A 57,671-nucleotide genomic window follows, 5' to 3' on the forward strand; every position below is an offset into this window, starting at 1 on the left:
AGGGATTTCAGCATGTCGCGGAACTGGAATGCGGCAGCGCGAACCGTCTCGAAATCCAATCCCTCGTCCGGGTCCAGGTCAAAGACAAGGCGGTCGGCCTTCTCGACGTCTTCGATGCGCGCTCCCCATCCGTGGAACTCGATCGTTCCCATCTGGACACAGGTCACAAGCCCCTCGGCGTCGTCGACGTAAAGATAGGGCTCATCGTGACCATCCTTTTCGGTGATCCCGACGTGATGAACCTTGTCGCCGAAGCTGCCGGCGTCATGCTTTTGAAAAAAACATTTCTTTGCTCGGCCCTGCGGGCAGCGGACAAGACTGATCGGCCTGCTGCCGGCCCAGGGAAGCATGATCGCGGCGTCGGTGTAATGATCGGCAAGCTGACCCTTGGTGATGTTGGATTCAGGGTAGATCACGCGGCCGCGATTGCTAATCGCGATCGTTGTCGTTGTCGTTGTCGGCGGCGGCAGTGTCGCTGTGCGGTGTTCCGTCTCGAGCACGACCGCTTCCGGTTTCTTGTCCTCACGCAGGCCCACATAGCTTGGATGACGCAGTGTTCCTTCATTGGTCATCTCGGTGAAGGCGATCTCGGCGACAAGCCTGGGACGCAGCCAGTGCGCGCCGCGAACCTCCGCCCGCGGCGCTTCGACCGTGGCGGCCTTCTGCTCGAGTGGCGCCATGGTCTTCATCAGACGGGCCATCTCGGCAGCATCGAAACCGGTCCCGACCTTGCCGGCATAGCGCAGCTTTCCGCCATCATGGACCCCAAGGATCAGCGATCGAAAGGCGCGATCCTTGTCTGACGGGGTCCAGCCGACGAGCACGAATTCCTGAGTTGATGCACTTGATCTTCAGCCAGCTTCCATCGCGGGCGCCAACATAGTCCGAATCCGCCAGCTTCGAGATGACCCCCTCGAGGCCGGCGCCGCAGAAGCGGTTCAGCAATTCTTCCCCCCGGCCCTGGATATGATCGGAGTAGCGAAGGATGGGGCTCTTCGTCGGGAGGATTGTCTCCAGTTTCTCCTTGCGCTCCAGAAGCGGCAGCCTCGTTAGGTCTTCCCCGTCGAGTTGGAGCAGGTCGAAGGCATAAAAATCGATGCTCGCGGGAGAAGCCTTCAACGCGTTCTGCAGCGCCTGGAAACTGGATCGTCCCTCGGTGTCGATGACGACGGCCTCACCGTCGATGAGGGCGGAGCGAACGTTAAGCCTGCGTGCCTCGGCCAGGATCGAGGGAAAGCGGTCCGACCAGTCCAGACCGGAGCGCGTATAGGCGCGCGCCTCGCAGTCGCCCACAGCGACAAGAATACGGTAACCATCGTATTTCATTTCGTGGATCCAGCGGTCGCCGGAAGGAACCGTGTCCACCAGTTTTGCGAGCTGGACCGGCCGGAATGCCGGCGGCGCGAGTTTGGCTGCGCCGTCGGACGCCGGCTTCGCACCGGGAGATAGAGATCCTTTGATTGTGGGCCGACGCAAAGCTGACTTGCTCACTTGAGTTGACCTTGTTCAGACAGAACTGTGCGATGCGTCATTCCGAATACCCAGCTTATTTTCGGTTTCTCCGCCGCGCCATTAAGCATGTCGCGATCGTTGCCGACTCGCGTAATCAGGTCCTCGGCCTGCTCTCGGCTGATACGTACTTGCACGCGAAATAATCGCCCTCGTAGCCTTCACCGCTGGAGACCTGCCGACGGTCTGCGGCGCCTCGCTTCGAATTTGTTGTCTGCTATTATCGTCTCCCCTGTTCCAGCAGTTGCGTCGTCACGACCTTCCACCTGTAACGCTCTGGGACGGCTTGCGATCCTGAGCCGGGCAAGAAATTCGGCGTTTCACCTTATCGCGTCCTGACCTTGACGTTGCCGATATAAAGTCTGGATATGGATGTCACGGCTACGCAACCCCTTGGGCGGCAGCTCGGTGAATCGCTGATTATTTGAAGTGTCCGGAACTGCGGAGCTTAGCCAGCAGGATCATTGCGGTTCCGCGGTACTCAGCGCGCACATGCTCCCTCAGCGGAGAAGATTCCCAAGCAGCCAGTTCGGCGACGAAATGAGAAGCGTCACCATTTACTAACGCGCATCTGAGGCGGCCACCCTTCTCGAGCACGACTATCGCCGCATCCGCTTCACCGTACCCTATTGCGGCCATCCGCTGAATGTTGGCGTCCCCATCGATGCGGACGTCGAACAAGACAGATCCCGCCGTTTTATCCGCAGCATCGGCCACCCTGTCGGAAAACGGTCGCTGTAAGCCATCGCTATCGGCGATCGATTGCTCAAACAGGACCATTTCAACGTGTCCAGCCACCATGCTGGCGACTAGTGCGCGGTCCGCTAAAATTGGCAATGGCCACGGCTGAACATCCGCATACCGCAGTCATCTTTCACACAAGAATCACAGTATGGCCACGAGACGCGCGACAGCGTGCATCCTCCCCTATCGAATAGACGACGTGAACCTGGGATCAGGCTGAGGGGGATGCGTCCGGTCTGAGATCGTGGCGAGCACGAACAACGCGACAGCGAAAGCGAGAGGCGTCAGCAGAAGAGCGGCGCAATGGGGTTGATCTTCCACATGCGATGACAATCTGCGCTGCGATTTAAACAAACCCGAACAACCATTGTTAACGCGGCCGAATCGAGCCGCGTAAGGATCAACTATGATTTCATGCTGTTACGGCGACCCCCGGCGCGGCGGTAGCGCGCCGCAGTGATTCGCAGCTCATCGATCCAGCCATTCAACAGGGCTGTGGTGTTGCGAACCGCTGCCTATCCCAGACGCTAGGTTTTTTGCCCTCCTTCGTCATCGCCTTGCTCGTCACCATCCGGCGGCCTTCGCCTCGGCCTCGCTACAAAACCAGCGCTATTGCCTAGCCAGAGCGCCAGCCCGTGACAGGTGCGCGCAGCCGTACCCAGCGGCCAGCGCTGCTCATACTTCTGCATTGCTTCATTAGGCCAAGCCTTCCAGCCCGTGTAGGCAGGACGCCACTCGACTGCCGCGGTGGATCGATTTCAATCCAGTCCAGGAGGACACACCTGGGGATTTAAGACGCTGTTCCATGGCAGAACCAGATTATTGCCCTCGATGATTCCCTTTCAAGAGAAAAGTCGACGATATTGTCGTCATCGTCGCCGGGCAGATCCGCGAACGCAGCCTCCAGTTTTAAGGCGATCCCAGATCACAGGACTGTCGATTTTCTTTGGCTTTGGTATCCCCCGTCCAAGACCATCTGGTCGAATTCTGTTACGCCTACGCCGACGTAGCGGGCAGCTTCATCCCGCGACATGCCACGTGGAGGGTAGGAGAGTGTGTCGCTCTTCATCACCTTGATCCGCTAATCAGCTGTCCGAACGCGTGGCACTTTCTGTGAACGCGTTCGAAATAGCAGGCGCCCCATCAAGGGGAAAGCCTGATGTCCAGCTTTGACTGCAGAAGGGCTGCCCTGGCGTGCAAATAGGACGCTCCTGCCGCCTGTGAGCGATAATCGCAGCCCCTGGTCCATCGAGAACAATGTCTTGCCCGTAACGTAAATTGAAAGCAGGCCGGTGGCATATGGCCCTGCGTCAGGTTATTATATTAGTCGTGTCTAAGATTAAGCCGGAGACCCTGAAAATGCAGCAGGCGAAACAAATCTTGGTGACAGGCGGCGCAGGTTTCCTGGGATCATTTTTGTGCGAGCGGCTCCTTGCTGAGGGTCATCAGGTAGTTTGCGCAGATAACTTCTTCACAGGAAGCCGCAGAAACGTCTCTCATCTCCTCGAAGACCGATCGTTCGAGATTATTCGTCATGACGTGACATTTCCACTCTACGTAGAGGTTGACGAAATATACAATCTCGCCTGTCCGGCGAGCCCCGTCCACTATCAGTCCGACCCCGTCCAGACGACCAAGACCAGCGTCCATGGCGCGATCAATATGCTCGGCCTGGCCAAGCGGGTTCGCGCAAAGATTCTGCAGGCATCCACCTCCGAAGTCTACGGCGACCCCGAAGTTCATCCGCAGATAGAAGACTATTGGGGCAGAGTGAACCCGATTGGCCCTCGTTCCTGTTATGACGAAGGCAAGCGATGTGCCGAGACCCTGTTTTTTGACTATTTGCGACAGCACAAGCTGAGGATCAAGGTAGCCCGTATTTTCAATACCTACGGTCCAAGGATGCGTCCCGACGACGGTCGTGTCGTTTCCAATTTCATCGTGCAGGCGCTGCAAAACAAACCGATAACGGTCTACGGCACTGGCCAGCAGACGCGTTCATTCTGCTATGTCGAGGACCTCATCGACGGTCTGGTACGTCTTATGCAGACGGCCGACGATATCACCGGTCCTGTCAATCTCGGCAACCCGGCGGAATTCACGATGCTCGAGCTCGCGAATCTGGTGATCGAACTTATCGGAAGCCGATCGAAGATCAGGTTCTCGCCTCTACCCGTGGACGATCCAAAGCAGCGGCAGCCCGACATCCGATATGCTTCCCGCGAACTCAAATGGAAGCCAAGAACTGCATTGCGTGCTGGCCTTGCAAAGACCATTGCGTATTTCGAGGACGTGGTTTCATCTGGGCACATTCGGCCCGCCGCAGCCGAATGAAGACGGTCCTGGTCACTGGCGGAGCCGGCTATATCGGGTCGCACTGCTGCAAGGCGTTTGCGGAATCGGGATGGGCGGTTGTTGCCTTTGACAACCTTTCGCGCGGCTGGCGCGACGCGGTGAAATGGGGACCGTTGATCGAAGGCGATATTTCCGACGCGGCGGCTGTGGGGGCCGCCCTGGACCAGTATCGGCCGGACGCCGTGGCGCATTTCGCTGCCTACGCTTACGTTGGCGAGTCAGTCGAGCGGCCGGAGCTTTACTACCGAAACAACAGTTTCGGCACGTTGGTCCTGCTCGAGGAAATGCTGAAGGCCGGCCTGGACAAGCTGATCTTTTCGAGCACCTGCGCAACTTACGGGATTCCGACGCGGTCTCCGATAGACGAAACGCATCGGCAGTCGCCCATCAATCCCTACGGCTGGTCCAAATTCATCATAGAGAGAATGGTCGAGGATATCTCGCTTGCTCGTGGCCTCAATGCGGTCGTGCTTCGGTATTTCAATGCGGCCGGATGCGACCCCGACGGCGAAATCGGCGAAAAGCATGAACCGGAAACACATGTCATTCCGCTCGCCATAGAGGCGACAGTGAGGCCAGGCCGCACCTTCGTCATCAACGGAGCCGATTTCGATACCCGCGACGGAACCGCCGTGCGGGACTACGTCCACGTTGTCGATCTCGCGCGCGCCCACGTCCTGGCAGGGGAGAAGCTTCTCCGGAACAAGGGCGTCCACGTCTACAACCTCGGAACCGGAGCCGGTACAACGGTGGCCGAACTGGTCGACGCCGTCAGACGGACTTCGGGAATACCGCTTCCGGTGGCTTACGGGCCGCGCAGGCCAGGCGACCCGCCAGCGCTTGTTGCCGCGGCCGGCAAGGCCGAGCGGGAACTCGGTTGGGTGCCCGAACAATCGGGCATCGACAGGATCGTCGAAACAGCACTGGCTTGGTATCGCAGCCGATTGGAAAAAATATAGCGGATGTGGGCTACCGCGCGGTCAGCAAGCGATCAAGTGCGCCAGCAACCGCGCCGAGCGAAAAATTTCCCTCTATCCGCTTTCGCGCCGCCTGTCCGAGGCGCTCTCGCATAATCGGATCGTCGTTAAGTTTCTTCAGCGCCTGTGCAATGGCCGCCGGCTCGTCCCTTGGTACAATGAGGCCGCCGGATGCCTCGCCGTTTGCCAAGATGTCGGGTAGGCCCTGTGCGTCGGTGGCAACGATCGGAAGGCCGCAGGCCATCGCCTCCAACGGCGCAACGGGCATACCTTCGGTGCGGGACGCTGTGACATAGGCATCCGCCGCCGAAAGCCAACGCCGTATCAAAGCCCGGTCCGTGGTGTAGTCGCAAAGCCATCTCGCATTGGGTAGAGCGGCCTCGCTCAACAGCCTGGCAAAAACGTCTCGGTCCTGCCCCGAGCCGATGATAACCAGTTCGGACGAAGCATCGCCCGAAAAGAGGGACCATGCGTTCAGGAGCACATCGAGCCCCTTCCGGCGAACGTCGATGCGTCCGTGGTTGAGAACGATGAAATTCCCGCTCGCCAAACCGAGATCTTGCCGCGCCTGCCGACGCTCGATTGCTATCCACTCTCCGCAATCGATGGGGTTGGGGATATTTGCGATGTTGAGCGCCATGTGCGGGTAAGCTTTGGCGAGGCGTTCACGCTCCGCTGCCGATGCGACGATCAGGCCGCTGCAGGCACGGAGAGAAGCCTGCCTGGCGATCGCCTCTATCCACGAGAGCGTCCGGTCGCCGCCCTGGAACGTTGCATAGAGCGGAATCCGCATCCGGACTGCCAGCCAGGCAAGCGCATCGAACCGCGTATATTCATATTCCTGAACGAGAATTGCATCACATTGCGATCGGGCGAGCACCTTCCGGAACGCCGGGAGCGGCGTCGCGGACCAGCGCCGCAGACTGTGAGCCGCTGCGGAGTGACCTTGGCGCGCACGCGCGCCGGGAACGATCCAGATCGGCGCGCCCGTGCCGGCATGGTAGTGGCATTCTATCTGCGAAGCATTTTCGGAAGCGCACACGATGACCGGCCTATGCCCGGCCAATTGCAGAGCGGAGGCGTAACCGAAAAGCCAGCCGCCAGTCATCTGTTCGACGAAATCCTTAAGCCGCAATCCTATCGGATCGAGGAATTCCTCCACGACGTCGCCCCATGGGAAGAGGGCGATGACGAGGGAAGAGCGGCGGCCCATCAAATGCCCCAAAAATTCATTTGCGCCAGGAAAAAGCCGTCTCCGTGCCGCGTGTCGAGCGTTGGTGCAGCACGTATCCGACAGCCGTTATCGGCGCCGCTAGAGCGTAAAGTATCTTGCGGCGACGGCGTCCGAAACGAGAAAATGCGATGTCGTGAAACAGTGCCGTCACGGGGTTGATAAATGTGGCGCGGCGTTCCGGCACACGGTCGAAGAGCGCTGCGAGTTCGGGATCCCGGTAGCCGCGCCGAACGTGACCCCATTCCTGCATCAGTTCGCTTTCATGCGGGCAATAGGGCTTCATGAAGCGGAAATAAGGGTAATGCCACTCCGCATGTGGCGTCGAGACAAGAACATACCCGCCTGGGCGCACGACCCTCAAGGCCTCTTGTGCGGCACTACGGTCATCCTCGATGTGTTCAAGCACGTCGAAGAGCGTCGCCACGTCGAAACTGTCATTCGCGAAGGGGAGGTCACAGGCATCGCCGCAGACGAAGGTCGACCTCGCCCAATCTGGCTGGTAGTTGCCCAACTCGGGATCGAGATCGAGGTTAACGACTTCAGCGTTCGGATAGAGGATACTTGCCATCCCGCTGCGCCCGCCTCCAATTTCCAGTATCCGGCCGGGCCCGTCGATTGCCGCGGGCGCGACGCGGTGAATTGCGCGCATCTTCTCACGGTAGAAAAGCCCGTCCGTCAGAGCGTTTGGAAACGGATTTCGAGACAGGAATCGTCCGAGCGGCGCCTTGCGGATCATCGATTTTCTTCCTCAACCAATTTGATGTTCGCCGTTTTCGCCAGCCGAAACGGACGAGGAATTGAAGACCAGCCAGCCAGCCTTCGACTTCCGCCGCGAGGATACTGTTCCTGCCGGGGGGGCCTTCGAAAAGCGCCTTGACGAATGTTCTCAAGAAATATGCGGGCAACTGCTTCCAGATGCGATCGATGTTTCCGCGATCGCCAAAATTGTCATATTGCGTCACAAGAGCTGCGACGTGGCCCTTCATGTAGGCTCTTATTTGCCGCCTGAGGCCCGGCCAGTCGCGGCGATGATGATGGAAGACAACGGCGCGAGGTTCATACAGGCAAGTCCCTCCTGTGGCCAGCAGCCGGTACCATAGCTCCGAATCTTCGGAACATCCGGCAGCACCGGCGCCGAGGCGCTCGTCGAACGAGCCTACCCGATCGAAGGCCGATCGCCGGAAGGCCATGTTGGCTCCAGCGCCGATTTTCCAGACATGCGCTCCGCTTGGCCGAGTCTCTTCGAAGAAGCGGTGGTCGAAGAGAAGCGGCACGAAGGTGGTCCCAAAACCGCCCATGTCGAACTGGAAACGGCGTTGGGCGATCGTATCGAGCCGCGCTGGCAGCACCAGGCCCGTCAGTGCCTCGACGTCCCTTTCTTCAAAGGCGCGTGCGATTTCGGCAGTCCAGCCAGCATGAACCTCGACGTCGTCGTCCGTGAACGCAATGATGTCTTGACGGCTTTCCCGGATGCCGGCGGATCGGGCAACACTCAATCCGGGCCGCGGCTCATGAACGTAACGGACCTCAGGAAAGCCGACACATACCAGCCGAGCGTTGCCGTCGCGGGAGTTATCAACGACGATGACTTCGCCCGGGGCGCTGCGTTGCCTTGCAACGCTTTGAAGGCACTCCGCCAGGGCGGGGCCGCGGTCGCGCGTGCAAATTACGACTGAGATGTGCCGGGCCGACGCGGAAGACGCAGTTGCAAGTTCATCAAGGCGGCCGACAAGGTCCTTGGCCTCGAGCGCCGCCGTCAAACAGAGAGCGGACTTTGGCGATCCTTCATAGGTCGCCCGCAAGGGGGCGCCCAGCGGGGTGCTGCGGGCGGCCAATTGTGCTGCCGAAAATTCCGCCGCGAACTGCCGCAGACGTGCCTCGCTGTAGGGCAATTCGTCAGGCAAGGACGCTCGCATTCCCAGCGGCAAGTCCTTCCACCAGAAGACCGATAGGGAAGGGGTATCTCCCGCATCGGCGTCCGCACAGACGGAACCGAGATCGATTTGCCTGACACGGAAGGCGTCGCCATTCACCGGTTCTGCTCCCGGATTCTCTGCACGCGGATACGTGAGCGATCATATTCGCCTGCCAGGCCGTAGATTCCACCCCACAGCTCTGCAATGCCGAAACGAAAATCACGACCTTGAAGCTTGCGCCCGGCCCGCGCCAGCGCCTTCAGCCGATCGAAAAACCACCAGCAAACCATGCCACGGTGACGTGCCTTGAGCTCTCCGTCAGTCCGACGGCTTTTGACAAGAAAGGCCATCATACCAAGTCCCCATGTCCAATATTGCCGTCTCAATTGCTCGATAGTCTCGCGATGCTCGTGGTAAACGGCATACTCCGGTTCATAGATCATGGCCCTGCCCGAACGCAGCACGCGATAGAAAATGTCGAGATCGCCACCGCCAGGCAGCGGTGCTCCGGTATCGAGGGCTTCGTCGAAACCGCCCAGCGATACGAGCAGCGTGCGGTCGAAAGCCATGTTGCAGCCGGCGCCGAGAATACCAGACCCTACCGGGTGCAGCGCATTGTCGAAACGGGTGTTGTGGAATTCATTGCGCCTGAAGCCGCGGCCAAATCCGCCCCTTCGTTCGAAAAAGATCTGCGCCTCGGTGTCCAGGCGAAGTGGCAGCACCAAACCCGTAAAGCCGCCGGCACCGGGATTGTCCCGGCAGGCTTTGGCAAGCCCGTCAAGCCAGTTGCGGTCGACGATCACGTCATCGTCAAGATAGGCAATCAGGCCACCGGTGCCCGAGTGAAGAGCCGCGTTTCGTGCAAAATCAAGCCCGGGCCTCGGTTCGAATACATAGAGCACGTCCTTGAAGCGCCCGACTGCTTCGCGCGTGGACGAATCCACAGACGCATTGTCCACCACGACGACTTGGACGCTCGGAAAAGCGGTTCTGTGTCGGATGCTTTCGAGCGAACCCAGCAACCTCGAAAGACGTTCGGCGCGGTCTTTCGTACATATCGCGATGGAGAGGCTCGGCAGGGGCAATTGCCCAACCGGTCTTCGGCGCAGCAATTCCTGATCCATCTTCGCGACCAGGATGCGATCGGCGAAACGTTCATCGGCAATGGATTTCAGTCGCTCCGCCGACAGCATCGCTGCGGAGGCGAGCGCGATCATCTCAAAGCCGACAAGCCGGCCCTGCCAGCGGGCAATGAGACCAACGCCGTCGTGCTCTGGCGCAAGCTCAATCGGGGCCAGCGGACTTGACAGTTCGATTTCGACAATCTTGTAGCCCATCGCCTTAGTTCGCACCCATGGCAACACGACCGTTTTGAAACTCGTGAAGTTTTGAAAAATGGCCCGCTCGCTTCAGAAGTTGATCCGGCGAACCAATCTCGACCACCCGTCCCTTGGACATCACGATGATCTGGTCAGCGGCCTGGACGGTGGACAGGCGATGCGCAATGACAACCACGGTGCGATCGTGCGAGTATTGCTCGAGGGCGATCTGGAACGCCTGTTCCGTCTCGCCGTCGAGCGCATTGGTGGCTTCGTCCAAAAGGAGAATGTCGGGATTGCGAAGTATGGTCCGGGCCAGCGCGATCCGCTGCCTCTGGCCCCCCGACACGCGCATTCCCTGGTCGCCGATCTGCGTCTCGTAGCCCTCCGGAAGCGAGCGGATGAAATCGTCAGCCTTCGCAATGCGGGACGCTTGGCGCAGTTCGTGCTCACCGGCGTCGAAATCGCCGTAAGCGATGTTGGCCGCGATGGTGTCGTTGAACAGGTACACCTCCTGGGACATCAGCGACAGCCGCTTGCGCCAACTGCGCAACTCGAAACCTAAGAGCGGGATACCGTCGGCAAGGACTTCCCCCGACGTCGGGTCCATGAAGCGAAAGAGCAGGGCCATGACGGTCGACTTGCCGGCACCCGACTCGCCAACGATTGCCGTGGTCTTGCCGGCGGGGATACTGAAAGACACATCCTGCAGCGCCATAGGCTGATCGGGCGCATACCGAAAGCTGACATCGCGAAATTCGACGGCCGTCTTGAGTGCAGGCGCCGGCAGATAGCCTTGGCTGAGAAACGGCGTTTGCGTTGTGCGCAGGAACTCGTCCACATCGTCAATCGCGCCCGCAAGCCCGTCCAGCGCAATCTTCGACTGCAGCAATTCCCGTGTGGGCCCCTGGAGACGATAAAGCAGCGACAGGAAAGCGGCGAGAGCCGCGATTCCTATGCTTGCGGATTCGGCAATGAGAACCAGTGCACCGATCAGGATCGTGATCGAGATCTCCGAGACAGGCCCGGGGGTCGCCCAAAGCATGTCGAGCCTCAACAGACGACGCCTTACCCTGTCCGATGTATGAACGAACCGGTCATGCTCGTAGGATTCCTGTGCGAAGGCACGGATCAATTGCAATGAATTGATGCTTTCCCACATCCTGAGGCCGAACTGCTTGTTTTCCTCGACGACGGCCTTGCCGGTCTCGTCAGCGCGCCGCGTGGCCAGACGAATGGCCATTGCTCCGAAAAGCAGGAAAATCATCGAAAAAAAGGTCAATCGGACTGAGATCAATAGCATCAAGAGAACGAAGACGCCGAAGGTACAAAGGCAGACCATCAACCGGTAGGCCAGGCTCAGGCCTTGGCTAACCTTCCAGGTATTGTTGGCAATCGTCGTGATGATGTCCGTTCGTCTGTTCTCGACACGGTAGTCGATGCACGAACTTATCGTCTGATCGAAAACCCTGGATCGCAACCGGTGCGCGACGAGGCCGTCGATGTATCTGGTTACCCAGGTGTTGGCGAGATGGACCGCATTTTTTAGGACGATGCTGACGCAAAGCGCTCCGACCAGGAAGGCGGTTAGGTAATGATGCGGGATGGGCGACAGGAGCCTGTCAAAGACGGGCTGCCATCTGCCGGGCTGTGGCGGCGAGGCTCCCAGGCTCTGCAGCAGCGGAATGAACAGAACGAGACCCGTACCTTCCAGAACCGCTGCGACCAGTCCAAGCCCCACCACGGTCGGCCCAGCCCAGGCTGGCGCCGCCGCCAGGCGAAAGAGCCGCCGCAATCGCACGACCATTCTCACCAGATGCTCTCTGCGTAGTGGGGTTGGAACTCGGCGTTCTTGTTTCGCATCCCTTTCACTCGGATTTTGACCCACCGAGGGACCAGTCTGGCACGGCAATAAATGTCCATCATTCTTGGCAGGCGAGAAATCGCCGTCCCTGGCTCCATAAGGAAGAGTTTCTTCATCAGGCCATACGCTGCCGAAAGCCGCCCGGAGATCAAGGCTCTTACGGCGAGCCAATGCAGCATGTCGATCAGATGATCGTCGAGATCGTCCCCGAACTGCGGGTACTTCTGGCGAAACTCGGCAAGGACAATTTCACAAGAACGAAGCATCTGCATGACATCGCTCGACATGTTGGCGTTCGTCATCCGGTAACCCACCAGGTACTGAGGGACGACGCGAAACTCGTACCTTTCGGCTATTCTGAGGCACATCAGCAGATCCTCGCAGCCTTGTGCGTTCCTGGCCCTCAAGGAAGGGTCGAAGCCTCCCGCTCGCTCGAACGCGGCGCGTCGGACCAGCATTGAACTTCCGTTGCCAACAAAATTCGTCCTGCACATGCGTTGGAGCACGCGACCCTCGGCATCGGGCCGGTTATGCAATGAGAATACCCGGCCGTCGCCGTCTATATCGGCGAACCAGCAATATGCCAGGCCTGCCGAAGAGCCGCCTTGCTGTAAGGTGCACATCTGAAGCGCGATTTTGGATGGGGCCCAAAGATCGTCGGCGTCCACAAACGCCAGGAACTCCGCATCGGTGGAAGCAACTCCACGATTGCGCGCATTCGCAACGCCGCCGTTCGACTGCGTTATCAGGCGGATACGGCTATCCTGTTCAGCATAGGAGGCCACAATCGAGGCAGAAAGGTCCGTCGACCCGTCGTCGACGACGACAATGTCCAGCGCCTGGTATTGTTGCCCGCAGATGCTGTTCAGGGTCGCGCGAATCGTTCGTTCCGCATTGAACATCGGCACCACGACGCCCACCGTGGCATTGTCTTTGATCATGGGCCTCTGTTGTCTCCGCAAACAGTTGGCTAGCAGGCATTGTAACCGGGCGCCCGGCGAGCCTCTCCGCGACACGCACCCCCTAGGCTCGATGGCTCTGCCGACTACGCCGTCGTGCGGGAACCTGGAAGTGTGAGTCACGGCGGCATGCTGCACTGCAACACAAAATTACACCGCAATGCGCAATATTGCTAATTTAATCATCTCTAAAGTCCGGTTTGCAGGATCAGTTTTTCTTACGGCCCGAAACAGCGCTTGAACCGCCAGCGCGCGCCGTTACCGCGAACGCCGCCGTCCGGCGCGGCGTCCCGCCCACCGCTAAGCTGAGATTGGCTGTTCAAGAGGCGGGCGTCTTACTACGCAGCCTTTAACTGACCGGGATCCTGATGAGGTACTGGCGCGTCTTCACGAGCCAACCTCAGCGACCGACATAAAGCTCCGACCTGCCTTGCGACGCCAATGCGCGACGGAGAAGAGATCGGCAGGGCTGCAATGAGAGACAGGACTCACCCGCAGCCGCACTCAAGCCGCGACGGTTAGCCGAGAGAGGAGGAGAGGGCGCTACTGGTTGTCTGCCTATCCTGCGGGCGAAGGCGATCGCCATAGCATCGTGGCTGTGTGGACTGGCGTCATTCGAATAGACGAGTAGGGTTCGCCATGGCACCGCATCAAGCAAACCCGCCGCGTGGCCATCGTTTCTGCGCGAGAAACGCGTGCTCCAGGGGGCAGCGAGGTGCGGGGCCTGCACCTAGGAGAGAGAAGGCTCGAGCCGGCCAAGCTGTCCGCGTGGCTAGAAGCGCGGAGACATCTGAGAGCGCTGCGTTCGCCCGAACGAGCCGAACCATCGGATGGCGACCATCCACCCCCGGATGACGGTGATCCTGGCGTCGCCCTGCGTGACCCTATGCAGGACCGGCGTTGGTTCACATCGAGTTCCTGAGATCGTTCCGCGGACCTATGTTCACGCAATGTCATTCACGATTCCTATCCGGCGATAGATGAAAGCTTCGTCCCCTGCGGCATTGGCGACGTTGCGCCGGGTTTCATCGACCAGCGCTGCCATGCGCGCGTGTGCCTCCGACTTGATGCAGACCGGATCTGTCGCAGCGGCATCGCCGACAATCGCCAACGCCTGACATCTGCAGCCGCCCCAATCGATCTCACGCCGCTCGCAGCTTCGGCATGGCTCCTGCATCCATTCGGTGCCGCGAAAGGCATTGAATGCGGGTGAAGCGGCCCAGATGTCGGCCAGCGGTTTCGCTCCAAAACGTTCGAAGCGAAGCGAAGGAATCGTCTGCGCGGCGTGGCACGGCAATACAGTACCGTCCGGGGTAACCACTAACGCGTCGCGCGCCCAACCGCCCATGCATGGCTTGGGATATGTGGCGAAATAATCCGGCGTGACAAAATCGATGTTCATAATGCCGGCGAGCCTTTCGCGCGCGGCTGCGACGATGTCCGCCTGCCGGTCTATCGCGCCACATTCGGGCATCAGCATATCGCGATTGGCCAGCGCCCAGCCGGCATACTGCACGTTGGCGATCTCGAGCCGGTCGGCGCCCAAGGAAAGAGCCAGATCGATGAATTCGGGTACCTCCTCGATGTTGTGACGATGGATCGGTGCGTTGATGGTGAGTGGCAGCCCGGCCGCGCGGGCGCGGTGTGCCGTCTTCAGCTTCTTTTCGTGGCTGCCGCTGTGGTTGGCGACACGGTCGGTGGTCGGCTGACGGGCACCCTGAAAGCTCAGTTGCAGGTGGTCGAGACCGGCTTCGGCAAAGGCTTCAATACGGCCTTCGGCAATGCCAACACCAGCGGTGATGAGGTTGGTGTAGATACCGCGCGACGAAAGCGCGGCGATCAGTTGCTCAAGGTCGCGGCGAAGCGTCGGCTCGCCGCCGGACAGGTGCACCTGGAGAACGCCCAGATCGGCGGCCTGCGAGAACAGATCGAGCCAGGTCCGCGTGTCGAGCTCCCGATTGGCCTTCAGCAATTCGAGCGGATTGGAGCAGTAAGGGCATTGCAGCGGACAGCGATGCGTCAGTTCCGCCAACATGCCGATCGGAGGCAGGAGAGGCTCGCTCATAGTTTCACCAGAAGCTTGTCCGACCATTCCTGCAGGAAGGCGATGACGTCGGCCGCTACCGCATCCTGACCGGCGTCATAGTCGGCCGCAAGGTCGGCGATGATGTGGCCGACCGTGGATCTCCCGTCGCAGCGGCGCAAGATGTCGAGGCTGACCTCGTCCGGCCAGAAGACTTTCTCCGGCGAAAGCACGGCGAAGGCCCGCCGCACAGGGTCGTACTGGATGCGAACATGCTTCGGCAGTGACGGCGCCGATCGCAACGACACGATGGTTCTTTCGCGCAGTCCCGTCATGAGGCCGCCTCCGGGCGGAAGGCGCCGGGCGGTATGTTTCCAGGCGCGCCATAGGCATGCTGAAGTGCGTCGAGCATCGCCCACAATATGTCGCATTTGAACACCAGCGCATCGATCGCCTGCTGCTGACGTTCGGCCGTGTCGGCATGTTCTAGCACGTAGGCGAGCGCGAAGTCCGCGTCGCGTGATGCCTGTTCGGGCCGCCAGCTGAAATAGGCCAGCGTGTCTTGCGTAATGTAGTCGTATCTGGCCAGCATCGCCGGCACTCGTTCGCCGATGATGCGGGGCGAGAACATCTCCGTGAGTGACGATGCGACCGCCTCGAGCAGCGTACGGTTGGTGCAGAAGGAAAGGTAGGCGCCCACCGCGAAACGGGTCGCCGGCAGCGCCAGACGCTCGCTCCTGACCGCTTCGGCGTCGAGCCCCAGTGCGGTGGCCAGATGCAGCCAGCGCGCGATGCCGCCGCTCCAGCCGTCGTCGCCGTCATGATCCTCGATGCGTTTGCGCCACGCGGCGCGAAACGCCGGATCTTCGGCACGCGCCAGGATCATGGCGTCCTTGCGCGGAATGACGGCCTGGTAGCAATAACGGTTGAGCGCCCAGGCCTGCATTTCGGCTTTCGACAGAGCGCCACTGGTCATACTGTGATGGAAAGGATGTCGGTTGTGATAACGTTCTTCACCGACCTGCCGCAGCACGGCTTCGAACTCGCTCCTGGACAGGCCATCTTTCGCAGCCTCGTGGAACTCGCTCAAAATTCCATCTCCATCCCATCGCTGGCGACTTCCCAACCAGCCACTCTGACCGCCGCGTGTTCGGCGGAATTCTCGTCGAGAACAGGATTGGTGTTGTTGATATGGATGAAGATACGACGGCCGATTTTCACATCGGCTAAGCCGGCAATCGAGCCCTCCTCTCCAGACATTGCGATGTGCCCCATGCGCGCGCCGGTTTTCTGGCCGACGCGGGCAATAATCATCTCGTCGTCCGTGTAGACGGTGCCGTCGAACAGAAGGCAGGCGGCATCAGCAACACGAGTGCGCAGGGCGGCATCGATGCGCGCGCAGCCCGGAATGTAGAAGATGGCGCCGCACCTGCCGGTCGCAGTGATGCGGACTCCGATTGTGTCACCCCGGTCGGAACTGAAATCGGCGCTGGGACCGGCCTTTTGCTCGAGGTAGAGCGCGATCTTCCCAGGTACGGGAAAGCTGTCGACCACAACGCCAGTTTCGCGGCCATACGCGTCGCGGATCGCCAGTTCGCCCGTTGGCCCCAGCAGGCGCCGAGATACGATCGACGGATCGAGAACGTTGAAAATCGAATTCGCCTCCAGCGTCTCCAGCACCTGTGCTGTTCCATAGATTGCGAAAGGCTGTCGTTCACGCAGGCTGAGCAGGCCGGCGACATGGTCCACGTCGGCGTTGGTCAGCACCACGGCGCGGATAGGCGTCGAGCGCGGCGGCGCATCGGCTGGCGGCTGCAGTTCAGGCGTTTGCGCAATCTGTTGGCGAATGTCGGGCGACGCATTGAAGAGAACCCAGCCTGCCCCGTCACCCGACACGGCAATGGATGATTGGGTTCGTGGACGAACGCCGGGCATCCCGCTGCGAGCCGCGCGGCTCAAACGATAATTACAATTCCACTGCGGAAAGCCGCCTCCCGCCCCCGATCCGATGATCTTCACGAGCATACCATCGCTCCGAAGCCCTATGGAACTAGCAGGACGTTCTCAAAAGCAACCGCGTCCAATTTTCCTACGGACAAGGCATTGCATGCCGCCGTTGAAGGGCACATGCAATTTGCAGCCTACTTCTTGGGCGGATTTTCTGCGGGCAGGTATCGCGAAATCTCTAAACCGGCGGCGACCTGACACATGGTCGGTTTCTTCCAGGTCTTCTTCATCGCGTTCTCCTCTTGCGCCGGCCGAACGGGCCGGTCACGCTATCGATGCCATTACCTGACAATGGGCACTCTTGGAGGCTACAACGTGTTGCAGCTTCAGTTGTTCCTTCATCACCAGCCCGGTTTTCGAATGAACCAGCCTTAACTTTCCTCGAACAGGCGTGAAATGTCGAGCGCAACCGGTAATCCGATTGGAAAATATGAATGCGGTCACGCCTCGTGCGTTTCATAGTGATGCATGCCAAAGGCCCGAGCTAGTCGGGCGGCTGGCTTCGGTCCCTGCCAAAGAATCGCGCAATGCGCGTGTCAAAGCTTCACGCCGGGTGGCCAGATTTCAAGCGCGCCGTAATCGCGCGTTGCCACCGTGTCGTAGTGAACGGTCAAAAGCACCGTCGACCGACCGGTGCCGAGAAGGAGCATCGCCACGCTTCATGATCGTTCCTGATAGAATTGAAACGCTTGCAAAGCTAGACCAGCTGGGCGCAGGCCCGCCGGTAGCCGCAAGCGAGAAGCGGTGAGAGCAGGCGTGCCGCTCAGGGGACCGGCTGCGACTTGGGAAAGAGCGCGGCCAAGGAACAATCGGAATTTCCAGCAGTTGGGGTCGGGTCGGTCCTCCCTCTACCGGTCCAAGGCATGGAGAGCCCGCCCCAAATGCGGAAATGGGGCGGGCTCACTTTGTTGGAATCCAGGAACATTCCTTTGTCCAAAATATTAGGGTCGCTTCCATCCTGGAGCGCACATGCCGATTATTGACGTCCCACTTGGCTTGCCCGCCTTGGGCCGAATGAGGCTGGCGCTGACATTTCTCGTGCTGCTCGCTTTGGTCGCGCCCGGGCTTGGCGAGCCCCAGACGATGGTGATCGGCTATCTCGGCGAACAGCGCAAACCGCCTCTGCCGCTCGGGCCACTGGACGAGGTCGTCACCGACGACGGCCTGCAAGGTGCCCGGCTCGGCATCGCCGACAATGCCAGCACCGGCCGCTTTCTCGGTCAGCAATTCCGGTTGCAGGAAATCACCCTCAAGCCCGGCGAGATGCCAGCCGAAGCGGTCAAGGAATTCGCGGCCGCCGGCATCAGCTTCCTCATCGCCGATCTCGATGCCGCCCGTTTGCTGCAGGCGAGCGACGCTCCAGGCGCCGAGAGGATGACGCTGTTCAACAGTCGCGCTCCTGACGAGCGGCTCCGCCAGGAGGATTGCCGCAAGAACGTGCTGCACACCGTTCCGAGCCGCGCGATGCTCGCTGACGGGCTGGCGCAATATCTCGTCTGGAAGCGCTGGCAGCACTGGTTCCTGCTGGTCGGGGCGCATCCCGAAGACCAGGCGATGGCGGTTGCCTTTCGACGCGCGGCGACGCGTTTCGGAGCAGAGATCACCATCGACCAGCCCTGGACGTTCAGGCCCGCCAACGGGCGCGCCGATACCGGACATGTCACGCTGCAGACCGAGATTCCCGCTGCCACGCAGGTCAGCGACTATGATGTGCTCGTCGTTGCCGACGAGGCGGACGAGTTTGGCGCCTATCTCGAAGGCCGAACCGCATTTCCGCGGCCGGTCGCAGGGACGCAGGGTCTGGTCGCGACCGGCTGGAGCGCGGTCAACGAAGAGTGGGGTGCCACGCAACTCCAGGATCGCTTCCACAAGCAGGCCGGGCGCTGGATGCTGCCCAGCGACTACGCCGCCTGGCTCGCCGTGCGAAGCATCGGCGAGGCGGCAACGCGCCTGCACAGCCTCGATCCGATTGCGATCGGAAAGTATCTCCGCAGCAACGATTTCCTGCTCGCCGGATTCAAAGGACAGGGGCTGAGTTTCCGTCCCTGGAACGGCCAAATGCGCCAGCCTATCCTGATCGCGGGCCCTCGGCTGCTCGTCTCCAACTCGCCACAGCCGGGTTTCCTGCACCAGCGAACGCCACTCGATACTCTGGGGATCGATCTGGAGGAGAGTACATGCAAGTTCTGATCGATGTTATCCTTGCAATGTTGATTCTCGTTCCTCCCGCCTCGGCTGAGACGATCTACGTCTCCAATGAACAGGACAACACCGTCGCGGTCGTCGACGGGGCGGCCATGACCCTGCAGACAACCATCGATGTCGGGCGGCGTCCGCGCGGGATGGCGCTTTCGATCGACAAGAAGACGCTGTTCGTTGCCGAAGGCGACGACAACCGCATCGATGTGATCGATCTCGCCAAACGGCAGGTGGTTGGTCGGTTGCCTTCGGGCGCCGATCCGGAATTCTTCGTTGTCCATCCGGACGGCAAGCGGCTCTTCGTGGCCAATGAAAATGACAATCTGGTTTCGGTCGTCGATATTGCGGCAGGTAAGGTCACAGGCACCATCGACGTCGGCGTGGAACCAGAAGGCATGGCAGTCAGCGCCGATGGCCGCACGGTCGCCTGCACTTCGGAGACGACGAGCATGGTTCATCTCATCGATGCCGGCACACTTGAGCTCATCGACAATCTGCTGGTCGACACGCGGCCGCGCGCGGCGGCGTTTTCGCGGGACGACAAGCAATTGTGGGTGTCGTCCGAAATCCGGGGCACCGTCGCCGTCTTCGATACCGCTACACGCGCTGAAACTGGCAAGATCGAATTCGAGGTGCCGGGTATCCGGCGCGAGGGGGTGCAAGCGGTTGGCATTGAGATGTCGCGCGACGGCGCGACCGCCTATGTGGCGCTCGGCCCGGCCAACAGGGTTGCAGAGGTCGACACCAAGACGCTGGCGGTGCGGCGCCTCTATCTCGTCGGCCAGCGTCCGTGGCATGTAGCGCTATCGAACGACCAGAAGCGTCTGATCAGCGCCAACGGCAACTCGGGCGACATCTCCTTCATCGACCTTCACGATCAGGAGGTGGTGAAATCACTGCCGGTGGGGCGCGGTCCGTGGGGCGTCGTGATTGGCCCATGAACGCCCTGTCAGTCGAGGATCTAGGTCACAGTTTCGGAAGCCGGCGGGTTCTCCAGGGCGTCTCGTTCGCGGTGGCTGAAGGCAGGATGTGTATCCTGCTTGGACGCAACGGCGCCGGCAAGACGACCTTGTTCTCGCTGATCACCGGTCTCTACCACGCGCGCGTAGGATCAGTGCAGGTCTTCGGCCAAGCCATGAATGCCAATCCTTCCGCCGCGCTCGCGCAAATGGGCGTCGTCTTTCAATTGCCGACTCTCGACCTCGATCTGACGGCCGGCGAGAACCTGCGATACCATGCGGCCCTGCATGGGCTTCCCACGGAGCTGAGCAAGGAGCGCTCCAGGGAGGAACTCAGCCGCCTGGAGGTGCTGGACAGGATCGACGATCCCGCCCGCGCGCTGTCCGGCGGCCAGCGCCGGCGCGTGGAGATCGCACGGGCGCTGATGCATGGTCCGCGCCTGCTGCTGCTCGACGAGCCTACCACCGGGCTCGACGTGCCAGGACGGCGCGCGCTTGAACAGCATATGAGAAAGCTTTGCCGAGAGCGTGGCATTGCCGTTCTGTGGGCAACGCATTTCCTCGAAGAGGTGGCGGCCGACGATGATGTCGTGGTGCTGGATCAGGGCAGGGTATGCTGGGCCGGCGGCGCGGATCGCATCGCGCCCGAGCTTGATGTCGAAACCATCGCGGGGGCATTCGCCGTGCTGACGGGCTCGCCATGAAAGTCCACCACGCATTGCGCGCGCTCGACGGCATCTTGCGGCGGGAGATGTTGCGAACGCTTCGGCAGCGCGGCCGGCTGCTCTCGGCGATCATACGGCCTTTGGTCTGGCTCGCCATCTTCGCCGCCGGCTTCCGTTCGGTGCTTGGCCTGTCAATCACGCCGCCCTATCAGACCTACGTTCTCTACGAGGTCTATGTCGTCCCCGGGCTGGCGGCCATGATGCTGCTCTTCCATGCCATGGCAAGCTCGCTGGCGATGGTCTACGACCGTGAGATGGGCAGCATGCGCCTGTTGCTGACGGCGCCGCTTCCACGCTGGTATCTGCTTGCCGCGCGGCTGCTGGCGAGCGTCATCGTCGGTCTGCCGCTGGTCTATCTGTTCTTGCTGATCGCGCGTTATTGGGACGTGCGCCCGCCGTTTCTAGGCTACCTCGCCGTGTTTCCGGCGCTGGTCCTGTCAGGCCTGATGCTGGGCGCGTTCGGGTTGCTGGTATCGTCCGTTTCGACGCAGATGGAGAACTTCGCCGGCGTGATGAACTTCGTCATCTTCCCGACGTTCTTCGCCTCGACGGCGCTTTATCCGATATGGCGGCTTGCCGAGGCGGGGCCGGTGCTGGCTACGATCGCCGCATGGAACCCGTTCAGTTCGGCGGTCGAACTGATACGCTTCACGCTCTATCTGCGCTTTGATCCCGTTTCCGCCCTTGTCGTTCTCGCCTGCCTCGTCGTGTTTTTCCTGGCGGCAGTGGTCGGCTACGACCCCGGCCGCGGCCTGTGGTCCCGGGGCGGCGGCGAGGGCTGATCATTTCAGGGCGTAGAGGTAGGCAGCGATATCACGCGCCTGCTGCTCTGTGATCCCCGTCGATGGCATTGCCGTGTGCGGATTGATCTCCCTGGCCGCTCGTATCCAGCGGATCAGGTTCTCCGGATTGTTCGCCAGCATGCCGGCGATAAAGACCCGGTCGGCAAGGCTGGAATCGAGGCGCGGACCAACCTGGCCTTGTGCCCCCGGCACGCCGGGGATCGTATGGCATCCGGAGCAGCCGTTCGCGATCATGATCGGAATGGCGCGCGCTTCCAAGCCGCCGGTCGCCATGTCCGATTCGTGGCGAACACGATCGCGCCGGTCGGACCACAAGGTCGCTGCGGCGACTGCCGCGGTCAGCAGCAGGATCGCGGCGAGCGCGCCGCCCACCATCCTAGCCAGGCCGGAGCGCATGGCTTGCCTCCCTGATTCCGCTCTTGCTTATCCAAAGGCCGGCAAGCAGCAAGGCGGCTCCGCCATAGATCAGGCCAGCCGGAACCCACATCACCAGTCCGGCGAGCTGCTGGTCCTCGATCGGGGTTAGACCCCAGAGCGCCGCGCCGGCGGCATTCTGCGGGTACCAGAGTCTGGGCGACAACAGCAGCAGCACGCCGAGCAGACCAGTGTGCAGTGACGTGAAGAAGAGATGCATGACCGCGCTGCCATAGGCCTGCTGGCGGCCGGAACGCGGCAGAATCCCCCACCAGAACAGCAGGGCTGTGCCGAGGAAGCTCGCATGCTGGGCGTAGTGCAGCACGCCCTGCTGAAGCGCTGCCTCGAACAGGACGGGAACGTGCCAGATCCAGATCGCGATGCCGTGGATGGCGGTTGCGTTGAGGGGGCGGCTGGCAACGGTCCAGATCGCACGAAGAGTCCTGCCGTGCGTGAGCCTTCCCGTCCCTCGGCGAAGTCCGGTCGGCAATGCCCATATCAGGGCTGCGCCGGGGCAGGCGGCGACAAGGAGTGGCGCCGCTACCGCCATCAGCAGTTCATGCTCGATCATGTGGGCGGCAAACACCCGTTCGCCAAGCGCATGGATCGGGCTGACCAGCGCTCCGGTCAGCACGCCCCAGCCGGCGGTGAACAACAGAACTTGCCGCGTCCGCTCGGAGCGGCCCCGGCTGCTGCGGCGCCATAGCCGGCTCGCTCCGAGCGCATAGATGAGCGCGATTGCGGCCAAAGGGAGCGTGATGGGAAACGCAAGCGTCCATCCCGCTTCGGGCGCGCCGGCGCCATAGCAGATCGAGGTTGAGAAGAAGGCCTCGAAGCTCATCGCAGGCACTCGTCGAGAATGAGTGCGGCGCTGCCCTGCATGACGATGACGAGGGCAAAAAGCAAAGCCGCAAGAATGCCGAGATCGGCGACGAATTGCTCGGTGCCGCGCGTGCGCTCCGGCTTGAAAGCCGCGCCCCCTTGCCGCCGTGCCCGCCAAGAAAGCATGCCGCCGAGAAGCGAAAGCAAGGCGAGCAGCAATGCGATCGGAAGGACGACCGGCACCTGGCGATTGCACTGCCACGGAACAAGCGCGTAATTCAGCTGCGTCGAGATCGCCCAAGCATGGCTCAAAGCCAGGCCCCGACACGTTTCGACGGTAGGAATTCAGTGCTGTCTTCAATGCTCGGATGAAATCAGCATAGAAAGCGGCGTTTCATCAAGGGGCAAGATCGGCGCGCCTATTGCTATGCATCTTGAAGCGGCTGGTCGGCACGTTGGCGATCGACGACATAGCCAAGTCCTCTGATACATAGCATGTGATGGCGCTGCCCCGGGACTGGATGAGACGGCTGTTCCGACCGGCTTCCAGATCGTGGGAAGAACGTCCGACGAACTGACGGTGTTCCGGCCCGGATGGGCCACTGGCAGTGTTGGCGAGAAGGATGTCTGTGTCGAAAATTCGGATTCGCAAGGGCCAGAGTATTGGAAAGCTTCTATACTGGCAGACCGCGGCAGAGTGATTTCTCATCAGGAGAGTGGGCGAGATGCGGTTTCAAGACAAGGTCGTAGTCGTCACTGGGGGCAATTCCGGAATCGGACGTGGAATAGCGCGGTATTTTGCAAAGGAAGGCGCCAGGCTTGCTCTTGTCGGTCGCGACGATACCAAGGGCTCCGAAGTTGAACTAGAGATCGCGTCTGCCGGCGGAAGAGCTACTTTCTTTCAATGTGATCTGGCAAGCGAGGCGGCAGCAGCGGAATTGGTGGACAAGGTTGCGCAATGGGGCCGCGTGGACGTGGTCGTCAACAATGCCGGGGTCGGCTCGCGCCGGTCAGGCATCGAGGCTAATGAATCACCGGGCCAGCGCTGGTCAAAGTTGCGCGGCCCCAATCTCGATTCGACCTACTTCGTCTCCTCCTACGCGCTTCCGGTGATGCGCGACTGCGGCGGTGGGTCGATCGTAAACATCTCGTCGACTGCCACACTGCACGGAAACTGGGGATTGTACGGCGTTGCGAAGGCGGGAGTGGAGGCGCTCACACGCTCGCTGGCGATAGAAGGTGCGCCATTCGGAATCCGGGCCAATTGTGTCAGCCCCGGCTGGATTGCCACAGAGCTCGATGAAAAGGAACCTGCGTCGAGCATGAATTCCTCGGGCGAATGGGAAGTCCCGCCGGGGGTCTTCAACCGCATGGGAACTCCAAGCGAGATTGCTGCAGCGGTGGCCTTCCTTGCTAGTGAGGAAGCATCGTTCATCACCGGTCAGACGCTTGTGGTCGATGGCGGATTGTCGATACTCGATTACACGTCCTTGTCGCTGCTCAAGACGCGCGGCCCTGCGCTTTTTTCGGGAACGTTGGCAGATGCTCCCAGCGACCGGGAACCGAAGTGACACAAACAAAAGTGCTCATCCAGTTCCGATGCGAAAGATCGAATTGGTTGTGCCTGTGCCCCGCTACTGGCGGGGTTTTTCACGAAAAACCCGATGGGGCCGTGCACCTCAAGGGCGGGCTTACGATCGGGACCTGAGACGCGCGAATGCCATTATGGCCAGCGCCAATGATAGCCGCATCTACAGGTCGGATACATGGCCGCACGAATCAGAAAAGGCAAAGCTCAAAAGAAGCCCTTGCCAACGGAGAGCCGCATGGCTCGAAACGTTCCCTCATGTTCGAAGACATTGGCTAAAGAACGTCAACTGGAGGGTTCGCAGGCACCCTCCGGAAGGCTACGCAAAAGCGCCAAGCTCATCTTGGCGCTTTCACCTATACGGAATGGAAAAGCTCTGGACTCTCAGGATTATCTTGACCCTCAAGACATCGCGTTTTATCGCAGGCAATCGAAGTTGCTGCGACGCGATCGGCGTCCCGCGCGATGATCCTGAACCGGAAGCCGTGGCGCTCAGGGCGCTCAATTTCTTCAAGATGGAGTGCGCTGCCCCACCGAGCTGGCCACTCGCGCAGGCGCGAAGCCCGAAAGTTGCCGGAACCACCATCGGAAGCGCATCTGGTTGACACATCCGGTTTTGCAAAGCAACTTCGCCGCCGAGGTAAAGCGAGGAGCACACGCCAGAACTGAAGATGCGTGAGCGCCTCGACAGCATCGCAGCCCTGTTGGTCATCGTATCCGGCCCGAGCACGGTGTGATCTGCGCGATGAAGGATAGACTTTCAGCCTGTTCTGACCAAGCGTGAACGTTTGTCCACTGTTACGGCCGGAACCTCTTCGTCGATCACGGTCACCGGACCGACCGGCTCACTGAAAAGATATAATCGTGACCACCCGCCCGCTGCCTCCTTGGTGGCGGGCTTTTTTATTGACACTCGTTCCTCGACTCGAGCTGCTTAGTAGGGCAAGTCGGCGTACTGGTATATGGATACTCGCCCGCTCCGGTCATCTGTCACTTCAAGGAAATAATCCCCCCATCTGTGAAGCGTCAGCGGGCGCCCTGTAGCCTGCTCGGCGGCTCTGAAAGAGGTGCTGGCCTCTACGTGATACTCGGCAAGCATTCGCCCCGAAGATTTCTCGGACCTGATACGCCACGGCCGCCCAACATTCGATTCATCCATTAGGACAGTCTAACGTTTCTGTCGGTCGCCCGGCTTGTACTTTGGTACGGCTGGGTTCTTCCAACGACACTCCTGACATCGTCCGCTGACTCACGCGGCCGGCTTTTTTCCATGCGCTGGAAGTTTGGGCCAACGCAGCGCACTCCAACGTTCGCGCTGGTCAAGGGCACACTTGGTCGGCCCGCGCTTTTCTGCCGAGGGGCGCGGGCTTCAAGTTTGCAGGACGCGCTTGTTGGTTAAATCGAGCGCGGCATGCGATCCTGGACATAGATGGAGCGTGCCAGCACGTCTAGGCGCTTCAGGGCCTCACTCGGTTGATCTGAAACAACCATGTCCTGATCTCTTGCGGCTTTGACAAAGGCTGCGAAAGCGATGGATTGCCGGCAGGTTCCTGCCTGAGCCTCCTCCAGCAAACGCAGTGCCTGTCGATAGGAATGCAAGTGCTTGTTCTTCCATGCGGCCGCATCCATTGCCGCTCTGGCTTCGGCCACCGACGAGATGGCCGTCACCGCTTGGAGGTTCGTAAATTTCATCTTCACAGGCAGGAAAGCGCTCAAGGTCAGACCCTCCTTGACGGTGATAGGCCTTCCAAACTTTTCAGACTGAGATTGGTTGCAATCGCGGCGATTTTTGCGGCGAGAACGGATCTCGCCCGCCAGCTTTTTGCTGCGCCAGCAACCGAGTTTATCTACCCACTCCCCGGCGCACCTCGACACCTCCCCCGGACAAGAGGCGCCGGAGAGTTGTTCTGAACAGCTTTCGAACAAAGCCCGCCACTGTTTTCGCAGTGGCGGGCTTTGTTATCCTTGATAGAGATGTAGTCCGGCTCTGTGCGCAGGCGATTGACAAAGCCTACTGGCTCAGGGCAATTTTCCGCCTTGAGGGGCAACGGGGATTCCCATGAAGAAGACATACGAAAAGCCTGAACTGAAGAAGCGCGAGCGACTGGGCAGCATTGCAGCTCAGGTGATCATCATATCCGGCCCGATTGGCAAGGTCTGAGCGCGCGATGAAGAAAACTTATGAAAAGCCAGTCCTGACGAAGCGTGAACGTTTGTCCGCTGTTACGGCCGCTACTTCTTCGTCGATCACCGTCACAGGGCCGATCGATTAGCTGAAAAGATTTGTCGTGCCACAAGCCCGCTGCCTCACTGGTGGCGGGCTTTCTTTGGCTGCGGAACGACAGCGGTCGGGAGATGGCCGCCTTACTCCAGCGGCCTTCCCAAGTGGCTTGCCCGCTGGCTCCGGTCAGCGGGCTTTTTCATGCCCGCAACACTATTTGACCGCGAGGTTAACCATACTGCGGTGGACCCCGCCCGCAGCCGGAACAAGCGGGATTCACCTTTGTTGGGCCCGGGCTATGGACGAGAAAGAGCGATCCGAGGTAATTCCGGTGAGCATTTTGCTAGCTGCGATCAGGTTGCAGGTGGCGCTAGATACGCTCGCGCGCCACAGGCCAGGGAGCCGGATCACGCAGGCCGTTCATAAATGAGCCCTTTGTTTCTTCGGCGCCCCCTCAATTGAGATGCCGCGCCATGATCCCGCTCAGCCATCGGAAAAGGGTGATGTCTCTTGGCCGGTCGTCGGCTTCATTGATCGCCGCTTCCAGCGTCAGCACCATCAGCTCATCTGCTGCCTCGGCTGATTGCGCTCTATAGGAGCGGGTCAGCTGCCTCAACGCAGCGATCAGCCGAGGGTCGGTAGCCCTGGTCCAGTCGCGATCGGTATTCTGCTGAAATGTATGAAGCTGCTTGGGGTGTTCAGACATAGCTTTCCTCCCTGTTGGGCGAAAGCACCTAAATTGACTTCCAAGCATCCGTATGCCGGGGAACGGCGGACGACCGCCCAACGCTACGCTTCCCGCACGGCCTGGCGATAACATATGACGCAGGGGTTTTTGGATGACTGGTTGCCGACGCGTCGCCTGAGAGCTACCGCGCCGGCCAGACGAACCTCAGGTCCGCCGCGCTGGTCACAAGATAGGACGAGCGCTGCGCCGTCAATCTCAGTGATGGGACTTCAGTCGGACTCGATGCAGCCAGGATTCGCGGTATTATTCCGGCTTCTGTCCTGTTTGTAAGTGAGGGCTCCCGATGGGCAGTTTGAAGCGCATACTTCCGCCTGGCCTCACCACTCAAGAGCTTATACGGGCGGTACGTCCCGACCGTCGCCAAGGCGATGTGATCTCTATCGGGGAAACCATCCAGGAGCTTCGCGCGCGCGCGCCCGGTTGCGCCGATAGCGATGAGGCCATTACGGCCGCTATCCTGAAATTTGCAATTGGCCAGGCCTTGGCAGTCAGCTTCGATGGGCGAGAGCTTCCAACGCCGCATTGACGCGCCCTCCGCCGCGCGGGCTCCTCGCCGTCAAGATTCGCTATCTGCCCCGTAGAGCGTACGGTGTCTTGGTCGCCCCCGATTTACAGGCATCGGACGTTTGCAAGTGAACATCATGCTTCGCCCTAGCAGGGAGATGGAAGCATGGGTGCCGTTAAAGAGTTCCTTCGTGACGTCGTTGCCAATATGAGAGTGCCTTATCCATTCAAGGTCGGATATTGGAGCGGGAACGAGGAAGTGGGCGGTCGACAGAGCAAGACGAGCGGCTGGAACGCTTAGTCGAAAACCTCAAATCTGCGCAGGCTGCCCTTCGCAGGCTGGGTGAGCGTTAGCCATACTGCTCCCGGTCTTCTTTGCTCGTGCGTTTGAACGACGACGCTCAAAGACAACAATGGTAGCCTTACCCAAAGCTGGCCGCGGTTGCGCAGCAAGCCGGCTTCTGCCATTTAGGTTGGCGGTTTGCCCCTGCCGGATCAAACGCCGGGGCCGCTGCGGTGCACGACACATCCGGCCTTTTCTGGCCATCCACAGGGGCTCAGCGCGTGCGGGTTGAGACCAAGCGCTGTGCCAGCTTCGTGCACAATGAAAAGCCCGCCGCGGTAGCGACCGATGCCTGATGACACCACCGTGTCGCCTTCGATCTCCTCCAGCGGTACTTCGTCATGAGCGCTCAGCGACCCTTGAGATTTTTCGCCTCGCGTTCCAGCGTCTCGCGGTCGTTGCCGTGCTTCGCAATCAACTCCGCACCTGCGTATTTCACGAGCAAATTCGACCTATCTATCCAGCCTACCTCGCATTCCTGATCGCCGCTCACGCGGCTTCGATCATGATATCCAAGCTTGTTCTTGTCGTCAGTCATGGTTGTTCCTCCACTCCGATTGGTGGCAACGTGGTGCGGTTAGCTTTGTTGCATCGCGCCTGCCATTTGGCGTTTTCGGAACCATTTTAGCTAAAGCTAATTAAAATCAATCGGGATATTGGGAGTGAGTTGATGCGTCTGACTTTCGTTAAGCCGATGGAGCCCGAACTGGTCGACACCCCGCCCCAAGGCGATGAGTGGATCCATGAGATGAAATTCGATGGGTACAGGACCCAGGTCATCAAGGATGACGACGGGATTCGGTTGATCACCAAAAACGGCTATGACTGGACAGGCCGCTACATCCAGCTTGCTGGCGAAGCCGCGGCGATCGAAGCGAAAGACTTCATCATCGACGGTGAGGCGATCACCATCAATGAAGCTGGGCTGTCTGACTTCCATGCACTGCAATCAGCCGTCACGAGCCGCAAGCCGTCGCGCGACCTCTACCTGGTGGCGTTCGACCTCCTGCACCTCAATGGTCATGATTTGCGCGACATGCCGGTGGAAGACCGCCGCGACATTCTTCAGGCATTGATCCCGACTGGCGGTCGCATCCAGTTCAGCGAAGCAATGCCTGGGGCCGGCGATGCCGTCTATCACCTTGTCGACCAAGCCGGCCTGGAGGGTATGGTTTCAAAGCGCAAGGACAGCACCTATCGCAGCGGGCCGACGATGAACTGGCGCAAGATCAAGTGCTATGCCGAAAAGGAAATGGACATCATTGGCGTGCAGCGTGAGGTGGGCAAACCCGCGATGGTCCTCATGGCCGACAAAGGTCGCTATGCCGGCGGTGCCTCTATCACGTTCAAGGCTGCCAAGCGACAAGCGCTATGGGACCGCGTGCAAGGGAAGGTCGGCGGACCTGTTCCGCTAGGCTTGGCCAAGGCAAAGGCAGAATGGCTAAAACCCGGTCTGGTCGGCCGCGTGCGGTTCCTGAAGGGTGAGGAGAAGCTACGTCACGCCAAGCTGCTCGATTTCCGGCATAAGCAATAGCCGTGATGCTGCCCCTCGCAAGACAAGCGGAACCTAATATGCGGCGGCTACTTATGGAAAAATGAGCGCACGCGGAGCCAATTTCCTCGCCAGGTGGATGGCAGAGCATCTGCCGAATGCAGTGACCGACGATCCGGCCGCAATAAACGATCTAGCGGACCAGTTGATGGAAGCTGCGGACCGAGAGGGCATCGCGGTAAGCGAGATCTATGAAGAAGTCGGCAGCGTCTTCGAAGTGATCGCGAAGGCGATGCAGCATCGCGACGGCAGCTTAGCCGATTAACGATAAGGCTTGCCAACCGTATCGCGACGAGGAATATAATCCTCCCTGTTGCGGCGACCCCTCTCTCAAATATCGGAGATCGCCAATGGCCAGGTCCAAACCATCCAAACAGCTTTCCCAGGCTGAAATCGAGCGCTTTCTCGCGGCGGCGGAAGCGCTGCACAGGTGCATCGTGAAGCCGTTTATATCCCCACACTGCGAGCATTACCGCGCCACGCGGACCCTCCATGAGGCGCTGTTGAAGTCTGTGCGGGAAGTGACGGGGAAGGAAGTCGAGTTCATTCAGTGGAATACCACCGGGCCGGTGCGGCCGGCGCCTTCGTCAAGCATTTGATGTGGGCGGCCCGGTTGCCGGGGGTGTGCTTAGGCTTGGGGGCCGGCGACCGGGCCATGCCGGAGTTCCTCCCGGCAGAAGGGATCATGGACTAATATTAGCATTCGTGCAAATACGAGCAGCGCCAGGACTGAAATTAACCCGCTATAGCGTCACCTATGGCGGCCCCGGATCGCGAAGCCCAAGAGCAAAGTTCGTGCTGCACCTTCGGGGCAAACGCGCCGTAGCGGCTCCGCTGGTAGCTGATACCGGGAAGCAACCCAAAGTTGGCGATGGCTATTGAGCTGCAGGTGCTTCTACCGCCGTGGCCACGACTTGCCAGCGGCGCGCTCTTTCCAGGGCCTGGAGCCGTCACGCCTCTTTGCATCAGGGCCTGCGCCGCGCGCAGGACGGCTGGCGGGGGCGAGACCGACCACATAATCGGCAAGAGAGCCGTCAACGCTTGGCCGAACAACATATGCACTTGTAAGGACCTGACTGTTGGGTATTGGGTCTTCGGACAGGACCTCGCCGGGCGTCAGTCATTGGTAGCTGTCGCCGCCGGCGGCATACTTGCAAAGGAAAGATGGAGGCTTCAATGGCCGTGAGCGTTCGCTACATCGTTGACGACGTTGATTCAGCGATCTCCTTTTATGTGAATTCGCTAGGGTTCAGCCTTTGTAATGCACCTCGCTCCAGGGTTTGCTGCACTGTCGAAAGGAGAACTGCGGCTCCTTTTGAACAAGCCCGGCGCTGGCGGTGCTGGGCAATCCATGGCGGACGGCTCCAGCCCGGCCCCAGGTGGTTGGAACCGCATTCTGGTCGAATATGAGGATTTGGCGTCTGCCGTTGCAAAACTGAAAGAAATGGGGTGCATTTTTCGAAGCGACATCATTGCAGGCAACGGCGGAAAACAGGTTCTCGTTGACGACCCAAGTGGCAATCCTGTTAAGCTTTTCGAGCCGGCCCCAAGGGAACTCGATAGGATATATGCCACAAAGTGGCTCCCGCTACCTAGGCAATGGGCGCGGTGGCGTTGATAAGGACGCTGCCTCGACGGGTACAAGAATCAGCCGGTACGCGAGCGACGCCAGCTCGGTCTTCTACAGACACAAGGCTCGAACAATCAAGACTCACGTTTGTGGAGAGCATAGACAAGGCCGAGCCTCTCGAACCGACACCGAACAGCATTCCCCTGGCCGCCGCAAGGCTGCGGCTCTCCAAAAGCTATCCATCACCGGGAAGTAATAGCCGCCGCACCGCCTCGAGCTATCGCGCCGGAAGGGATGCTGTGCGCTGACACTCGGCCCGGCTCGCAACCGAAGCTAGTTCATCGGATGCGCAGGACGGAGATGGAGGCGGATGCGCCGGTCGATCCGCAAGCTTGCGTCGCAGTCGACCAAGCGTTTCGACGTGGCTTCCGATCAGTTGGGCGACTATTTCGCGTTATCGGTAGAGAAGCGGTCGAGTCCGGCGGCGCGCAAGATCCTACGCGACGCCCGCATCTCAGTTGCATTCAGGATGACGGATGCAATGCGCGACTTGGTCGACGCCACGGTCTACGCCAACGTTCGCAGTATTTCGACCTGGTCGACAGCGCCGTCATGAGATCGGTCCAGACCGGCCGCGACCTTGCCGGCCTCGTCGAGGAGCTGAGTCGGTCGCTCCCAGTTCACCATGTGTGGTCGATTCCCTCCGGGGTCCAGCCACTTCCATAAAAGCAGGCCCGTAGCGGAAGACCACGCGGCGGGCTTTTTGTTGACCGCTGTTTCACTGCGGCACAGCGACGGCGGCTCCTGGTCAAGGTGTTGCTAATATACAGCACCCCGGCTGCTTCTCAAGCGGCCTCGCGCGGACCGGCTTCCATCGGGAACCCGTTAGCGTCAAAATGACAGCGAACAATGCGAGACGGCGAAGATGGACAAGCGGCAAGATACGAGAACCATCGAGATGTGCTGTCTTCTAGCTGTGCCAGTGTCACTGCTCCTCACTGTAGTGTTCGCTGGAATGGTCCTTGGCTAAACTGATACGCTCCAACGCGGCGTCGGCTTGCGCGGCCTTGTCCTTCACGGCTGAGGTGACCGCTTCGGCAACGATAGCGGGGCACTTCGTATTGCGGGGCCGGTTCGGTGGCAAGTGAACCTTAAGGGGCAGGGACGGCGCGCTGGTTTCAGCAGCGCGTCCATCGATGCCGTCATCGTCGCCGGTCAGACAATCATTGAAGCGAAGGTCGCTAGTAGGATGATGTTGGCGATAGAGAGACCGGCGCGCCGTCGCGGTCGTAGCTTTGGCGTGTGAGTCGCTGCTTCGGTATTCTGGGGAGCTTCGGCTTCGCTATTCGGGGCGGGTCCGTTCGGCTGCGACAGGGAGTAGGATTAGGATCAGGGAAGCTGCGATCGATCGCACGCTGCTTCCGACGCGTTTCCTAGTCAAATTGATATTTGCGCGCACCGCGCCAACTTGGAACTCTTCTTTGGCCATCGTCTCATTTAGCCGCCGCTGGCTAGGCGGGCAGGAGCCCGCCGACCACTTTGATGGTCCGGTCTGAGGGAAGCGCATCCTCAACACCAGCAGTCGCGTAGCTGCGAACGGTGCCACGACGATAAACGCCATGGCGATGTTGAATAGAAAATAACTGGGGACGTAACAAACGGATTCCATGGTTTAGCCCTTCAACCACCTTGTTTGGTGGCCTCCTCCCGACCGCCCCATCAGCATGATCCTGCTTCGCCTGAAATGCAAGCAACCGCTAATATGGTGGGATTTCGGCCTCAGGAGGTGGCCTTCCTTCGGCAAGTCGTTGTGTCGATGGGCATTAAGAATTCGAACTCATCGAGACTGCGCTCAAAATCCCCATTGAAGTCCTGGACGGACCCTCCTTTGTCGACCAGAACAATCTGATGACCCTCGTCAGGATCGAGCGCCCACCAATAGCCCTCGCGGACTGTCTCTGGGTCGACGGCACCTTTCTGCGGCCATGCGCTGGTGTCAACATGTTGAAGCAATTCGAACTCGACCAGATCAAACAGGTCGGAATCACCAATGCGAATTGCCACTTGGCCCAATGAATAGGACCCTACATTGATGATCTCTGGCCGGTCGTGATCTTGCCGAACACTGATTGCCCACCAATAGCCGTTCTGCTTCTGCATGACTTCTCCAATCCTCTTTGAGGGCCGTAACACGTGAGCGGGAGGCGAGCCGGACGCTCGTTAGGGAGTGTTGTCGGGCAGTCGTGCTGCCTTTGCTTCGGTGTAAGCTCGTCGGCCTTCACGCGGCGATGGCACCCACGCCGATCGCGGGGCCCGTGCCCAGGCTTTCGGCCGGGCGCAGCACAAAGGCCAGCATAGCCGTGCCGCAAACGCCCTGGCGGGGCCTTCAGGGTGAGCGAGATCGTCAACGCGTGTTCCATCCTCATGCCGGCCCGGCATCCAAGAAGGAGAGTTGTTGGAGGACGCCGAGCCTAACCGGCAATACTAGTGGAGGGTGAGCCGCTAGGCTCGCCGGCTGCCGGAATATGAACCTTTTAGAGCACTAGCGAAGCGTTCGAACGAACGACGTCGCTCGCCGCCGATTTGCTACAGTTCCCCGCAATGAGACGGGGGTGGCATGAGGATCATTCTATTTGCAATTGTGGTGCTGCTGTTCATGGGGAGCGGCTTTTGGCTCGTGGCGGAGCTGGTGATCGCAGGCGGTTGACAAGACTAGATCGCCGCCGACGCCAGATTTGGGCAGCTCGGCATGGGTTCAATCGTTGCCGTCAAGCTGGCCTCGGAGTTCGACAAGCGCTTTGCGATCGGATCTCGCCGCGGTGGTTCGTCGCTTTCCCCTCCATAGCAAGCTTGGCGACCTTGCCGTCGAGCGCGATGTCGCGGCGCTGATGTCTTCGAGGCCGGCGATCATCCTTAGCAAGGTCGACTTCCCGCAACGGGACGGCCCGACCAGGATGCGGATTCACCCGACGCGACATCCACCGACACGCGGTAGATGACCGCGCCTTGCCATAGGCCTTCTCGACACCCTTTATGGTGACCGCGCTCATTGGTGTTTTTCAGAAAGAGACTTTGTCGCCGCCCTTGAGCTGCAGGATTTGCCGCGCCTCGTCAGGGGTGGCGACCGAGGCACCGAGCCCCTCGATAATCTGGCGCACTTTCTTCACCTGCTCGGCGTTGGATTTTGCCAGCTGGCCCTTGCCGATCCACAGCGAGTCCTCAAGCCCGACGCGCACATTGCCGCCCAGCGCGATGGCCTGAGTCGCGATCGGCAACTGGCTGCGGCCGGCGCCCAGCACGGACCAATGATAGTCATTGCCGAACAGGCGGTCGGCGGTGCGCTTCATATGCGCGACGTCCTCCGGATGGGTGCCGATGCCGCCCAGTATGCCGAACACGCTCTGGACGAAGAACGGTGCCTTGACCAGGCCGCGCTCCACGAAGTGGGCAAGCGTATAGAGATGGCCGATGTCGTAACACTCGATTTCAAAACGCGTGCCGTTTTCCGCGCAGGTGCGCAGGATGTGCTCGATGTCACCAAAGGTGTTGCGGAAGATGCGGTCGCGTGAGCCTTCGAGATAGGGGCGCTCCCAATCATACTCGAAAGTCTTGAAGCGCTCCAGCATCGGATAGAGGCCGAAATTCATCGAGCCCATGTTCAGTGAGGCGACTTCCGGCGCGAAGATCGCGGCCGGTTTGACCCGCTCCTCGACGCTCATCGTCGCGGCGCCGCCGGTGGTGATGTTGATGACGCAGTTGGAGCGCTGCTTGATCACCTTCAAGAAGGGTGCAAAAGCCTCGGTCGACTGGTCGGGCCGGCCGTCGGCGGGATTGCGCGCATGCAGATGGACGATCGCTGCACCAGCCTCGGCCGCGCCGATCGCGGCGTCGGCGATCTCTTCCGCGCTCACCGGAAGATGCGGCGACATTGACGGCGTATGGATCGAGCCGGTGACCGCGCAGGTGATGATGATCGTGTTCTGGTTCGCCACTTGAAAATATCCTCGTCCTTTGATGGCGCTTATTTCACCGCGCTCTATTTCACCGCACCTTGAGTGATGCCTGAGATGAACTGCTTCGACAGCATGATATATAGCAAGGTGATCGGCAGGGCCGCCAGCGTCAGACCAGTGAACAGCACGCCCCAGTCGGTGGTGAATTCGCCGACGAAGACCGTGAGGCCCTGCGGCAGCGTCTTGCGATTGTCCGACGTGATCAGCACCAGCGGAAAGAAAAAATCGTTCCAGATCGGCACCGCATTCTGGATCGCGACGATGACCAGGGCCGGGCGCGCCAACGGCAGCATGATTGAGCGCATGATCCGAAATTCGCTGGCACCGTCCATACGCGCCGACTCCTCCAGTTCGCGCGGCAAGGTCCTGAGAAAGCCCGTCATGATGAACACCGCTGAGGGAATGCCCATGGCGACATAGACCAGCACCAGGCCGCCATAGCTGTCTACCAGTCCAAGCGAATCCAGCTGGATGAACAATGGAATGATCGCCAGTTTCAGCGGCACGGTCATGCCGCTCAGGAAGAACATCAGCACCAGGGTGCTCAGCCTGAACTGATAGCGGGCGATGGCATAGGCGGCCATGGTGCTGAACAGAAGGATTAAGGCCACCGCGGCCATGGTGATGCCGAGCGAATTGGCGAGGTAGCGGACGAAATTGGTTTCTCTCCACACACGCTCGGCATTGGCCAGCGAAAAGTGCGCCGGCAGGGCGAAGGGCGACGAGAAGATCTCGGCATTGGTCTTGAAGGACGACATCACCATGACGAACAGCGGATAGATCATAATGATGGCATTGATCGCCAGCATCAGCTGGATGGCGCCGTTCTTCACCAGCTCGCCGGGTTCCCTGGTGCCGACCGCAGCGCTCACAATTCGATCTCGCGACGGCGCAGGTACCGAAGCGCAATTGCGGTAACGCCGGCAACGATGATGAACATCATCACCGCCAGCGCGCTACCCTGCCCGAAATCCTGGATGCCTGTCGTCGTCGAGCCAAAGGCGGTGCGGTAGAAATAGAGGCCGAGCACATCCGTCGCGCCGCCGGGCGACCCGGTTAGGCCGGCCATGACATAGGGGATTTCGAACCAGTTGAAGCTGCCGATGAAGGTCAGGATGGTGACGATGGTGACGCTCGGCGCAATCAGCGGCCAGATGATGCGCGTCATCAGCATATAGTCGCCGGCGCCATCGAGACGGGCGGCCTCGATCACCTCCTTGCCGATGCGCTGCATGCCGGCGAGCAACACCAGCGTCGGGAAGCCGAGCCAATGCCAGACATTGGCGAACAGGATGCTGCCCAACGCGGTGTTTTCATTGCCGAGCCACGGGATGGCACCGATGCCGACAAGCGCCAGCGTCTGGTTCACAAGACCAAACAGTGGATGCAGGAACAGTTTCCACAGGAAGCCGACGATGACAGCTGACAAGACGACAGGCAGAAAGACGATGACCTGGTGGATGCGATGGCCGGGCAGCGCCTTCAGCAATGCGTAGGCAAGCAGGAAGGCGGTGCCGTTCTCGAACACCATCAGCGCCACGAAGGCGATGACGTTGTGTTTCAGGGCATTGTAGGTCCAGCCGCTATAAGGCTGTTCGAACAGCACCTTGCGGAAGTTTTCGAAGCCGATGAATCCAGTCGGCTGCAGGCCGTTGAACTCATAGAAGGCAAGCCGGAAGGCCGAGAGCAGCGGCCACAGCACGAACAACACCATGACCACCAAGGCCGGTGTCAGCAGCGACGCGATCCAGAGTGACCGGCGCCACGGAAAAGCCTTTGTGGTGTGGCGCCGGCCGCTGCTCATCTCACTTGCCCTGGAAAGGCTTGTACCATTTGGCGAGGCCGTCGGTCAGGTCGGCGGCCAGTTGGTCCGGGGTGATCGAACCCGACATCATCTTGGTGATGTCGCCCTGCAGCAGCTCCGACCCCGTCGGCTTCTGGAAACGGAAGTAGACGACATTGATATGCGGCATGGCGGTCTCGTTCAACTTGGCGACGTGGGCCAGCAGCGCGTCCTTAATGACTACGCCCTTGATCGGCGAGATGTTTCCGAGCAACGCCGAGAACTTGTCGCCGAACTCCTTGGTGCCCATCCAGTTGACCAGCTTGAGCGCGGCCTCCTTGTTGGCCGACTTGGCGTTGACGGCGTAACCGCCGTCAAAGAACTTGGTTACCTGTGGCACATCGCCGGCCTTGGCCATTGGCGGGGCGACGAAGTCCATATTGATGGCGGGGTTCTGGGCCCGGTAGCTGGCGATGTCGAAGCTGCCGCCGGCCAGCATAGCCGCCTTGCCGCTGATGAACAGCTGGCCAGCGGTGTCGTAGTCGATGCCTTCAAAACCGGGAGGCATGTAGTCACGCAATTCGAGCAGCTTGCCGAGTGCCGCGATGTAGCGTGGGTCCTTGAAGGTGGTCTTGCCCGAGGTCAGATCTGTGACAAAGTCCTGGCCGAGGAACGGGTTGGTGAAGATGGCGACGAACATCTCGTTGAACCAGCTTGTCCCCATGCCGTTGGCCAGGGGATAGATACCCTTGTCCTTCAGCGCCTTGCTGACGGTTATGAATTCGGCCCATGTGGTCGGCGGGGTCAGTCCGGCCTTGGCGAAGACGTCCTTGTTGATGAACAGACCGAGCGTCTGCGAGGCGAAGGGCAGGGAATAGATCTTCTTGTCGGCGCGGTAGGTGCCGGCCACCAGCGCATCGGCGGCCTGGTTGGCGAGTGAAGGAACCGTGGTCAGATCCTGGGGCTCGAAATAGCCTGCTTTCACGAACTGCTCGAGCCAGCCATACGCGTGGGTATGGATGACGTCGCCACCCTTGCCGGCTGCCAGCGCCGTGGAGACGATGGTCGGATAATTCTCGTCCGGGAACGACTCGAACTTCACATGGATGTCCGGGTTCTCCTTGGTGAAATCGGTGAAAAGCTCGTTGTAGGCGGCCTTGTCTTCCTGACGCCAGGTCCAGAACGAGAGGTCGGTAGCGTGAGCCACGCTTGCCGTGAGTCCCCATGCGAAAGACGCGCCCGCGAGGGCCAGACCAATCCTTCTCCTGCTCATGTTGCAATCTCCCAATCGCGCTTGATGCGCTTTTTACGACGACTACCAAATCATAGTTCTTGCCGTCTGGAAAGATAGTTTGTAAAGTTTCCTAACTAACATGAGATCGGACGCGGCAACCCGCTTTGTCCGGCATGCGCGGTGGATGTCGTGACCCAGGAAATCATTGCAGGCGTGGATATAGGCGGCACGAAGACGCGCATCATGGCATGCCGGGGCGAGCGCACGATCGCCGACGAGGTGCTGGTCACGGAGAGTTGGCGCATTCGGCAGATGGAAACCGATGCCACGAGACTAGCCGACATCGTCGCCGCCTTGTGCGGCGGCGTGGCGCCCGTTGCGCTGGCAGTCGGCGCGCACGGCTGCGACACGGGTGAACAATGCCTACGCTTCCAGGCGCTGCTGGCGAGCAGGACCGGCGGCTCGGTGCAGGTGGTCAACGACGCCGAACTGATGGTGGCCGCCGCCGGCCATAGCGATGGCATCGGCGTCGTCGCTGGCACAGGTTCCATCGCGGTGGCGCGCACGGCCCAAGGCAAGATGCTAGCGGCCGGCGGCTGGGGCTGGATCCTCGGCGATGAGGGCAGTGCGCCGGCTTTGGTCCGCGAAGCCGCCAAGGCGGTCCGCCACAGCCTCGACAGGGGCGAGGATGGTGACCCGCTGATTGCCGCACTGATGCACGAACTCGATACCGATGACCAGACCAAGCTCGGCATCCTGCTCAACGAAACGCGCGGTGCCGCGGTCTGGGGGCGCTATGCCAATGCCGTGTTCGCCGCGGCCATCGCAGGATCGGCTCTGGCCGTCCGCGTTATCAGGGAAGGCGGGGCAGGACTTGCCGCGCTTGTCGAACTGTTGATCCAACGCGGCGCCAATCCTGCTCTGGTCGTGGCTGGCGGCGGTGTCATCTCGGAGCAGCCGATGCTCATGAAGGCATTCGTCGAGGCCATGGCGGAAGTGTCGCCGGCGAGCCAGATTGTGCTGCTGCGCGAGCCGCCGGTGCTCGGCGGCGTCGCCATGGCCCGGCGGCTGCTCGTCCGCCAGGGCTATCCTCCCACATTGGAGCTGTTTGAATGATGAAGCGTATTGGCTATCGCCCGGCAGTGACGCGCCAGACGGAAAGTCTCGAGATCGGCAGGCGCTCAGTGGCCGCGGCACTCGACGGCCTCGATCTGCGAGGCTTTGCCGGCAAGATGATCGGGCTTGCCGGCATCGGTGCCAGCTATCAGGCGGCGCTGGCCGGCGCGCTTTATCTGCGCGCCTCCGGCATCAGGGCCTTCGCCTATACGCCGACAGATCTCTATGGCCGCACGGATGCTGCCGCCGATGCCTTTATCGCATTGTCGGCCTCCGGGCAGAGCCGAGAAATCTTCGATGTCATGCGCGAGGCATCCGCGTCGCCACGCGTGGCAGTCTGCCGTGGCAGCGACAATCCGCTGGCTGATTTGACCGGCGCTGTTGTTGCCACGGAGTCGGGCGACGACAATGGCGCCAGCTCGACCGGCTATACCGGGACCTTGCTGGCGCTTGGCATGCTGATCGACAGCCTTGCCGGCAACAGCTTCGACTGGACGCTTTTGCCCGGCGCGGTCGCGACCGTCCTCTCCGATGCAGAACATGCTGCCGGGCAGGCGGCGCGGCTGCTGCAGGGCAGAACATCCATCGACATCGTCGGCGCCGGTGTTAGCTTCGCCAATGCGGGCGAGGCGGCGATGCTGATCCGCGAGGCTGTTCGCGTGCCGGCATCCGGATGGGATACGCTTAACTATCTGCATGGACCGATGGAATCGCAGGATGCGGCGACCGGATTGATCGCCATCGGCGATGGTCGTGAGGTGAAGATCGCGCAGGATGTCGCCGGCTTCGGCTGCCCATCGGTGCTGGTCACGCGGCGCATGGACGTCGTTTCGGCCGCCAAGCTGGTGGTGATTTCCATCCCGGCCCTTGGCAATACCATCGCCGATGCCATTCTGGAGATCGTAGCCATCCAGCTTGTCGTCGGTGACATGCAGGACGCCGCCGGCCTGACCGACATCGTTTTCCGTTACCGGCAGACCGATACCAAGCTGAAGCCGTGGTCGCCGACGGAAGTCTGACATCTTGTGCGGACGTCGTGTAAATTGCCAAACCGGTCACCAATGGGGCATTGAGGGCGGGATGCGACTTTGAGTCGTGGCGGCGTTTTCGCTGCACCGACCGGAGACAGGATTTCAGGGCAAAGGTCGAACGGCTGAGATGACGGCTGCGGAAATCCCCAATCTGACCGACAGCGCCCGAGCCGTGCTGCGCGTGCTCGCCGCGCATGGGCCGGTCACGCGGCCGAAGCTCGGTGCCATGCTCGACCTGTCGAAGCCGACGATGTCGGCAGCCGTGTCGGAGCTGAGCGCGCTCGGTCTCGTCGCCTCACGCGGCCTGGAACGCGGCGCCATTGGCCGCACCGCGACCATCTACGGCATCGGCTCGGGAGCGGGCTATGCGATTGGCATCGATGTCGGCGCCGCCCAGGTGCGCGCGGTTGCCTATTCGATGGACACACAGAAGCTGGCGTCTGCGGAAGAACCGATCCCGGAAGCCAACGCCGGCGATGCCGACGAGGTCGGCGCCATCGTCCTGTCGGTGGCGCGTGCCACGATGGCCAAGGTCGGCAAGAGTTTTCGCGCGCTGCGGGCCATCGCCGTGGCGGTGCCGCGCATTGTCTCCAATGATCGTTTCGACCGCCCTGGTGGGCCGTCCGCCGTGCTTGGCCTGCTGCGCCGTAGCATCGAGGTGCCGATCATCCTGGAAAACAACGTAAACTGCGCGGCTATCGGCGAAATGCATTTTGGCGCTGCGCAGGGCCACCGGACCTTCGGCTTCCTGCAGGTTGGCGTACGGGTCGGGCTGGGCTTCATCACCGAAGGACGGTTGTTTCGCGGCGCCGGCGGTGCGGCCGGCGAAATTGGCCGCATGCCGTTTCCGTGGTCAGCCAGCGAAACGCCCTATCGTGAGGGGCTCGAACATTATCTCGGCTCACGGGCGTTGATCGAGCGCTGCCGTGCCGACTGGCCCCCCGGAGAGGGCGCGCCGCCAGATTCGGCCAAGGGTCTGTTCGCGCGCGCGCTTGGAGGGTCACGCCCGGCCATGCTGGCCGTCGAGCGCCATGCCGCCGATATCGGCAGGCTGGCGGCCGGCTGCATCGGCATGCTTGATCCCGGGTTGATTGTGCTTGGCGGCGGTGTCGGCAGAAACCCGCTGATGACGGAAAGCGTTGAAAACGTGGCGGCGGAACTTGCGTGGCCCACACGGATCGCCGTCAGTTCGCTTGAAGATGGCGGCACCGCGCTGGGGGCGGTGAAACTGGCCATCGACTACAGCCTCGGACTGCTGCTGCGCGAAGGCCGGCATCCGGCTGTCGTGCTGCCGCCGCTGTCCGAGTTGCAGGCGGACGCAAGCGACACTTGGTAAAAGAGAAAGGCAGGCGGGGGGCGCGTGGCTTCGCCGCGGGACGGCGCCGTGCCCTGCGCAGCCGCAGCGACTTCGCGCGTCGCGTCGGCATCCGGTCATGCCGACAAACCGAGCACGCCTGTGCAGGTAGGCGCGCGCTGCCAGGGAACGGCGTGATCCAACTGCACGGCCGCACCTTCGGAATAGATCTACGCGGCGGGGTGCTGCTAAGAAGCCAAATAGCAACAGGCGGCGCCGAGCGTCTGGGTGAAGAAGAAGGGCAGCGCCGACACGATGCTGTTCATCGTCGGCACGGGAGCGCCATCCTCCTGCTGCTCGATTTGGAACCGGCTCAGGTCGTCGGCGGTCGCCGTGTCGGGTGAACGCCCAAGGAATGTCGCCAGGCGTCCAATGTCGCGGAGACAGTTGCGCTGCATCTCCCGGAGAAACGTCGCATGTTCATGTCGTCGATCAGCCGCTGGCGCAGTGCGCTGATCGGTGCATCAACAGCGGAGTGGGTCATCGTCAGGGTCCTTGTTGAAGAAGCCCGTCATGCTCTGCACCCGCAGGACGACGCTCAACGCAGGCGCGGCGGCGGGCTCGGACAGCTCTACCTCACCGCAGGCGTACTCCGAAGCGGGGCTCGTCCAGCGGCCCCGTTCATGGCAACGCGCCCCCATTCGGCCATCAACTTACGCCGTGATATTTCTAAAAGCGGACATCGATGGCTGCGACGGTTTTCTGAGCGAACCTGACTGTGGCCATTTTGGCTCTATCGTCTACCTCTCGCGTTTCAGGTGCGCGAAAGATTCGTACTAAGTCTTCGTTAATGGAAGCGAATCTCTTAGCTTCCTGCAGATGGATTCCCTGCAGCCAGCCCAAATCTCCGCCGCTCGACCCCAAGCTGGATCGGTTATTGACATTTTGCGGTTCGCAGGCTGCCTCTCGATTCTTTTCTTGGCCAGCTGCGCCAATCCACCACCCCTGAACAATTCGACCGGCACCAGCCTAATATCGCCCGAAACCGCCTTTGCCTATCCGCCTCCCGGCGGGCCAGCCGTGACGGCGGTGCTGGAGCAGCGCTTCGCCAACGCTACGCAACAGGACATCCTCCTTTCGACTTCAGCACGCACGCCCGGGCAGAACATGCTGCGAGTGCAGATGTTCGGGCCAGTCGATGCTTCAATGGCTGGCGAGAGCAGGCTTCGCGACGGCTACCTGCCCATCGGCGATGTCGGCACGGAGGTGCGTCAGGCGCTGCCGGGTATCCGCATGCAGCGCTCACCTTTCTACGTTCAGAATAAATATGGTCCGTTCGGCTACGCAGTCGGCCGCAGCGCCTCAGGCGACACCTGCCTCTATGGCTGGCAGCGCATCACCTCGACCGGTTCGACCCAGACCTTGATCGGCAACAAGGGCTCGGTCCAGGTGCGGCTACGGCTCTGCGACCAGAATGCGTCCGAGCAGCACTTGCTCGACGTCATGTATGGCTACACGATCTCCGCATCTTTCAAGACGCGCAACTGGAATCCCTACGGCCAGGCGCCGGCGCCGGATGAAGCGATCGGCAAATCAGGACATCCGATCTATCCGCTCGGAGCCACCCAGTTCGGAACTGTCACCACGCCGCGGCCGTCGCCCGCGAAATTGGTGCGGCACGCCTCGCGACCACGCGTCATGGCCTCGCAGGCTCCCGCGACGCCGGATTCGGAACAACCGATCGGCCCGCTCGTGCCGGCTCCGCCGGGCGGACAGACAGCAGACTCGCGGACGCCCAGGCCTGCTCCAACCGTCCCCAATTCGGGGGCGTCCAGTGCCCCGGCGATAGTCGTTCCGCCGCCGCCTTGCGCGCAATCCGACGCGTCCAATTGCAATCAGTAGGTGAAGGAAACAGACCGTTAACCATCCCTAAGGCAAAACAGGCCAGAAGTGGAAATCCGGGCAAGCGTTGCGGGTTGTATCGCCAACCGGAACACGGCAGCGACGAGGCGAGGGAGAGTTCGCTTTAGAGTGCGCGTATGACACGCGGCGGCGATAGTTGCCGATGCCGATTGCAGGGGCACTTGAATGCGGAAGTTCCTGATCGTTTTGCAATGGGCTTTGGCGTCAGTCTGCGTACTGACGATGGTGTCGTTGCCCATCAGCCTTGAGACCCAGCTCGTCGCCTCGATGAGCGTGCTTGTCGCCATGGTGGTCCTGAAGCTGGTGCGTCCGGATGGCATCTGGCGGCTGGTCGCGCTGGCTTTCGGTACCGCGATCGTCATGCGTTACGTCTACTGGCGCACCACCTCGACGCTGCCTCCGGTGAACCAGCTCGAGAACTTCATCCCGGGCGTCCTACTCTATCTGGCCGAACTCTACAGCGTCATGATGCTGGCGCTGAGCCTCTTCGTGGTCGCATTGCCGTTACCGTCGCGGCCGTCTCGCTCCAATTCGAATGACCGCCTGCCCACCGTCGACGTCTTTATCCCGACCTACAACGAAGACCCTGAGCTGCTTGCCAATACGATGGCAGCGGCGAGGGGGATGGATTATCCGCCGGACAGGTTCACCGTTTGGCTGCTCGACGACGGCGGCACCCTGCAAAAGCGCAATTCCGAGCGGATCGTCGATGCCAACAATGCCGAGCGCCGCAATGAGCTACTGCAGAAGCTCGCGACCGATCTCGGCGTCAATTACCTGACACGCGACCGCAACGAGCATGCCAAGGCCGGTAATCTCAACAACGGACTGTCGCAATCGAGCGGCGAATTGGTGGCCGTCTTCGACGCCGACCATGCCCCGGCGCGCGATTTCCTGAAGGAGACCGTCGGCTATTTCGACGAGGACCCGCGCCTGTTCCTCGTGCAGACGCCGCATTTTTTTCTCAACCCGGACCCGATCGAGCGCAATCTCAGAACCTTCGAGCAGATGCCGTCGGAAAACGAGATGTTCTACGGCATCATCCAGCGCGGCCTCGACAAGTGGAACGCCTCCTTCTTCTGCGGTTCGGCCGCGGTGCTGCGCCGCTCGGCGCTGGTCGAGACCAACGGCTTCAGCGGCGTCAGCATCACCGAGGACTGCGAGACCGCCATCGAGTTGCATGCGCGCGGCTGGCACAGCGTCTATGTCGACAAACCGCTGATCGCCGGCCTGCAGCCGGCCACGTTTGCCTCTTTCATCGGCCAGCGCAGCCGCTGGGCGCAAGGCATGATGCAGATCTTGCGTTTCCGGTTTCCGCCGTTGAAGCGCGGCCTCTCCATCCCGCAGCGCCTCTGCTACATGTCATCGACACTGTTCTGGCTGTTCCCGTTTCCGCGCGCCATCTTCCTAGTTGCGCCGCTGTTCTACCTGTTCTTCGACCTGCAGATCTTCACCGCCTCCGGCGGCGAGTTCATGGCTTACACGCTGAGCTACATGATCGTGAACCTGATGATGCAGAACTACCTCTATGGCGCCTTCCGCTGGCCGTGGATATCGGAACTCTATGAGTATGTGCAAACCGTGCATCTGTTGCCGGCCGTCATTTCGGTGATCCTCAATCCGCGCAAGCCGACCTTCAAGGTGACCGCCAAGGACGAGTCGATCGCGACCAGCCGTCTGTCTGAAATCGCCATGCCGTTCTTCGTCATCTTCGGCGTTCTTCTAATCGGCGTGGCGATGACTGCCTACAAGGTCTATGCCGAGCCCTATAAAGCCGACGTCACGCTGGTCGTGGGCGGCTGGAATTTGCTCAACCTGATCATGGCCGGCTGTGCGCTCGGAGTCGTCTCTGAACGCGGCGAGCGCGCCGCGACCAGGCGCGTCAATGTCAGCCGCCGCGCCGATTTCGAGATCAACGGCAAATGGCACAAAGGGACAATCGAAAACGTCTCGGCCTTCGGTGCTCGCGTCACGGTGCTGGGCGCGGAGCTCGAGGACCTGGCGAGGGATGCCAAGGCCGGCATTCGCTTCAAGTTGTTCGCCGACGGCACCGAGGCTGTGTTGCCGGTTACCGTCCGCAACTTCGAGCGCACTGCCGATGGCATCGCTGTCGGCTGCCTCTACCAGCCAAGCGAGGCGGTGCACCACCGGCTGGTCGCCGACTTGATCTTCGCCAATTCCAAGCAATGGGAGCAGTTCCAGCTTTCGCGCCGAGGCAATCCCGGCCTGCTGCGCGGCACGGCCTGGTTCTTGCGCCTGGCGATCTACCAGACCTATCGCGGCTTGGTCTATTTCTGGCGCGACCTAAGCGGCCGTAAGGCCACGGGGCCGGCCGGACAGCTCGCCGAGAAGCGGCCATGAGAAGCGCCTGGCTGCTTCTTTTGCTGCTTTCGGCGTCGCCCGCGGTGGCGCAGACGCCGTTCGATATGTCAGGCGAAAGACCGGCCGTTTCGCCAGAGCCGCCAGCATCAACGCCTCCAGTCGTCCGGCAAACGGTGGCGCCCGCCGCAACGCCGCCTGGCGCGAGCAATCCGGCGCCGATCGGGCCCGAGGTTCAACAGACCGCGGCCGAGCCATCGAAGCGCTATCTTGTGCCGTTCAGCGAACTCGTGTTGGCCGGCGAATATTCGCAGCGATCGTGGTCGGTATTCCTCACGCCCGAACAGGCAGCCTCGGCAAGCGAAATCCACCTTGGTTATCAGAACGCGATCGTCGTCGCGCCTGAGGCTTCGCGCATCACCGTATCGATCAACGGCACGACCATCGTCGATCAGCCGATCGCGGCCGCGGAAAATGCCGCCGACATCGTGACGGCCCTTCCACCGCGTGTGCTGCACGCCGGGTTGAACGACATTGTCATCTCGGCGGTACAGCGCCATCGCACCGACTGCAGTGTCCAGTCGACCTACGAATTATGGACGCAAATCGACCTTGCGCGCACATTCCTCTCCTTCGACGCGGGGGATGCCAGCCACTGGAAGCGGGTTGAGGATTTGCGCGCCATCGGCGTCGACGAAAGCGGCGCCACGACTTTCAACCTGATCGTGCCATCCATGGCGCAGGCGGTCTCGACGTCGCCGACCATGCGGCTTGGCGAGGCGCTGGCGCTGATGGCCAACATGCCGAACCAGGCCTTCGAAGTGAGCGAGGACAATTCACCAGAGACTGGCCCCGGCGTCGCCAAGGTCGTGCTCGGCCCGGCGGCGGATGTTGCCAAGGTGCTCTCCACGCTGCCCCAGGGCGCTGAAGCAGGGCCGGTCGCGACCGTCGTCGACGATCCGAAACTTGGCCCCTCGACCCTGGTGATTAGCGGACCTAATTGGCAGGCCGTCGACATGGCGATCGACGACATTGCCCGGCAGGTCGATCGTCCAGCTGGCAGCCTGCGCACCAGCCTTGGCACACGCAACTGGCGCACGCCGGATGTGCCGATGCTGCTTGGCGCGGGCAATCTCAAATTCTCCGATCTCGGGGTGAATACGCTTGAATTCTCCGGGCGCCGGGTGCGCACCGACTTCGCCGTCGGCGTGCCGTCCGATTTCTATGCCGGCGCCTATGGCCACGCCACGATCCTGCTTGACGCGGCCTATTCTCAGGACGTGCTGCCGGGCAGCCACATCGATATCTATGTCAACGACAACATTGCGGCCACCGTGCCGATCACCACGGCGGGTGGCGAGATCCTGCGCCACCTGCCGATTAAGGTGACGATGCGGCACTTCCGTCCGGGCGACAACAATGTCGCCATCGAGGCAGTGCTGCTTACCCAGGCCGACACGGTCTGCGCGCCTGGCGCCTCCTCTTCGGGCGGGCAGCGCTTCGTTGTTTTCGATACCTCCGAATTCGTCATGCCGGATTTCGCCCGGGTGGCGCGGACGCCCGAGCTTGCAGGCACCAGCGGCACCGGCTTTCCTTACGGCAGGGCAGACTATGCGGTGCCGCTGATCATGGACCACGCCCAGTCCGAGACGGTGTCGGCGGGCGTTACCCTGCTGGCCCGCATGTCTGTCGCCGCCGGCCGTCTGATCGCGGTCGATGCTTCGACTGCGGCTTCGGCTGTCGCCGACCGCAATGCGATTTTCCTGAGCACACTGTCGCAGGTCCCGCCCACGGTTCTGGCGCAGGTCGATGTCTCCGGCAATAGCTCCTCGGGTTGGGGCGAGGCGGTGGCGTCGATCAAGCCCAACACGGAGACTACCTTTGACGAATGGCGTCAGAAGCTGCGCGGCAGCGGTTGGCGCGGGCAGGTAAGCTCCTTCGAGGACTGGATGACGCGTACGTTCAACATCTCGATGGACTCTTTCAGCATTTTCCCCGGCAGGCCGGCCGAATACACGCCGCAAGGCAGCGCCTCCCTGCTTGTCGCACAAGAGGCCAGCCCTACCGCCGGCGGCACCTGGACGTTGATCACCGCGCCGAGCGCCGCGGCGTTGCGCGAAGGGGTTCGCACCCTGACGCAGCAGCGCATGTGGCGGCAGCTGGGGGGGCATCTAACGACCGTCGATTCCGGCGACGACAAGGTCGTCACGCTCCCGGTCACCCATTTCAGTTTCGTCGAGACACAGCCATTCTCGCTCGCCAACTATCGGCTGATCGTCGCCAACTGGCTGTCCGCGAACGCGCTCTCCTACGCTGTCGTGCTGACCGTGTTGTCGATCCTGCTGGGGCTGGCGACGGCCGGCTTGCTCGGATCGTTGGGGCGCGGCAAGTGAGCATGTCGCATCACACATTTTTTCTCGCCTTTGCCATGCTCTTCCCGGTGCTAGCGCCGGTAAGGCCCGCCATGGCGGCGTCGGCAATCACTGCGAAGGAGTGGTCGGCCTACAAGGAAAGGTTCCTCGACCCGTCGGGACGAATAGTCGACAATGCCAATGGCGGGATCAGTCACAGCGAAGGTCAGGGGTACGGACTGGTTTTATCCTATCTTGCCGGCAACAGGGGGGATTTCGACCGCATCTGGGCGTTCACGCGCATGGAGATGATGGTGCGTGACGACGGCTTGGCGGCCTGGAAATGGGATCCCGCCGTTAGTCCGCATATCAGCGATACAAACAATGCCACCGATGGCGACCTGCTGATCGCTTATGGCCTGTCGCTCGCAGGCGATGCCTGGCATCGGCCGGATCTGATGCAGGCGGCGGCTGGCATGGCGACGGCGCTTGCCGCCGGCAGCCTGGAAACGGTTGGTGATCTTGTACTGCTGAAACCCGGCAATTCCGGATTCGCCGCCGGTGATCGCGCCGACGGTCCGGTCGTCAATCCGTCCTACTGGGTGTTCGAGGCACTTCCGGCGATGGCGGAGCTCGCGCCCAAGGGGCCATGGAGCGAGCTCGCCGCCAATGGCAAGGTGTTGCTGACCGGTGCAATGAAAATTGGGCCCTCGGACTTGCCGCCCGACTGGGTATCGCTGAAGACCAAGCCGGAAGCCGCTGACGGCTTCCCGCAGGAATTCAGCTACAACGCCGTGCGCATCCCGCTCTATCTGGTGCGCGCCGGTATCCACGATCGTGACCTGCTTGCACCCTTGATGGCGGGCATGACGGATGAGCAGGGCCGTGTCCGCATCGTCGACATCGCCACCGGCCAGACCAGGCAATTGCTGGCCGACAGTGGCTACCGCATCATTCCGGCGCTGGTCTCCTGCGTGCTCGACGGCAAGCGGCTGGCCGACGACCTGAAAACCTTCCAGCCGACGGATTATTATCCCTCGACCCTGCAATTGCTGGCGCTAGCGTATGCGCGCCGCCACCATCCGGAGTGCCTATGAAGCCGACGGTCTTCATAGCTGCCGGCACGGCACTGCTCGGCGCGGTGGTGCTGCATCAGGGTGGCTATTTCTCGAGCCATGTGACCTTGCCGAATGTCGCGCAGCCGGCCGGCACCCAGGCCCAGCAGGACGGCCATTCCAAACCGCTCGCGGTGGCCGATCAGAGTGATCAGCCGGCGAAGGCGGATGCTACGCCCGTTGCGGCTTCACTGGCGCAATCCGCCGCGCCGGCCCCGTCGCAGAAAGTCGACGAAACGGCACTGCGCTATTTCGCCTCCAAGGGTGACACCAAGCGGCTGAACGCCGAGATCGCGCGCCTGAAGGCGCTCTATCCGGACTGGACGCCGCCCGACAACCCGTTGGCGGCGCGCAAGGAAGGCGATCCGCAACTCGACCAGATGTGGAAGCTCTATTCCGATGGCAAGCTCGCCGAGCTCCGCAAGGCGATCGCCGATCGGCAAACCGCCCAGGCAGGCTGGCAACCGCCTACGGACCTGATGCAGCGGCTCGCCGTCGCCGAAGCGCGCGAGCAACTGGTCAACGCGTCCAATTTGAAGCAATACGACGCTGTGATCCGCGTCGGCTCCGCCAATCCGAGCTTGCTGACCTGCGGCGATGTCGACGTGCTGTGGCGCGTTGCCGAGGCTTTTGCCAGCACCAAGCGCGAGGACCGCGCCAAAGACGCCTATCTTTACGTCCTTAGCAACTGCAAGAAACCCGAGGAGCGTTACGCCACCATCCAGAAAGCGCTGCCGCTGTTGTCGAGGCAGAACCTCGATCTGCTGCTGGCGACCGAACAGAAGACCCCCGATCGCAAGGGTGAATTCGCGGCGCTCCGGGGCGATATCGCACGGCAAAGCCTTGCCAATGCCGACGCCGATCCGAAGCTTGTCATCCCCGCCGTGGACGTCACCACGGTCGAAGCACTGGCCAGGGATGGCGGTCTGACCTCCGATGACCTGCTGCTCGGCTGGTACTATGTAAGGCGCGACAATCCCCAAGCCGCCGAGACCTGGTTCCGCAAGGCGCGCGACAAGGAAAACACCGCCAAATCCTCGCAAGGTTTGGCGCTCGCCCTGATCAACCAGAACCGCCCGGCCGAAGCCGAGGATATCCTCTATCAATGGCGTAGCACCGACGATGACACGCGCAAGGTTTACCTGGCCGCTGTCGCCAATCTGCTTGCCGTGACGCCGCCTGCGCCACTCAAGCCGGAAGTGCTACAGCGCATGGTGCAGGAGGTTTATGCCAACAAGGATGCCGCTTCTGCCCAGCAACTCGGCTGGTACGCGGAGTCCCTCAACCAGGCGCAGACGGCGGCGCAGTGGTTCAAGCTGGCGCTCGACTGGAAGCCGGACGATGAGCCTTCGGCCTATGGTCTGGCGCTGACGCGCTGGAAGATCGGCGACAAGGCCGGCGTCAAGGAAATTCAGACCGCTTGGGCGGGGCGCTCGGAGCGCATCCCCACGGTAGGCCAGCGCAGCATTGAAACGGCGGCGCTGGGCGGGCGCAGGGTCCGCGCTGTTGCGCCGGACGAGGCGACCACGGATCAACCGGTGCGACCGCCCGCGGTTGCGCAGGGACAAGCAAGTCAAGGCCAGGTGGAAAGCCCTCACGTGGCGAGACCGAGCAGGGCCCAACCGGCGCCGCGTGGTTGTTCGACCACGCTTGACCCCTCGTCTCTTGCGCCGGACGCGGCCTTGTCGCGCGGCTGGTGCCTGATGCAGGTCAACCGTCCGGTCGAGGCAGCGGCAGCGTTTGAAGTCGCGCTGCGCGGATCGGGTAAGACGCGGTCCGATGCCGCCTACGGTCAAAGTCTTGCCTATCTGCGCGCTGGCCTGACCGACCGGGCCGCGATCGCCGCGTCACAGGCGCCGATGGGTTCAGATCGCAGCATCGAGATCAGGACAGCCTTGCTGGAGACGCAGGCCAACACGGCTTTCGACATGGGTCGCTACAACGAAGCAATCCTGGCTCTCGATGAGCGTTCGCGTATTGCGCCCGAACGTACCGGCCTAATGGTTCTGCGCGGCTACGCGTACCTGGAGCTTCGCCGCTTTGCCGATGCCGAGCAGGTGTTCCGTGCCGCGGCATCCACCGGAGATCGCGCCGCGCTGAAAGGCATTAACGACGTCAGGAATGCTCGCAATCCGAGCGCGCAATAGCGCCGCCCGGTCCTTTGCGCTCGACATGCTAGCCGTCGGCGTCATCATCAGGATGCGCCCGCGGCCGAGATATGTGGCGGGACGCGCGTTGGAACGCAGGCTCATAAGCCTATCCAACGTCGGCTTTCTCGACTGCAGACCTCGCGAGCCGACGGGCCGCTTGCGGCCCCCTTCCAGCCATTCAATTGGCCGCAAACCGCCGAACTGAGCCAATGCTGCTGACGTCGAAACGCCTAGGCGCAACTTCACCGTTTGTACTCTGATAGGCGCATAGATGGCAGTCTGGAATTGAGACTGGCTTGCCCTCAACCGGTTCGCTGAGCTGCGGTGCTGCCTCTTTTTTCAATTTTTCAAGTCGGGATCGGCAGATCGAATCAACCCGATCGATAAGATCGTCGACGCGCTCTGCGAGCCACTCTAGAGCTTCTCGCGTGATGTCGAAGTGCTTCGAATAGCGCGCCTTAACATAAGCCTCATTGATTATGTTGAACCAGGCGACGAATCGCTGCTGGTCACGAGGCCATATGTCGGCTAGCTGCTGCGACTGGTCTCGGCAAGGCTTCGAAGAAACGTGGTATTAGGCGATGCAGGGCTGTAATTCGTCATACGAGGAACACGCTGCGTAGGCCTGTTCGATTGACTGATGAAGAAGAAAGGCCGCTTCTTTGAGATTGGATTCCCGAAGGAGAAATCCCGCAGTTTTTGCGAACACCCGAGCGTGTAGCAATCTGTCGTTTAATTATTGAATTGCTAGCCGGAGGGCGTCGGTCGACTTTGCCGGGATTGGGTTCGTGAGCGGCTCGTCATCAAGCTCATAGAGAACAATGCCATCACGCCGAATATCGACGAAGAAGTACTGGCCCTCAAAGCCAAGCCTTCGTTCTGTAAATAGCCTCTTCCGGCAGCGCCAAGCAACGGAACGATGCCACGGCGCATCCCGCCGGGCCCCGGGACTCGACGAGGTAAAAGGCAGTTCTGACATCCGATCTTTCCTGTTGTGCTTGACCGGGCTTGCGACTGGCCGCGCCGCACCGGCGCGTCATCTCCTGCAGTACGGTCACCCTTTCGACCAGTTCGAACAGCGAGTCCATGTCGTGGTCGATGATGATCGTGGTGAGGCCGCGCGCGACCGGCTTCAGCAGGGCAACCTTCTCAACGCGCTCTCGCGGATTCATCCCGGCAAGTGGCTCGTCCAGCAGAGATGGATCGCGCCTGGCAGCTTTAAAGCGGAGCCAACATGTTGCGGAGCAGGTTCAATTAGGACTTCTCATCGATCCACTCATCGCCTTGGGGCGGGTGTAGATCGGACCGGCAAGCTCCTCGACACGACGGTCCCGGCTGGAACAAGCACATAGCAGGGCTCTTTATCAAGTCCACGAACATAAATTCGGGCTCGGTTGTCAAGCTTGGACGACAGGGCCGCCGTCTTCTGAAAACTGCAATTGCAGCGGACGGGGTCACCTTGCATAGGTGGTTGCATGGCCCACCGCATCGGATTGATTATGATGGCACGAGCCTTTACCGCTGAGCGGGCCGTCGGCCACTTCCGAGGCGGCCGTGTTGGGCGCCATCGTGGCGGGATTGGTTTGGTCGCTCCCGAAGGCGCCTGCAGTCTACAGATGATCACGGCTTCATTCAGCACACTCGACCATGTGCCGCTCACCGGCACGTGGCATCGCGAGGCCTCCTGCCCGCTATGTGGTCGCGGACACCCCAAACGACCCGGCCGAACGGATCGGGTATCTCGACGCCGAGGCGGCGACCTCGACAACTTGATGCGACTGACCCCGGTTTCAATTGAGAACGCATGCCCATCGACGCTCGCCGGCTCCTGTTTCGAGCCGGCGCGGCGCTTCAGCGGGTCGGGCACTCTGGGCGGCGGACAGATGATCCGCAGTGGGTCTGGCAGGTGCGCCGGGCTCAGTTGCTTGTCCTCGACGAATTGATCGAGGCCACGGAGCCGGGTCTGACCGCCCATGACCGCGCTCCTGTGCTGCCCGGGCAAACGCGGCAGTCTTTGCGGCTGACTTCGTTCGCGGTTCTAAGGTATGAGCAGCAGCTTTCCAGTGGTCGTTCGGCTTTCCATGTCGGCATGGGCATTTGCCGCATCCGCCAGCCGATATTCGCCGCCGATCCTGATTTTGAGCTTGCCCTCGATGATCCAATGGAAGAGTCGGACCGAACGCGAGCGAAGCAGTTCCGGTGTATGGATATGATCAAAAAAGGTGGCGTAGCCGATCTTGATGCTCTTCGGCAGCGCCATAATGTCGATCGGGCCAGGACCGCCCAGGACGGGTCCGTACCAGCAGAAGGTGCCCGCTCGGCGGAGCGCATCCAGCGAGCCTTGGAATGTCTTGGGACCGGAGCCATCATAGACCACATGCACCCCTTCGCCGCCCGACAGGCGAATTACTTGGTCGGCGAATTGCCCTTCGGCATCTACAATGACGTGATCGGCGCCTGCCTCCTTGGCGATCGCCAGCTTGTCTGCCGAGGACACGCGGCCGATGACATGCCCGCCCCTCAGCTTGATGATCTGGGTAAGCAGCAGACCGACTCCACCAGCAGCGGCATGGACAAGCGCGATGTCGCCGGGCTGCACGGGATAGAAATCCGTCGCGAAATGGCTGGCTGTGAGGCCCTGCATCATCACAGCCGCCGCCGTGCGATCGTCGATCGAATCCGGTATCGGCACCAGCGCATCGGCCCGTACCACGGTCCTCTCGGCATAGCTCCCCGGCGAATACACCCAGGCGACACGACGGCCCGGCCAAAGATCGCTGACCCCATCACCGACCGCGATCACGCGGCCAGCGCCTTCTACGCCCAAAATCTTCGGATCCGGCACGTCGGTCCAGGCAAGTCCGCGCCTTACGCCCGTGTCCATGAAGTTCACGCCAGCCGCAGCGACTTCAACCAGGGCTTCTCCCGGACCTGGCGTTGGCTCGAGCGTATCGAGAAACTCGATGACGTCCGGCCCGCCCCATCGGTTCATCACGACGGCTTTCATCGAGATGCCTCCGCTGCTGCCTTTTCGATCAGCCGAGCGACAGGTTCAGGGTTCGAAACCATCACCACATGCGAGGCGCCTTTGACCACCACGGTCTCGCGCGCGTGCGCTCGTTCGGCCATGAAGGCGGAAGCTTGTGGTGGGATGTTCTTGTCCTTGTTGCCGTAGATGAACCAGCTCGGAATCTTCTTCCACGCCGCCGCAGTCTGGGCCTCGTTCAGCGCCGCTTCCGTGATGGGCCGTTGCGTGGCGGCCATCAGCTTTGCCTCGGGGATGGAAACGTCGGTTGCAAACTGGTCGCGGAACTTCTCCTGCCGGATGTAGAGATCCTTCCCGCCGCCTGACAGCGGAACGGGTGGAGCGAGCGTGGGCGCAAGAGTGCTGCCTGGGAACTTGCCTGCAAGCGCGGCGGCCGTCTCGCCGACCTCCGGTGCAAACGCCGCAACATAGACGAGCGCCCTGACATTTGCATGGCCATCGGCGGTTTCGCTAATGACCGAGCCGCCGTAGGAATGTCCGACCAGGATGACAGGCGATGTAATGCCGGATACGATATCGGCAATATATTGAGCGTCAGTGGCGACACCTCGCAGGGGATTGGCAGCGGCCACAACGGGGTAACCATCCTTCTCGAGGATCTTGACGACTCCGTTCCAGCTCGATGAGTCGGCGAACGCGCCGTGAACCAGAACGATGGTGGGCTGAACGTTGGCGGGCTTCTCTGACTGCGCGTAAACGCAGCCTGATACGGACATGGCGATTGCCAATCCTGCGAGCAGTCTCATCATCTCACATAACCTTTCGATGGTTTTGTTTGTGTGGTGCCATCGCGATGGTCGCAGGGCTAAATTTTTGGGTCTTTCCGAGAGTTCTTTGGCTAAGGCTGCGGCGAGCCGACCCGCTGCGGAATACTCATCCGGCATCGCTGCGAAGACGGATTACGCAGTGGTCGCAACCACACACCGCAGGCGGTGGACAGGTTTGATCGGAAAGCCGCTTGACAGGTTGTCAAAACTGTCCGACGTCGATGACCGCCTGCGCAAAGGCCTGTGGAGCCTCCTGCGGTAGGTTGTGACCGATACCGCCTGAGATCAGCCGGTGTTCGTATTTCCCGGAGAACTTCTTGGCGTAGTTTGCCGGATCCGGATGCGGCGCGCCGTTGGCGTCGCCCTCCATCGTAATCGTCGGTACACCGATCGCCGGAAACGCCGCGAGCTTTTGTTCCAAGCCATCATATTTTGGCTCACCTGGCACCAAACCGAGTCGCCATCGATAGTTGTGGATAGAGATCGCGACGTGGTCGGGGTTGTCGAACGCGGGAGCGGAGCGATCAAAAGTTACAGCGTCGAAAGCCCATTTTGGTGAGGCGAGCGCCCAGATGAGGCGCGTGAATTCGCGGGTGTATTTCTCGTAACCCGCCCGTCCCCGTTCAGTGGCGAAGTAATATTGATACCACCACTGCAATTCGGCCTTCGGCGGCAGCGGCGCCTGGTTCACCTGCTGACTGCCGATGAGATAGCCGCTGACTGACACCATGGCGTTGCAGCGCTCAGGCCAGAGCGCGGCGATGATGTTGGCTGTGCGCGCGCCCCAGTCATAGCCGGCGACGACCGCTTTCTGGATATCCAGCACATTCATCAACGCAACGATGTCGGACGCAAGCGCCGCCTGCTGACCGTTCCTGGGTGTCGCGTCCGACAGGAACCGCGTAGTACCGTAACCGCGCAAATATGGCACGATGACCCGGTACCCTGCGTTGGCAAGCAGCGGCGCGACATCGACATAGCTGTAAATGTCGTAGGGCCATCCGTGCAGAAGGATCACCGGCGGGCCGTCCGCAGGACCGTCCTCGGCATATCCGACGCTCAGCAGATCCGCGTCGATCTGCTTCATTGAGGAGAACGAAGTCCGTGCCTTCAGCATGGGGGAGGCGGTCCTTTTGGACCCGTCGCCCTGCGCCTCCGCAACCCTGATCGCGCCAAGTTGCGCCGCGGCTATTGTCGCGGCAGCAACGCCGAAGAGGCGACGCCGATGGTGGTTGACTTCTTCCGGGTTTTTGATCGCGTTCATTGGTGCACCGCCTTGTCGTGATGACATTTTGCCGAGAGTTGCATGCAAGATCGATCGGTGTGTGATCGGTAGCTAAGTGAGGCTGATTGCGACTTCGATATTGCCGCGCGTGGCCTTCGAGTAGGGGCAGGTCTGATGTGCTGCCTCTACAACAGCCTTGGCAACGTCGCGGTCGAGCCCGGGTACGCTCACATTGAGGCGCGCGCCGAGGAAGAAGGCACCGTCGGCAGTGTTCAGATCCACCTCTGCGTCAATTGCGAGGTCGGCGGGCAGCCTGACGTTCATTTTGCGGGCGGCAATTGCCATTGCGCCCTCGAAGCAGGCCGACCAGCCGGCTGCGAACAGCTGCTCCGGATTGGCGCCGCCGCCCGGTCCGCCGGGCGTGGAAAGCCTGATGTCCAGTCGACCGTCGGAACTGCGGGAGGTGCCGTCCCTACCGCCAGTGGTGCGGACCTTGGCGGTATACAGGAGCTTTTCAGATTGGGTCATGATGTCTGGGTCCTTCACAAAAGGGCGCTTTGAATTCGATTTTGGAAATTGGCGCGTGGCTTCGCTCTCCACTAGCGTGGAAAACGCACTTAAAAGGCTTGCGGCCGAAGCAAGTTTTGCGGCACGAGCGACAGCGACACTGCAAGCATGATCATTCTCCCTGGGCCGGTCAGCAAACGTTCTTGCTGCTTCCACACATAGAGAGAGATCGCCCGGAGCACCCGTTATACACTATGATGCGGTGTTAGCGCTCGCCAGTGCCGCCCGTGCCGGAACTGGCCTGAGCTGCTTTCCTGACCTGCCCCAATCATCCCTCGGGGCCACGAAATCGACTTTTTGCTACATAGGTAGTGGACTTGGAACCGCGTCTGACCAGCCAACAAAAAGCAATAAAGAATGATGCCATGATAGTCGCGCAGAC

50 protein-coding genes and 2 pseudogenes (2 of these 52 cut by a window edge) are annotated in these 57,671 nt (G+C 61.0%); 21 read left to right on the forward strand and 31 right to left on the reverse strand.

Annotation, left to right across the window (positions count from 1 at the left end; all coding sequences use genetic code 11):
* The 4 genes and pseudogenes from ligD to FJ527_RS29730 form a co-directional block, all read right to left on the reverse strand.
* On the reverse strand, nt 1-824 hold the 5' portion of the coding sequence (ligD, locus tag FJ527_RS25135; RefSeq protein WP_210241267.1) for a DNA ligase D. Its footprint begins 412 nt before the window's first position; the window shows 824 of its 1,236 coding nt (coding positions 1-824); it begins with the start codon at nt 822-824; its stop codon lies beyond the left edge, outside the window.
* The gene (locus tag FJ527_RS29505; RefSeq protein ID WP_210241268.1) at nt 757-1,491 is read right to left on the reverse strand and encodes a hypothetical protein; all 735 of its coding nucleotides are present in this window, start codon (nt 1,489-1,491) and stop codon (nt 757-759) included. Before FJ527_RS29505 ends, ligD begins: the two co-directional genes overlap by 68 nt.
* Nucleotides 1,492-1,929: 438 nt before the next feature.
* On the reverse strand, nt 1,930-2,289 hold the full coding sequence (locus FJ527_RS25145; protein ID WP_246677795.1) for a hypothetical protein: 360 nt from the start codon (nt 2,287-2,289) through the stop codon (nt 1,930-1,932).
* A gap of 754 nt (nt 2,290-3,043) precedes the next feature.
* Nucleotides 3,044-3,322: pseudogene (locus FJ527_RS29730) on the reverse strand (hypothetical protein).
* Nucleotides 3,323-3,612: 290 nt separating this feature from the next.
* Between FJ527_RS29730 and FJ527_RS25160 the strand changes: the two are divergent.
* Together FJ527_RS25160 and galE are read left to right on the forward strand one after the other, a co-directional pair.
* Entirely contained in the window at nt 3,613-4,587 is a 975-nt protein-coding gene (locus tag FJ527_RS25160; RefSeq protein ID WP_140620288.1) for a UDP-glucuronic acid decarboxylase family protein, read from the forward strand.
* Entirely contained in the window at nt 4,584-5,567 is a 984-nt protein-coding gene (galE, locus tag FJ527_RS25165) for a UDP-glucose 4-epimerase GalE (protein ID WP_140620290.1), read from the forward strand. Before FJ527_RS25160 ends, galE begins: the two co-directional genes overlap by 4 nt.
* A gap of 10 nt (nt 5,568-5,577) precedes the next feature.
* Here galE and FJ527_RS25170 read toward each other — a convergent pair whose 3' ends face one another.
* From FJ527_RS25170 to FJ527_RS25220, 11 genes are all read right to left on the reverse strand, one after another.
* Nucleotides 5,578-6,798: a glycosyltransferase family 4 protein gene (locus FJ527_RS25170; protein ID WP_140620292.1), complete on the reverse strand. Its 1,221-nt coding sequence runs from the start codon at nt 6,796-6,798 to the stop codon at nt 5,578-5,580.
* 16 nt (nt 6,799-6,814) lie between these two features.
* Nucleotides 6,815-7,555 (reverse strand): class I SAM-dependent methyltransferase, encoded by a 741-nt coding sequence (locus tag FJ527_RS25175; RefSeq protein ID WP_140620294.1) that lies wholly within the window; start codon nt 7,553-7,555, stop codon nt 6,815-6,817.
* Complete coding sequence (locus FJ527_RS25180) at nt 7,473-8,852, reverse strand: glycosyltransferase (RefSeq protein ID WP_140620296.1); 1,380 nt, start codon at nt 8,850-8,852, stop codon at nt 7,473-7,475. The genes FJ527_RS25175 and FJ527_RS25180 overlap by 83 nt, the downstream gene beginning before the upstream one ends.
* Entirely contained in the window at nt 8,849-10,072 is a 1,224-nt protein-coding gene (locus FJ527_RS25185; RefSeq protein ID WP_140620298.1) for a glycosyltransferase, read from the reverse strand. The genes FJ527_RS25180 and FJ527_RS25185 overlap by 4 nt, the downstream gene beginning before the upstream one ends.
* Before the next feature lie 4 nt (nt 10,073-10,076).
* Complete coding sequence (locus tag FJ527_RS25190; protein ID WP_246677796.1) at nt 10,077-11,795, reverse strand: ABC transporter ATP-binding protein; 1,719 nt, start codon at nt 11,793-11,795, stop codon at nt 10,077-10,079.
* Between the two features lie 68 nt (nt 11,796-11,863).
* Complete coding sequence (locus FJ527_RS25195) at nt 11,864-12,859, reverse strand: glycosyltransferase family A protein (protein ID WP_140620300.1); 996 nt, start codon at nt 12,857-12,859, stop codon at nt 11,864-11,866.
* Nucleotides 12,860-13,820: 961 nt separating this feature from the next.
* A complete protein-coding gene (pqqE, locus tag FJ527_RS25200) occupies nt 13,821-14,942 on the reverse strand; it encodes a pyrroloquinoline quinone biosynthesis protein PqqE (protein WP_140620301.1) in 1,122 nt (373 codons plus the stop codon).
* Entirely contained in the window at nt 14,939-15,235 is a 297-nt protein-coding gene (pqqD, locus tag FJ527_RS25205) for a pyrroloquinoline quinone biosynthesis peptide chaperone PqqD (RefSeq protein ID WP_140620303.1), read from the reverse strand. Before pqqD ends, pqqE begins: the two co-directional genes overlap by 4 nt.
* Entirely contained in the window at nt 15,232-15,990 is a 759-nt protein-coding gene (pqqC, locus tag FJ527_RS25210) for a pyrroloquinoline-quinone synthase PqqC (RefSeq protein ID WP_140620305.1), read from the reverse strand. The genes pqqD and pqqC overlap by 4 nt, the downstream gene beginning before the upstream one ends.
* Nucleotides 15,987-16,925 (reverse strand): pyrroloquinoline quinone biosynthesis protein PqqB, encoded by a 939-nt coding sequence (pqqB, locus tag FJ527_RS25215; RefSeq protein ID WP_140620307.1) that lies wholly within the window; start codon nt 16,923-16,925, stop codon nt 15,987-15,989. The genes pqqC and pqqB overlap by 4 nt, the downstream gene beginning before the upstream one ends.
* A 116-nt stretch (nt 16,926-17,041) precedes the next feature.
* Nucleotides 17,042-17,137: a pyrroloquinoline quinone precursor peptide PqqA gene (locus tag FJ527_RS25220; protein WP_140824291.1), complete on the reverse strand. Its 96-nt coding sequence runs from the start codon at nt 17,135-17,137 to the stop codon at nt 17,042-17,044.
* Nucleotides 17,138-17,876: 739 nt separating this feature from the next.
* Between FJ527_RS25220 and FJ527_RS25225 the strand changes: the two genes are divergently transcribed.
* Genes FJ527_RS25225 through FJ527_RS25240 form a run of 4 tightly spaced genes read left to right on the forward strand, consistent with a single transcriptional unit; the run spans nt 17,877 to nt 21,572 of the window.
* Nucleotides 17,877-19,097: an ABC transporter substrate-binding protein gene (locus FJ527_RS25225; RefSeq protein WP_140620310.1), complete on the forward strand. Its 1,221-nt coding sequence runs from the start codon at nt 17,877-17,879 to the stop codon at nt 19,095-19,097.
* On the forward strand, nt 19,085-20,047 hold the full coding sequence (locus tag FJ527_RS25230) for a PQQ-dependent catabolism-associated beta-propeller protein (RefSeq protein WP_140620312.1): 963 nt from the start codon (nt 19,085-19,087) through the stop codon (nt 20,045-20,047). Before FJ527_RS25225 ends, FJ527_RS25230 begins: the two co-directional genes overlap by 13 nt.
* A complete protein-coding gene (locus FJ527_RS25235) occupies nt 20,044-20,769 on the forward strand; it encodes an ABC transporter ATP-binding protein (RefSeq protein ID WP_140620314.1) in 726 nt (241 codons plus the stop codon). Before FJ527_RS25230 ends, FJ527_RS25235 begins: the two co-directional genes overlap by 4 nt.
* Nucleotides 20,766-21,572: an ABC transporter permease gene (locus tag FJ527_RS25240; RefSeq protein ID WP_140620316.1), complete on the forward strand. Its 807-nt coding sequence runs from the start codon at nt 20,766-20,768 to the stop codon at nt 21,570-21,572. Before FJ527_RS25235 ends, FJ527_RS25240 begins: the two co-directional genes overlap by 4 nt.
* Here FJ527_RS25240 and FJ527_RS25245 read toward each other — a convergent pair whose 3' ends face one another.
* The 3 genes from FJ527_RS25245 to FJ527_RS25255 are packed head-to-tail and all read right to left on the reverse strand — an operon-like array spanning nt 21,573 to nt 23,141.
* A complete protein-coding gene (locus FJ527_RS25245) occupies nt 21,573-21,968 on the reverse strand; it encodes a c-type cytochrome (RefSeq protein ID WP_246677802.1) in 396 nt (131 codons plus the stop codon).
* Nucleotide 21,969: 1 nt separating this feature from the next.
* Nucleotides 21,970-22,848, reverse strand: coding sequence for a cytochrome c oxidase assembly protein (locus FJ527_RS25250; protein WP_140718218.1), 879 nt, complete (start codon nt 22,846-22,848; stop codon nt 21,970-21,972).
* Nucleotides 22,845-23,141: a hypothetical protein gene (locus tag FJ527_RS25255; protein ID WP_246677797.1), complete on the reverse strand. Its 297-nt coding sequence runs from the start codon at nt 23,139-23,141 to the stop codon at nt 22,845-22,847. Before FJ527_RS25255 ends, FJ527_RS25250 begins: the two co-directional genes overlap by 4 nt.
* A 413-nt stretch (nt 23,142-23,554) precedes the next feature.
* On the opposite strand from FJ527_RS25255, the gene FJ527_RS25260 reads away from it, so the two are divergent.
* Nucleotides 23,555-24,400, forward strand: coding sequence for an SDR family NAD(P)-dependent oxidoreductase (locus FJ527_RS25260; RefSeq protein WP_140616452.1), 846 nt, complete (start codon nt 23,555-23,557; stop codon nt 24,398-24,400).
* A 1,412-nt stretch (nt 24,401-25,812) separates the two neighbouring features.
* Here the strand turns inward: FJ527_RS25260 and FJ527_RS25270 are convergent.
* From FJ527_RS25270 to FJ527_RS25285, 3 genes are all read right to left on the reverse strand, one after another.
* Nucleotides 25,813-26,133 (reverse strand): DUF982 domain-containing protein, encoded by a 321-nt coding sequence (locus FJ527_RS25270; RefSeq protein ID WP_140616453.1) that lies wholly within the window; start codon nt 26,131-26,133, stop codon nt 25,813-25,815.
* A gap of 959 nt (nt 26,134-27,092) precedes the next feature.
* A complete protein-coding gene (locus FJ527_RS25280) occupies nt 27,093-27,344 on the reverse strand; it encodes a hypothetical protein (RefSeq protein ID WP_140616455.1) in 252 nt (83 codons plus the stop codon).
* Nucleotides 27,345-28,582: 1,238 nt separating this feature from the next.
* The gene (locus FJ527_RS25285; RefSeq protein WP_140616456.1) at nt 28,583-28,771 is read right to left on the reverse strand and encodes a DUF3606 domain-containing protein; all 189 of its coding nucleotides are present in this window, start codon (nt 28,769-28,771) and stop codon (nt 28,583-28,585) included.
* A gap of 132 nt (nt 28,772-28,903) precedes the next feature.
* Here FJ527_RS25285 and FJ527_RS25290 point away from each other — a divergent pair, with 132 nt between their 5' ends.
* From FJ527_RS25290 to FJ527_RS25310, 5 genes and pseudogenes are all read left to right on the forward strand, one after another.
* Entirely contained in the window at nt 28,904-29,767 is an 864-nt protein-coding gene (locus FJ527_RS25290) for an RNA ligase family protein (protein WP_140616457.1), read from the forward strand.
* 61 nt (nt 29,768-29,828) lie between these two features.
* Entirely contained in the window at nt 29,829-30,050 is a 222-nt protein-coding gene (locus tag FJ527_RS25295) for a DUF768 domain-containing protein (RefSeq protein ID WP_140616458.1), read from the forward strand.
* A gap of 85 nt (nt 30,051-30,135) precedes the next feature.
* Nucleotides 30,136-30,384 (forward strand): hypothetical protein, encoded by a 249-nt coding sequence (locus FJ527_RS25300; RefSeq protein ID WP_140616459.1) that lies wholly within the window; start codon nt 30,136-30,138, stop codon nt 30,382-30,384.
* A 565-nt stretch (nt 30,385-30,949) separates the two neighbouring features.
* A pseudogene (locus tag FJ527_RS29735) lies at nt 30,950-31,403 on the forward strand (VOC family protein).
* A 322-nt stretch (nt 31,404-31,725) separates the two neighbouring features.
* Nucleotides 31,726-31,971 (forward strand): hypothetical protein, encoded by a 246-nt coding sequence (locus FJ527_RS25310; RefSeq protein WP_140616460.1) that lies wholly within the window; start codon nt 31,726-31,728, stop codon nt 31,969-31,971.
* A 1,163-nt stretch (nt 31,972-33,134) separates the two neighbouring features.
* Here the strand turns inward: FJ527_RS25310 and FJ527_RS25315 are convergent.
* The 5 genes from FJ527_RS25315 to FJ527_RS25340 all read right to left on the reverse strand — a co-directional run bounded on the left by FJ527_RS25315 (nt 33,135) and on the right by FJ527_RS25340 (nt 38,424).
* Nucleotides 33,135-33,515, reverse strand: a complete 381-nt coding sequence (locus tag FJ527_RS25315) for a hypothetical protein (RefSeq protein WP_140616461.1) — start codon at nt 33,513-33,515, stop codon at nt 33,135-33,137.
* Between the two features lie 899 nt (nt 33,516-34,414).
* Nucleotides 34,415-35,347 carry a 3-keto-5-aminohexanoate cleavage protein gene (locus FJ527_RS25325; RefSeq protein ID WP_140616462.1) on the reverse strand — a complete coding sequence of 311 codons (933 nt, stop codon included), beginning with the start codon at nt 35,345-35,347 and terminating at the stop codon, nt 34,415-34,417.
* A gap of 44 nt (nt 35,348-35,391) precedes the next feature.
* On the reverse strand, nt 35,392-36,240 hold the full coding sequence (locus tag FJ527_RS25330) for a carbohydrate ABC transporter permease (RefSeq protein ID WP_140616463.1): 849 nt from the start codon (nt 36,238-36,240) through the stop codon (nt 35,392-35,394).
* The gene (locus FJ527_RS25335) at nt 36,237-37,172 is read right to left on the reverse strand and encodes a sugar ABC transporter permease (RefSeq protein ID WP_140616464.1); all 936 of its coding nucleotides are present in this window, start codon (nt 37,170-37,172) and stop codon (nt 36,237-36,239) included. Before FJ527_RS25335 ends, FJ527_RS25330 begins: the two co-directional genes overlap by 4 nt.
* 1 nt (nt 37,173) lies before the next feature.
* Nucleotides 37,174-38,424: an extracellular solute-binding protein gene (locus tag FJ527_RS25340; RefSeq protein WP_140616465.1), complete on the reverse strand. Its 1,251-nt coding sequence runs from the start codon at nt 38,422-38,424 to the stop codon at nt 37,174-37,176.
* Between the two features lie 150 nt (nt 38,425-38,574).
* Here FJ527_RS25340 and FJ527_RS25345 point away from each other — a divergent pair, with 150 nt between their 5' ends.
* From FJ527_RS25345 to FJ527_RS25385, 8 genes are all read left to right on the forward strand, one after another.
* Nucleotides 38,575-39,501 carry a BadF/BadG/BcrA/BcrD ATPase family protein gene (locus tag FJ527_RS25345; protein WP_246677798.1) on the forward strand — a complete coding sequence of 309 codons (927 nt, stop codon included), beginning with the start codon at nt 38,575-38,577 and terminating at the stop codon, nt 39,499-39,501.
* Complete coding sequence (locus FJ527_RS25350) at nt 39,498-40,520, forward strand: sugar isomerase (protein WP_140824294.1); 1,023 nt, start codon at nt 39,498-39,500, stop codon at nt 40,518-40,520. Before FJ527_RS25345 ends, FJ527_RS25350 begins: the two co-directional genes overlap by 4 nt.
* A 139-nt stretch (nt 40,521-40,659) precedes the next feature.
* Nucleotides 40,660-41,868, forward strand: a complete 1,209-nt coding sequence (locus tag FJ527_RS25355) for an ROK family transcriptional regulator (RefSeq protein ID WP_140616468.1) — start codon at nt 40,660-40,662, stop codon at nt 41,866-41,868.
* A gap of 936 nt (nt 41,869-42,804) precedes the next feature.
* A complete protein-coding gene (bcsN, locus tag FJ527_RS25365) occupies nt 42,805-43,728 on the forward strand; it encodes a cellulose biosynthesis protein BcsN (protein WP_181166479.1) in 924 nt (307 codons plus the stop codon).
* 186 nt (nt 43,729-43,914) lie between these two features.
* Nucleotides 43,915-46,110, forward strand: coding sequence for a UDP-forming cellulose synthase catalytic subunit (bcsA, locus tag FJ527_RS25370; protein WP_140616470.1), 2,196 nt, complete (start codon nt 43,915-43,917; stop codon nt 46,108-46,110).
* Complete coding sequence (locus FJ527_RS25375) at nt 46,107-48,461, forward strand: cellulose biosynthesis cyclic di-GMP-binding regulatory protein BcsB (protein ID WP_140824295.1); 2,355 nt, start codon at nt 46,107-46,109, stop codon at nt 48,459-48,461. The genes bcsA and FJ527_RS25375 overlap by 4 nt, the downstream gene beginning before the upstream one ends.
* A gap of 2 nt (nt 48,462-48,463) precedes the next feature.
* Nucleotides 48,464-49,516 (forward strand): glycosyl hydrolase family 8, encoded by a 1,053-nt coding sequence (locus FJ527_RS25380; protein ID WP_246677799.1) that lies wholly within the window; start codon nt 48,464-48,466, stop codon nt 49,514-49,516.
* Nucleotides 49,513-51,681, forward strand: a complete 2,169-nt coding sequence (locus FJ527_RS25385) for a tetratricopeptide repeat protein (RefSeq protein WP_140616472.1) — start codon at nt 49,513-49,515, stop codon at nt 51,679-51,681. Before FJ527_RS25380 ends, FJ527_RS25385 begins: the two co-directional genes overlap by 4 nt.
* An 863-nt stretch (nt 51,682-52,544) precedes the next feature.
* Here FJ527_RS25385 and FJ527_RS25390 read toward each other — a convergent pair.
* The 5 genes from FJ527_RS25390 to FJ527_RS25410 form a co-directional block, all read right to left on the reverse strand.
* Nucleotides 52,545-52,856: a hypothetical protein gene (locus tag FJ527_RS25390; RefSeq protein ID WP_140616473.1), complete on the reverse strand. Its 312-nt coding sequence runs from the start codon at nt 52,854-52,856 to the stop codon at nt 52,545-52,547.
* 866 nt (nt 52,857-53,722) lie between these two features.
* Nucleotides 53,723-54,691: a quinone oxidoreductase gene (locus FJ527_RS25395; protein ID WP_140616474.1), complete on the reverse strand. Its 969-nt coding sequence runs from the start codon at nt 54,689-54,691 to the stop codon at nt 53,723-53,725.
* Nucleotides 54,688-55,479, reverse strand: coding sequence for an alpha/beta hydrolase (locus FJ527_RS25400; protein WP_140616475.1), 792 nt, complete (start codon nt 55,477-55,479; stop codon nt 54,688-54,690). Before FJ527_RS25400 ends, FJ527_RS25395 begins: the two co-directional genes overlap by 4 nt.
* A 220-nt stretch (nt 55,480-55,699) precedes the next feature.
* Complete coding sequence (locus FJ527_RS25405; RefSeq protein WP_140824296.1) at nt 55,700-56,761, reverse strand: alpha/beta hydrolase; 1,062 nt, start codon at nt 56,759-56,761, stop codon at nt 55,700-55,702.
* A gap of 72 nt (nt 56,762-56,833) precedes the next feature.
* Entirely contained in the window at nt 56,834-57,250 is a 417-nt protein-coding gene (locus tag FJ527_RS25410; protein WP_140616477.1) for an organic hydroperoxide resistance protein, read from the reverse strand.
* A gap of 404 nt (nt 57,251-57,654) precedes the next feature.
* Here FJ527_RS25410 and FJ527_RS25415 point away from each other — a divergent pair, with 404 nt between their 5' ends.
* On the forward strand, nt 57,655-57,671 hold the beginning of the coding sequence (locus FJ527_RS25415; RefSeq protein ID WP_140616518.1) for a winged helix-turn-helix domain-containing protein. Its footprint extends 2,839 nt past the window's final position; 17 of the gene's 2,856 nt are visible here — the first part of the coding sequence; it begins with the start codon at nt 57,655-57,657; the stop codon falls past the right edge of the window.

It is taken from the genome of Mesorhizobium sp. B2-4-18 (assembly GCF_006441385.1).
Taxonomy (GTDB): domain Bacteria; phylum Pseudomonadota; class Alphaproteobacteria; order Rhizobiales; family Rhizobiaceae; genus Mesorhizobium; species Mesorhizobium australicum.

Coding starts and splice junctions, on each gene's coding strand:
- FJ527_RS25300 (WP_140616459.1), top strand. CDS start 30,136: ATGGCCAGGTCCAAACCATCCAAACAGCTTTCCCAGGCTGAAATCGAG.
- FJ527_RS25235 (WP_140620314.1), top strand. CDS start 20,044: ATGAACGCCCTGTCAGTCGAGGATCTAGGTCACAGTTTCGGAAGCCGG.
- FJ527_RS25295 (WP_140616458.1), top strand. CDS start 29,829: ATGAGCGCACGCGGAGCCAATTTCCTCGCCAGGTGGATGGCAGAGCAT.
- FJ527_RS25385 (WP_140616472.1), top strand. CDS start 49,513: ATGAAGCCGACGGTCTTCATAGCTGCCGGCACGGCACTGCTCGGCGCG.
- FJ527_RS25280 (WP_140616455.1), bottom strand. CDS start 27,344: ATGTCTGAACACCCCAAGCAGCTTCATACATTTCAGCAGAATACCGAT.
- pqqD (WP_140620303.1), bottom strand. CDS start 15,235: ATGACGGGACTGCGCGAAAGAACCATCGTGTCGTTGCGATCGGCGCCG.
- FJ527_RS25230 (WP_140620312.1), top strand. CDS start 19,085: ATGCAAGTTCTGATCGATGTTATCCTTGCAATGTTGATTCTCGTTCCT.
- FJ527_RS25390 (WP_140616473.1), bottom strand. CDS start 52,856: ATGAATCCGCGAGAGCGCGTTGAGAAGGTTGCCCTGCTGAAGCCGGTC.
- FJ527_RS25285 (WP_140616456.1), bottom strand. CDS start 28,771: ATGACTGACGACAAGAACAAGCTTGGATATCATGATCGAAGCCGCGTG.
- FJ527_RS25170 (WP_140620292.1), bottom strand. CDS start 6,798: ATGGGCCGCCGCTCTTCCCTCGTCATCGCCCTCTTCCCATGGGGCGAC.
- FJ527_RS25260 (WP_140616452.1), top strand. CDS start 23,555: ATGCGGTTTCAAGACAAGGTCGTAGTCGTCACTGGGGGCAATTCCGGA.
- FJ527_RS25395 (WP_140616474.1), bottom strand. CDS start 54,691: ATGAAAGCCGTCGTGATGAACCGATGGGGCGGGCCGGACGTCATCGAG.
- FJ527_RS25175 (WP_140620294.1), bottom strand. CDS start 7,555: ATGATCCGCAAGGCGCCGCTCGGACGATTCCTGTCTCGAAATCCGTTT.
- FJ527_RS25145 (WP_246677795.1), bottom strand. CDS start 2,289: ATGGTCCTGTTTGAGCAATCGATCGCCGATAGCGATGGCTTACAGCGA.
- FJ527_RS25405 (WP_140824296.1), bottom strand. CDS start 56,761: ATGAACGCGATCAAAAACCCGGAAGAAGTCAACCACCATCGGCGTCGC.
- FJ527_RS25335 (WP_140616464.1), bottom strand. CDS start 37,172: ATGAGCAGCGGCCGGCGCCACACCACAAAGGCTTTTCCGTGGCGCCGG.
- FJ527_RS25240 (WP_140620316.1), top strand. CDS start 20,766: ATGAAAGTCCACCACGCATTGCGCGCGCTCGACGGCATCTTGCGGCGG.
- FJ527_RS25185 (WP_140620298.1), bottom strand. CDS start 10,072: ATGGGCTACAAGATTGTCGAAATCGAACTGTCAAGTCCGCTGGCCCCG.
- pqqE (WP_140620301.1), bottom strand. CDS start 14,942: ATGAGCGAGCCTCTCCTGCCTCCGATCGGCATGTTGGCGGAACTGACG.
- FJ527_RS25220 (WP_140824291.1), bottom strand. CDS start 17,137: ATGAAGAAGACCTGGAAGAAACCGACCATGTGTCAGGTCGCCGCCGGT.
- galE (WP_140620290.1), top strand. CDS start 4,584: ATGAAGACGGTCCTGGTCACTGGCGGAGCCGGCTATATCGGGTCGCAC.
- FJ527_RS25375 (WP_140824295.1), top strand. CDS start 46,107: ATGAGAAGCGCCTGGCTGCTTCTTTTGCTGCTTTCGGCGTCGCCCGCG.
- FJ527_RS25380 (WP_246677799.1), top strand. CDS start 48,464: ATGTCGCATCACACATTTTTTCTCGCCTTTGCCATGCTCTTCCCGGTG.
- FJ527_RS25225 (WP_140620310.1), top strand. CDS start 17,877: ATGCCGATTATTGACGTCCCACTTGGCTTGCCCGCCTTGGGCCGAATG.
- FJ527_RS25350 (WP_140824294.1), top strand. CDS start 39,498: ATGATGAAGCGTATTGGCTATCGCCCGGCAGTGACGCGCCAGACGGAA.
- FJ527_RS25410 (WP_140616477.1), bottom strand. CDS start 57,250: ATGACCCAATCTGAAAAGCTCCTGTATACCGCCAAGGTCCGCACCACT.
- FJ527_RS25340 (WP_140616465.1), bottom strand. CDS start 38,424: ATGAGCAGGAGAAGGATTGGTCTGGCCCTCGCGGGCGCGTCTTTCGCA.
- FJ527_RS25160 (WP_140620288.1), top strand. CDS start 3,613: ATGCAGCAGGCGAAACAAATCTTGGTGACAGGCGGCGCAGGTTTCCTG.
- FJ527_RS25245 (WP_246677802.1), bottom strand. CDS start 21,968: ATGGTGGGCGGCGCGCTCGCCGCGATCCTGCTGCTGACCGCGGCAGTC.
- FJ527_RS25400 (WP_140616475.1), bottom strand. CDS start 55,479: ATGATGAGACTGCTCGCAGGATTGGCAATCGCCATGTCCGTATCAGGC.
- pqqB (WP_140620307.1), bottom strand. CDS start 16,925: ATGCTCGTGAAGATCATCGGATCGGGGGCGGGAGGCGGCTTTCCGCAG.
- FJ527_RS25315 (WP_140616461.1), bottom strand. CDS start 33,515: ATGCAGAAGCAGAACGGCTATTGGTGGGCAATCAGTGTTCGGCAAGAT.
- FJ527_RS25195 (WP_140620300.1), bottom strand. CDS start 12,859: ATGATCAAAGACAATGCCACGGTGGGCGTCGTGGTGCCGATGTTCAAT.
- bcsA (WP_140616470.1), top strand. CDS start 43,915: ATGCGGAAGTTCCTGATCGTTTTGCAATGGGCTTTGGCGTCAGTCTGC.
- FJ527_RS25290 (WP_140616457.1), top strand. CDS start 28,904: ATGCGTCTGACTTTCGTTAAGCCGATGGAGCCCGAACTGGTCGACACC.
- FJ527_RS25355 (WP_140616468.1), top strand. CDS start 40,660: ATGACGGCTGCGGAAATCCCCAATCTGACCGACAGCGCCCGAGCCGTG.
- FJ527_RS25310 (WP_140616460.1), top strand. CDS start 31,726: ATGCGCCGGTCGATCCGCAAGCTTGCGTCGCAGTCGACCAAGCGTTTC.
- FJ527_RS25250 (WP_140718218.1), bottom strand. CDS start 22,848: ATGAGCTTCGAGGCCTTCTTCTCAACCTCGATCTGCTATGGCGCCGGC.